Source organism: Ruegeria alba, assembly GCF_022321465.1.
Taxonomy (GTDB): domain Bacteria; phylum Pseudomonadota; class Alphaproteobacteria; order Rhodobacterales; family Rhodobacteraceae; genus Ruegeria_B; species Ruegeria_B alba.
This window is the reverse complement of record NZ_JAKOEM010000001.1, coordinates 451249-506660: the sequence shown is the minus strand read 5'-3', so window position 1 is coordinate 506660 and position 55412 is coordinate 451249. Positions and strand designations below refer to the sequence as shown.

At 64.1% G+C, this 55412-nt stretch carries 56 protein-coding genes (1 of these 56 running past the window's edge); 33 read left to right on the top strand and 23 right to left on the bottom strand.

Annotated elements, in window-relative coordinates; all coding sequences use genetic code 11:
* The first annotated feature begins 236 nt into the window (after positions 1 to 236).
* The 7 genes from MB818_RS02430 (at position 237) to MB818_RS02400 (ending at position 5808) form a co-directional block, all read left to right on the top strand.
* Complete coding sequence (locus MB818_RS02430; protein ID WP_234162574.1) at positions 237 to 812, top strand: 50S ribosomal protein L21; 576 nt, start codon at positions 237 to 239, stop codon at positions 810 to 812.
* An 11-nt stretch (positions 813 to 823) separates the two neighbouring features.
* On the top strand, positions 824 to 1093 hold the full coding sequence (rpmA, locus tag MB818_RS02425) for a 50S ribosomal protein L27 (protein ID WP_011047720.1): 270 nt from the start codon (positions 824 to 826) through the stop codon (positions 1091 to 1093).
* 97 nt (positions 1094 to 1190) lie between these two features.
* Positions 1191 to 1802 (top strand): LysE family translocator, encoded by a 612-nt coding sequence (locus tag MB818_RS02420; RefSeq protein WP_238903775.1) that lies wholly within the window; start codon positions 1191 to 1193, stop codon positions 1800 to 1802.
* Positions 1799 to 2335: a GNAT family N-acetyltransferase gene (locus MB818_RS02415; RefSeq protein WP_234170425.1), complete on the top strand. Its 537-nt coding sequence runs from the start codon at positions 1799 to 1801 to the stop codon at positions 2333 to 2335. The genes MB818_RS02420 and MB818_RS02415 overlap by 4 nt, the downstream gene beginning before the upstream one ends.
* Positions 2336 to 2371: 36 nt before the next feature.
* Positions 2372 to 3406, top strand: coding sequence for a GTPase ObgE (obgE, locus tag MB818_RS02410; RefSeq protein WP_234162572.1), 1035 nt, complete (start codon positions 2372 to 2374; stop codon positions 3404 to 3406).
* Positions 3394 to 4500, top strand: a complete 1107-nt coding sequence (gene proB, locus MB818_RS02405) for a glutamate 5-kinase (RefSeq protein ID WP_238903773.1) — start codon at positions 3394 to 3396, stop codon at positions 4498 to 4500. The genes obgE and proB overlap by 13 nt, the downstream gene beginning before the upstream one ends.
* Before the next feature lie 54 nt (positions 4501 to 4554).
* Positions 4555 to 5808 carry a glutamate-5-semialdehyde dehydrogenase gene (locus tag MB818_RS02400; protein ID WP_238903771.1) on the top strand — a complete coding sequence of 418 codons (1254 nt, stop codon included), beginning with the start codon at positions 4555 to 4557 and terminating at the stop codon, positions 5806 to 5808.
* Here MB818_RS02400 and MB818_RS02395 read toward each other — a convergent pair whose 3' ends face one another.
* Complete coding sequence (locus MB818_RS02395; protein ID WP_238903769.1) at positions 5809 to 6405, bottom strand: histidine phosphotransferase family protein; 597 nt, start codon at positions 6403 to 6405, stop codon at positions 5809 to 5811. It abuts the gene before it with no gap.
* 49 nt (positions 6406 to 6454) lie between these two features.
* Between MB818_RS02395 and MB818_RS02390 the strand changes: the two genes are divergently transcribed.
* The 5 genes from MB818_RS02390 to tsf all read left to right on the top strand — a co-directional run bounded on the left by MB818_RS02390 (position 6455) and on the right by tsf (position 10233).
* Positions 6455 to 6637, top strand: a complete 183-nt coding sequence (locus MB818_RS02390) for a DUF3553 domain-containing protein (RefSeq protein WP_238903767.1) — start codon at positions 6455 to 6457, stop codon at positions 6635 to 6637.
* 108 nt (positions 6638 to 6745) lie between these two features.
* Positions 6746 to 7501 carry an L-ornithine N(alpha)-acyltransferase gene (gene olsB / locus MB818_RS02385; RefSeq protein WP_238903765.1) on the top strand — a complete coding sequence of 252 codons (756 nt, stop codon included), beginning with the start codon at positions 6746 to 6748 and terminating at the stop codon, positions 7499 to 7501.
* 2 nt (positions 7502 to 7503) lie between these two features.
* Positions 7504 to 8337 (top strand): lyso-ornithine lipid O-acyltransferase, encoded by an 834-nt coding sequence (gene olsA, locus MB818_RS02380; RefSeq protein WP_234136746.1) that lies wholly within the window; start codon positions 7504 to 7506, stop codon positions 8335 to 8337.
* 169 nt (positions 8338 to 8506) lie between these two features.
* Positions 8507 to 9280, top strand: a complete 774-nt coding sequence (gene rpsB, locus MB818_RS02375) for a 30S ribosomal protein S2 (protein ID WP_234136745.1) — start codon at positions 8507 to 8509, stop codon at positions 9278 to 9280.
* A 77-nt stretch (positions 9281 to 9357) separates the two neighbouring features.
* Positions 9358 to 10233, top strand: a complete 876-nt coding sequence (gene tsf, locus MB818_RS02370) for a translation elongation factor Ts (RefSeq protein ID WP_234144218.1) — start codon at positions 9358 to 9360, stop codon at positions 10231 to 10233.
* A gap of 506 nt (positions 10234 to 10739) precedes the next feature.
* On the opposite strand, the gene MB818_RS02365 is transcribed toward tsf, so the two are convergent.
* The 4 genes from MB818_RS02365 to MB818_RS02350 all read right to left on the bottom strand — a co-directional run bounded on the left by MB818_RS02365 (position 10740) and on the right by MB818_RS02350 (position 13378).
* A complete protein-coding gene (locus tag MB818_RS02365; RefSeq protein WP_234162567.1) occupies positions 10740 to 11495 on the bottom strand; it encodes an autoinducer binding domain-containing protein in 756 nt (251 codons plus the stop codon).
* A complete protein-coding gene (gene aroQ, locus MB818_RS02360) occupies positions 11495 to 11941 on the bottom strand; it encodes a type II 3-dehydroquinate dehydratase (RefSeq protein WP_234175713.1) in 447 nt (148 codons plus the stop codon). Before aroQ ends, MB818_RS02365 begins: the two co-directional genes overlap by 1 nt.
* Positions 11942 to 12040: 99 nt before the next feature.
* Entirely contained in the window at positions 12041 to 12529 is a 489-nt protein-coding gene (locus MB818_RS02355; RefSeq protein ID WP_234170413.1) for a MaoC family dehydratase, read from the bottom strand.
* A 24-nt stretch (positions 12530 to 12553) separates the two neighbouring features.
* The gene (locus tag MB818_RS02350) at positions 12554 to 13378 is read right to left on the bottom strand and encodes an enoyl-CoA hydratase-related protein (RefSeq protein WP_238903764.1); all 825 of its coding nucleotides are present in this window, start codon (positions 13376 to 13378) and stop codon (positions 12554 to 12556) included.
* A gap of 56 nt (positions 13379 to 13434) precedes the next feature.
* On the opposite strand from MB818_RS02350, the gene MB818_RS02345 reads away from it, so the two are divergent.
* Complete coding sequence (locus MB818_RS02345) at positions 13435 to 14091, top strand: histidine phosphatase family protein (protein ID WP_238903762.1); 657 nt, start codon at positions 13435 to 13437, stop codon at positions 14089 to 14091.
* A 6-nt stretch (positions 14092 to 14097) separates the two neighbouring features.
* On the opposite strand, the gene MB818_RS02340 is transcribed toward MB818_RS02345, so the two are convergent.
* Positions 14098 to 15090, bottom strand: coding sequence for an NADPH:quinone oxidoreductase family protein (locus tag MB818_RS02340; protein WP_234136738.1), 993 nt, complete (start codon positions 15088 to 15090; stop codon positions 14098 to 14100).
* 138 nt (positions 15091 to 15228) lie between these two features.
* Here MB818_RS02340 and MB818_RS02335 point away from each other — a divergent pair, with 138 nt between their 5' ends.
* The 11 genes from MB818_RS02335 to MB818_RS02285 all read left to right on the top strand — a co-directional run bounded on the left by MB818_RS02335 (position 15229) and on the right by MB818_RS02285 (position 26959).
* The gene (locus MB818_RS02335) at positions 15229 to 16386 is read left to right on the top strand and encodes an acyl-CoA dehydrogenase family protein (protein ID WP_238903760.1); all 1158 of its coding nucleotides are present in this window, start codon (positions 15229 to 15231) and stop codon (positions 16384 to 16386) included.
* Positions 16387 to 16391: 5 nt separating this feature from the next.
* Positions 16392 to 17507: an acyl-CoA dehydrogenase family protein gene (locus MB818_RS02330; protein ID WP_238903758.1), complete on the top strand. Its 1116-nt coding sequence runs from the start codon at positions 16392 to 16394 to the stop codon at positions 17505 to 17507.
* A gap of 9 nt (positions 17508 to 17516) precedes the next feature.
* Positions 17517 to 18335 (top strand): SDR family oxidoreductase, encoded by an 819-nt coding sequence (locus MB818_RS02325; protein ID WP_238903756.1) that lies wholly within the window; start codon positions 17517 to 17519, stop codon positions 18333 to 18335.
* A gap of 10 nt (positions 18336 to 18345) precedes the next feature.
* Positions 18346 to 19275: an SDR family NAD(P)-dependent oxidoreductase gene (locus tag MB818_RS02320; protein ID WP_234136734.1), complete on the top strand. Its 930-nt coding sequence runs from the start codon at positions 18346 to 18348 to the stop codon at positions 19273 to 19275.
* 13 nt (positions 19276 to 19288) lie between these two features.
* The gene (locus tag MB818_RS02315; protein WP_238903754.1) at positions 19289 to 20290 is read left to right on the top strand and encodes an NAD(P)H-dependent flavin oxidoreductase; all 1002 of its coding nucleotides are present in this window, start codon (positions 19289 to 19291) and stop codon (positions 20288 to 20290) included.
* A 3-nt stretch (positions 20291 to 20293) separates the two neighbouring features.
* A complete protein-coding gene (locus MB818_RS02310; RefSeq protein WP_238903752.1) occupies positions 20294 to 20944 on the top strand; it encodes a histidine phosphatase family protein in 651 nt (216 codons plus the stop codon).
* 10 nt (positions 20945 to 20954) lie between these two features.
* Positions 20955 to 21983 (top strand): phosphotransferase, encoded by a 1029-nt coding sequence (locus MB818_RS02305; RefSeq protein WP_238903750.1) that lies wholly within the window; start codon positions 20955 to 20957, stop codon positions 21981 to 21983.
* Positions 21984 to 22000: 17 nt separating this feature from the next.
* Positions 22001 to 22780, top strand: coding sequence for an IclR family transcriptional regulator (locus MB818_RS02300; protein WP_238904010.1), 780 nt, complete (start codon positions 22001 to 22003; stop codon positions 22778 to 22780).
* Positions 22781 to 22885: 105 nt separating this feature from the next.
* A complete protein-coding gene (locus MB818_RS02295; protein WP_238903748.1) occupies positions 22886 to 24121 on the top strand; it encodes a serine hydrolase domain-containing protein in 1236 nt (411 codons plus the stop codon).
* Positions 24112 to 26073, top strand: a complete 1962-nt coding sequence (locus MB818_RS02290; protein ID WP_439653267.1) for an acetoacetate--CoA ligase — start codon at positions 24112 to 24114, stop codon at positions 26071 to 26073. Before MB818_RS02295 ends, MB818_RS02290 begins: the two co-directional genes overlap by 10 nt.
* Before the next feature lie 16 nt (positions 26074 to 26089).
* A complete protein-coding gene (locus tag MB818_RS02285; RefSeq protein WP_234175728.1) occupies positions 26090 to 26959 on the top strand; it encodes an acyl-CoA thioesterase in 870 nt (289 codons plus the stop codon).
* Here MB818_RS02285 and MB818_RS02280 read toward each other — a convergent pair.
* The 3 genes from MB818_RS02280 to MB818_RS02270 all read right to left on the bottom strand — a co-directional run bounded on the left by MB818_RS02280 (position 26956) and on the right by MB818_RS02270 (position 31062).
* Positions 26956 to 27726 carry an SDR family oxidoreductase gene (locus MB818_RS02280; RefSeq protein WP_238903746.1) on the bottom strand — a complete coding sequence of 257 codons (771 nt, stop codon included), beginning with the start codon at positions 27724 to 27726 and terminating at the stop codon, positions 26956 to 26958. The two genes, MB818_RS02285 and MB818_RS02280, sit on opposite strands and share 4 nt — an antisense overlap.
* 218 nt (positions 27727 to 27944) lie before the next feature.
* Positions 27945 to 29693 carry a SulP family inorganic anion transporter gene (locus tag MB818_RS02275; RefSeq protein ID WP_238903744.1) on the bottom strand — a complete coding sequence of 583 codons (1749 nt, stop codon included), beginning with the start codon at positions 29691 to 29693 and terminating at the stop codon, positions 27945 to 27947.
* Between the two features lie 142 nt (positions 29694 to 29835).
* Positions 29836 to 31062, bottom strand: a complete 1227-nt coding sequence (locus MB818_RS02270; protein ID WP_234136725.1) for an acyl-CoA dehydrogenase — start codon at positions 31060 to 31062, stop codon at positions 29836 to 29838.
* A 98-nt stretch (positions 31063 to 31160) separates the two neighbouring features.
* On the opposite strand from MB818_RS02270, the gene MB818_RS02265 reads away from it, so the two are divergent.
* Positions 31161 to 32072 carry a LysR family transcriptional regulator gene (locus MB818_RS02265; RefSeq protein ID WP_234136724.1) on the top strand — a complete coding sequence of 304 codons (912 nt, stop codon included), beginning with the start codon at positions 31161 to 31163 and terminating at the stop codon, positions 32070 to 32072.
* 16 nt (positions 32073 to 32088) lie between these two features.
* Here MB818_RS02265 and phoB read toward each other — a convergent pair whose 3' ends face one another.
* The 10 genes from phoB to MB818_RS02215 form a co-directional block, all read right to left on the bottom strand.
* Entirely contained in the window at positions 32089 to 32778 is a 690-nt protein-coding gene (gene phoB, locus MB818_RS02260) for a phosphate regulon transcriptional regulator PhoB (RefSeq protein WP_234175733.1), read from the bottom strand.
* Between the two features lie 15 nt (positions 32779 to 32793).
* Positions 32794 to 33495, bottom strand: a complete 702-nt coding sequence (gene phoU, locus MB818_RS02255; protein WP_234144245.1) for a phosphate signaling complex protein PhoU — start codon at positions 33493 to 33495, stop codon at positions 32794 to 32796.
* Positions 33496 to 33512: 17 nt separating this feature from the next.
* The gene (gene pstB / locus MB818_RS02250) at positions 33513 to 34310 is read right to left on the bottom strand and encodes a phosphate ABC transporter ATP-binding protein PstB (RefSeq protein WP_238903742.1); all 798 of its coding nucleotides are present in this window, start codon (positions 34308 to 34310) and stop codon (positions 33513 to 33515) included.
* Positions 34311 to 34323: 13 nt separating this feature from the next.
* On the bottom strand, positions 34324 to 35676 hold the full coding sequence (pstA, locus tag MB818_RS02245) for a phosphate ABC transporter permease PstA (protein ID WP_238903740.1): 1353 nt from the start codon (positions 35674 to 35676) through the stop codon (positions 34324 to 34326).
* Entirely contained in the window at positions 35673 to 37145 is a 1473-nt protein-coding gene (gene pstC, locus MB818_RS02240) for a phosphate ABC transporter permease subunit PstC (RefSeq protein ID WP_238903738.1), read from the bottom strand. Before pstC ends, pstA begins: the two co-directional genes overlap by 4 nt.
* Positions 37146 to 37225: 80 nt before the next feature.
* Complete coding sequence (locus MB818_RS02235; protein ID WP_234144248.1) at positions 37226 to 38266, bottom strand: substrate-binding domain-containing protein; 1041 nt, start codon at positions 38264 to 38266, stop codon at positions 37226 to 37228.
* Between the two features lie 212 nt (positions 38267 to 38478).
* Positions 38479 to 39525, bottom strand: coding sequence for a sensor histidine kinase (locus MB818_RS02230; RefSeq protein ID WP_238903736.1), 1047 nt, complete (start codon positions 39523 to 39525; stop codon positions 38479 to 38481).
* A gap of 14 nt (positions 39526 to 39539) precedes the next feature.
* Positions 39540 to 40064: a gamma carbonic anhydrase family protein gene (locus MB818_RS02225; protein WP_234136716.1), complete on the bottom strand. Its 525-nt coding sequence runs from the start codon at positions 40062 to 40064 to the stop codon at positions 39540 to 39542.
* Positions 40061 to 40702 carry a guanylate kinase gene (gene gmk, locus MB818_RS02220; protein WP_234136715.1) on the bottom strand — a complete coding sequence of 214 codons (642 nt, stop codon included), beginning with the start codon at positions 40700 to 40702 and terminating at the stop codon, positions 40061 to 40063. The genes MB818_RS02225 and gmk overlap by 4 nt, the downstream gene beginning before the upstream one ends.
* An 18-nt stretch (positions 40703 to 40720) precedes the next feature.
* Positions 40721 to 41611 (bottom strand): YicC/YloC family endoribonuclease, encoded by an 891-nt coding sequence (locus MB818_RS02215; RefSeq protein WP_234136714.1) that lies wholly within the window; start codon positions 41609 to 41611, stop codon positions 40721 to 40723.
* Positions 41612 to 41858: 247 nt separating this feature from the next.
* On the opposite strand from MB818_RS02215, the gene MB818_RS02210 reads away from it, so the two are divergent.
* Positions 41859 to 42551 carry a PAS domain-containing protein gene (locus tag MB818_RS02210; RefSeq protein ID WP_234162551.1) on the top strand — a complete coding sequence of 231 codons (693 nt, stop codon included), beginning with the start codon at positions 41859 to 41861 and terminating at the stop codon, positions 42549 to 42551.
* 76 nt (positions 42552 to 42627) lie between these two features.
* Here MB818_RS02210 and MB818_RS02205 read toward each other — a convergent pair whose 3' ends face one another.
* Entirely contained in the window at positions 42628 to 43998 is a 1371-nt protein-coding gene (locus MB818_RS02205) for a class II 3-deoxy-7-phosphoheptulonate synthase (protein ID WP_234136712.1), read from the bottom strand.
* Between the two features lie 171 nt (positions 43999 to 44169).
* Here MB818_RS02205 and MB818_RS02200 point away from each other — a divergent pair, with 171 nt between their 5' ends.
* On the top strand, positions 44170 to 45174 hold the full coding sequence (locus tag MB818_RS02200; protein WP_234136711.1) for a GlxA family transcriptional regulator: 1005 nt from the start codon (positions 44170 to 44172) through the stop codon (positions 45172 to 45174).
* A 107-nt stretch (positions 45175 to 45281) separates the two neighbouring features.
* Here MB818_RS02200 and MB818_RS02195 read toward each other — a convergent pair whose 3' ends face one another.
* Entirely contained in the window at positions 45282 to 46394 is a 1113-nt protein-coding gene (locus MB818_RS02195) for a PQQ-dependent sugar dehydrogenase (RefSeq protein WP_238903734.1), read from the bottom strand.
* 159 nt (positions 46395 to 46553) lie between these two features.
* On the opposite strand from MB818_RS02195, the gene MB818_RS02190 reads away from it, so the two are divergent.
* From MB818_RS02190 to MB818_RS02170, 5 genes are all read left to right on the top strand, one after another.
* A complete protein-coding gene (locus MB818_RS02190) occupies positions 46554 to 47747 on the top strand; it encodes an ABC transporter substrate-binding protein (RefSeq protein ID WP_234136709.1) in 1194 nt (397 codons plus the stop codon).
* A gap of 138 nt (positions 47748 to 47885) precedes the next feature.
* Positions 47886 to 48674: an ABC transporter ATP-binding protein gene (locus tag MB818_RS02185; protein WP_234166594.1), complete on the top strand. Its 789-nt coding sequence runs from the start codon at positions 47886 to 47888 to the stop codon at positions 48672 to 48674.
* Complete coding sequence (locus MB818_RS02180) at positions 48671 to 49501, top strand: ABC transporter ATP-binding protein (protein ID WP_234136707.1); 831 nt, start codon at positions 48671 to 48673, stop codon at positions 49499 to 49501. Before MB818_RS02185 ends, MB818_RS02180 begins: the two co-directional genes overlap by 4 nt.
* A gap of 3 nt (positions 49502 to 49504) precedes the next feature.
* Positions 49505 to 50515: a branched-chain amino acid ABC transporter permease gene (locus MB818_RS02175; RefSeq protein ID WP_234136706.1), complete on the top strand. Its 1011-nt coding sequence runs from the start codon at positions 49505 to 49507 to the stop codon at positions 50513 to 50515.
* A complete protein-coding gene (locus MB818_RS02170) occupies positions 50512 to 51816 on the top strand; it encodes a branched-chain amino acid ABC transporter permease (protein WP_234136705.1) in 1305 nt (434 codons plus the stop codon). The genes MB818_RS02175 and MB818_RS02170 overlap by 4 nt, the downstream gene beginning before the upstream one ends.
* 129 nt (positions 51817 to 51945) lie before the next feature.
* Here MB818_RS02170 and MB818_RS02165 read toward each other — a convergent pair whose 3' ends face one another.
* The gene (locus MB818_RS02165) at positions 51946 to 53499 is read right to left on the bottom strand and encodes a helicase HerA-like domain-containing protein (RefSeq protein WP_238903732.1); all 1554 of its coding nucleotides are present in this window, start codon (positions 53497 to 53499) and stop codon (positions 51946 to 51948) included.
* A gap of 435 nt (positions 53500 to 53934) precedes the next feature.
* Here MB818_RS02165 and MB818_RS02160 point away from each other — a divergent pair, with 435 nt between their 5' ends.
* Positions 53935 to 54555: an invasion associated locus B family protein gene (locus tag MB818_RS02160; RefSeq protein WP_234136703.1), complete on the top strand. Its 621-nt coding sequence runs from the start codon at positions 53935 to 53937 to the stop codon at positions 54553 to 54555.
* An 82-nt stretch (positions 54556 to 54637) separates the two neighbouring features.
* Here MB818_RS02160 and MB818_RS02155 read toward each other — a convergent pair whose 3' ends face one another.
* Positions 54638 to 55412, bottom strand: partial view of a beta-ketoacyl-[acyl-carrier-protein] synthase family protein gene (locus MB818_RS02155; RefSeq protein WP_234136702.1) — the 3' portion only. 434 nt of this gene lie beyond the right edge of the window; only the last 775 of its 1209 coding nucleotides appear in the window; the start codon falls outside the window, past its right edge; its stop codon occupies positions 54638 to 54640.

Sequence of the window (55412 nt, the reverse complement as noted above, 5' to 3'; positions counted from 1 at the left end):
ACGGTCTTCCCGATGCCCCGTTTTTTGCGGTTGACAATACGTTCCATGGCATGGATAAGCCCGCATCCCGGCCCGGATTCCGCGCCGGGTTTCGTTATCGTTTGGCCTGCCCGGAAACGGAAGGGCCGTTAATCCGCCCGAAACAGGGCGCGCTGTTCGCAGGTGGCTTTCCGTGAGGGGCCGAAACGCTCGGGCAACCGGGGACCGAAGAACGCGGTGACAAGAAGGAAAGACGCATGTTTGCGGTCCTCAAGACTGGCGGCAAGCAGTACAAGGTTCAGGCGGGCGATGTGCTCCGCGTTGAAAAGCTGGCTGCCGACGCAGGTGAAAAAGTTCAATTCAACGACGTGCTGATGCTGGGCGGCGACGCGCCGGTCGTGGGCGCGCCTCTGGTTGACGGCGCCGCCGTTCAGGCCGAGGTGATCGACCAGGTCAAGGGCGAAAAGCTGATCCATTTCGTCAAGCGCCGTCGTAAGCACAGCTCGCAGCGCACCAAGGGCCACCGTCAGAAGCTGACCCTGGTCAAGATCACCGAGATCCTGACCTCGGGCGCAGACAAGACCGGTGTCAAAGCCGCAACCGGCCAGGCCCCCAAGGGCGCCGCTGCGCCCGCGGCCGCCGCTGCCGCAGGCTCGGACGATCTGACCAAGATCACCGGTGTCGGCCCCGCAGCCGCCAAGAAGCTGGCTGAAGCGGGCATTGGCAGCTTTGCCGCGCTGGCCGCCTTGTCGGACGAGCAGATTGCTGCTATCGACGCGGTCAAGGTAAAGCCCGAATGGGTTGAGCAGGCCAAAGAGCTGGCTCAAGGCTAAGGAGAGAAAGAATGGCACATAAAAAAGCTGGCGGTTCCTCCCGTAACGGCCGCGACTCCATCGGTCGCCGTCTTGGCGTCAAGAAATACGGCGGCGAAGCTGTTGGCGCCGGCAATATCCTCGTGCGTCAGCGCGGCACCAAGTTCTGGCCGGGCGAAGGCGTTGGCATGGGCAAGGATCACACGATCTTTGCAACCGTCGACGGCGCCGTGAAGTTCCACAAGGGGCTGAAAAAGCGCACCTTCATTTCGGTCCTGCCGGTGGCGGAGGCCGCAGAGTAAGCCGAAACCCAGAAGGTTTAGAAAAAATTCATGGGGGACCGGCAAGGATTGCCGGTCCCCTTTCTCGTTTTTCACCGAAGTTTCACCGGACGCCCCCATGGCCGTTGCCACGACCAGCTTTCTGCTCTTTGCCGCCACGCAGGTGGGCACGCCGGGCCCGGCCAACATGGCCCTGCTGGCCACCGGTGCGCGTTATGGCTTTCGCGCGGCGCTGCCCTTTGTCGCCGGGGTGGCGTTGGGCAAGCAACTGGTGATCTGGCCGGTGGGGTTTGGCCTGCTGGAACTGGCCGAGCGGGTGCCGCTGCTGTTTCAGGCGCTCAAATATCTTTGCGTGGCCTATATTTGCTGGCTGGCCTGGAAGATTGCCAACCTGCGCCTTGCCCCCGGTAAAGGCGGGGGCGGGGCCGCGCCGGGGTTTGGCGCCGGTCTCTTGGTTCATCCGCTCAATCCCAAGGCCTGGGCGATGATCGTCACCGGATTTGCCGGTTTCGTGGCGCCGGGCACCGCGCCGTTTCAGGCGACGCTGGTCGTGGCACTGGGGCTGTTGGTCTGTCAGGCGGTTTTCCACCCGCTCTGGACCTTTGCCGGCGATCGTATCGCCGCGGTGGTTGCAGGACGGCCTGGCGAGAAATACCTGATGTGGATGCTGGCGGGGCTGACCGTTGCATCCGTGATTTTTGGTGTGTTCGGAGGAGGAGCACAGGAATGAAGTTTGATACGATCATAAACCAGCCGGTCATTGAAACCGAACGGTTCGACCTGCGCCCGCTGCGCAAGTCGGATATGGGCCTGATCGAGCATTACGCCCGCGACGAGCGGGTGGCGCGCATGACCACCTCTCTCCCGCATCCGCTGCCGCCGGGCATGGCCGAGGCCTTTGTCGCCCGCGCCATGAGCGAGGAGCGGACCGAGGATGTCTGGGCGATGGATGCCACCCGCGATGGCGGGCCCGAGCTGATGGGCCTCATTTCGCTGGAACGGATGGATCGCAACCAGTCCGAGGTCGGGTATTGGGTTGCGCCCGTGTTCTGGAATACCGGCATCGCCTCGATGGCGGTCGAGGCGCTGGTGAATGCCAATCCGCTGGGCAACGCCACCATGTTCGCCAGCGTGTTTCAGGACAATCCGGCCTCGGCCAGGGTCTTGACCCATTGCGGGTTTCAGTATCTTGGAGATGCCGAGAGTTATTCGGTGGCGCGCGACGCCGCCGTCCCCACCTGGACCTATAGCCGCAAACTGTGACTTGGCCCGCCCGGGCCTTTGCAGTAGGGAGCACATATGAAATTTCTCGATCTTGCAAAGGTCTATATCCGCTCGGGTTCCGGCGGGAATGGCTGCGTCAGTTTCCGGCGCGAAAAATTCATTGAATATGGCGGCCCCGACGGGGGTGATGGCGGCAAGGGCGGTTCGGTCTGGGCCGAGGCGGTGGATGGGCTGAACACGCTCATCGACTTTCGCTATCAACAGCATTTCTTTGCCCAGAACGGGGTGCCCGGCAAGGGTCAGCAGCGGTCTGGCAAGGATGGCGACGATATCGTGCTGCGGGTTCCCGTGGGGACCGAGATCCTGGACGAGGACGAGGAAACCGTTCTGGCCGACCTGACCGAGGTGGGCCAGCGGGTGCTGCTGGCCAAGGGCGGCAATGGCGGTTTTGGCAACCTTCATTTCAAATCGGCCACCAACCAGGCGCCGCGCCGGGCCAATCCGGGCCAGCCGGGGGTGGATCGCACCATCTGGCTGCGGCTCAAACTGATCGCTGATGTGGGTCTTTTGGGGCTGCCGAATGCGGGCAAGTCGACCTTTCTGGCGGCCACGTCGAACGCGCGGCCCAAGATCGCCGATTACCCCTTTACCACGCTGCATCCCAATCTGGGGGTTGTGGGTGTCGATAATGTGGAATTCGTGATCGCCGACATTCCCGGCCTGATCGCCGGCGCGCACGAGGGGCGGGGGATTGGCGACCGGTTCCTGGGCCATGTGGAGCGTTGCGCGGTGCTGTTGCATCTGGTCGATGGCACCTCGGGCGATCTGGTCGAGGATTACCACACCATCATTGGCGAGCTTGAGGCCTATGGCGGCGATCTGGCGGACAAACCCCGCGTGACCGTGCTGAACAAGATCGACACGCTGGATGAAGAAGAACGCGCCTTTCTGGTCGAAGAGCTGGAAGAGGCCTCGGGCGGGCCGGTGATGATGATGTCGGGCGCCTCGCGCGAGGGGGTGACCGAGGTGCTGCGCGCCCTGCGGGCCCGCATCGACGCCAACCGCCTGCGCGAAAAGCCTGTGGAGGAGTCGCAGCCTTGGCAACCCTGACGGCAGCCCGGCGGCTGGTGGTCAAGATCGGCTCGGCCCTGCTGGTTGACCGCAACTCGGGCGATTTGCGGGCTGAATGGCTGCATTCCCTGGCCGCTGACGTGGCCTGGCTCAAGGGGCTGGGCATGGATGTGATCCTGGTCTCGTCCGGCTCGATCGCGTTGGGGCGGGGCGTGTTGGGTCTGCCGCGCACGGCGCTGCCGCTGGAACAGTCGCAGGCCGCCGCCGCCGTGGGCCAGATCCGTCTGGCCCGCGCCTATGAAGAGGCGCTGGCCCCGCACAAGATCACCACCGCGCAGGTTCTGGTCACGCTCGAGGATAGCGAGGACCGCCGCCGCTATCTGAACTCGCGCGCGACGCTGGAAACGCTGCTGGGTCTTGGCGCGGTGCCCATCGTCAACGAGAACGATACTGTTGCGACCGACGAGATCCGCTATGGCGACAATGACCGGCTGGCCGCGCAGATCGCGGTCACCGTGGGCGCCGATCAACTGATCCTGCTGTCGGATGTGGACGGGTTCTATACCGGCAACCCCAGTGACGACCCCGGCGCCACCCGCTTCGACGTGATCGATCGGATCACGCCCGAGATCGTGGCCATGGCCGGCGATGCGGGCTCGGGCCTGTCCAAGGGCGGGATGAAGACCAAGCTGATGGCGGCACAGATGGCCACCGCAGGTGGCTGCGCCATGGCGATTACCGAAGGATCGCCCCTGAACCCTTTGAAAACGCTTGAAAATGGCGCCAATTGCACCTGGTTCACCGCGACGCTTGACCCGCAGGCGGCGCGCAAGCGCTGGATCGCGGCGATGAAACCGCGCGGCGAAATCACTGTCGATGCGGGGGCCGCGCGCGCGCTGGAGGGCGGCAAGAGCCTGCTGCCTGCGGGCGTCACCTCGGTCACCGGCGATTTCGGACGCGGCGATCCGGTGGCCATCCTCGGGCCCGACGGGCGGCGCCTGGGGCAGGGGCTGTGCCGCTATACCGGGGACGAGGCGCGCGCCATTCGCGGGCGGCAGTCTTCGGATATCGAGGCAACGCTGGGTTACCCAGGCCGCGCCGCGCTGATCCACCGGGACGACATGGCGCTTTGACCTGTTGCCCCGCAGACGCTACCCATTGATCCGACCGCAGCCCAGGGGCCCGACATGAAAGACATCGCCGACATCTCTGCCACCATGACCGAACTGGGCAAACGTGCCCGTGCCGCAGCGGCCCAGCTGGCCTTTGCCAGCGCCGAGGCCAAGCGCGCCGCGCTGATCAGTGCCGCCGATGCTGTCTGGGCCCGGCGGGGTGAGATCATCGCAGCCAATGCGCGCGATCTGGAGTTTGGCCGCGACAAGGGGCTGAGCCCGGCGATGATGGACCGGCTGATGCTGGACGAGGCGCGCATTCAGGGCATCGTCGACGGGTTGCGCACCGTGGCCGAACAGGGTGATCCGGTGGGCGAGATTCTGGCGGAATGGGACATGCCCTCGGGCCTCCATATCCAGCGGGTGCGCACGCCGCTGGGGGTGATCGGGGTGATCTATGAAAGCCGCCCCAACGTGACCGCCGATGCCGGGGCGCTATGCCTGAAATCGGGGAATGCGGTGATCCTGCGCGGCGGGTCCGAGAGTTTCCACTCTTCGGGTGCGATCCATGCCTGCCTGGTCGAGGGGCTGCGCGCCGCGAACCTGCCCGAGGATGCGATCCAACTGGTACCGACCCGCGACCGGGCAGCAGTGTCCGAGCTCTTGACCATGACCGATTATGTCGACGTCATCGTGCCGCGCGGCGGCAAGGGGCTGGTGGGGCTGGTACAGCGCGAGGCGCGGGTGCCGGTCTTTGCCCATCTCGAAGGCATCGTGCATATCTATATCGACAAGGCCGCCGACCCCGAAAAGGCGTTGCGCGTGGTCCTGAATGCCAAGACCCGCCGTACCGGGATTTGCGGTGCCGCGGAATGTCTGTTGATTCACAAGGATATAGCGGACGGTCTTGGTGCCGATCTGGTGCGCGCGCTGATCGAGGCCGGGGTCGAGGTGCGGGCCGAGGGGCTGTCCGGCTCGCTTCCCGCAACCGAAGCCGATTGGGGCAAGGAGCATCTCGACATGATCATCTCGGCCAGGGTGGTCGAGGATGTGGACGCGGCCATCGCCCATATCCGGCACTATGGCTCGAACCACACCGATTGCGTGATCACCGAAGATGACGCGGTTGCCGCGCGCTTTTTCGAACGGCTCGACAGCGCCATCCTGATGCACAATGCCTCGACCCAGTTCGCCGATGGCGGCGAGTTCGGCATGGGTGCCGAGATCGGCATTGCCACCGGCAAGATGCATGCGCGCGGCCCGGTGGGCGCGGCGCAGCTGACCAGTTTCAAATACCTGGTGCGCGGGAACGGAACGACCCGGGCCTGATCAGAACCGGATCACCAGCTGGCGGTCACTGGTTTCCACCGTGACCCGCCGACCGGCATCTTCGACCACCGCGGGCAAGAGGGCGAATTGCACCTGCGCCGGTGTCACCTGTTTCAGGGCGGCTGGGTTGCTTAACCCCTCCCACAGGGCAGGGTCGACCGACAGTTTCTTGGCCTCGGCGGTGACGATCCAGCGGTCGCCCTGCCGATCCATCCGCACGCTGCCGCCAAAGGGCAGGGCGGTTTCACAGCATTGCAACGCCAGAAAGGCCATCCGCACCTCGGCACGTGCGACCGGTTCCGTCGGTGCCCAATCGGCCTTGGCCCGGGCGCTGCGGTTCAGGTCATCGAGCAGGCCCACCAGCTCGGCCCGGCCCAGCATCTGGTCGCTCGACGCGCCATAGGCGATGCGAAAGAAGCGGATGCGCGCCCCGGCATTGCCGACGCTGTCGGCAATCAGCTCCATCTCGGGCCCCTCGACCGCGCCGGACATGTCGAGCAGCTCCAGCCCGTTGGTAATGGCGCCGATCGGGCTGATCAGGTCGTGACAGATGCGCGAGCCGATCAGGCTGGCCAGGTTGACGCCGCTTTGGGCCATGCGATACCTCCGTTGTCAGACCCTCACATCCAGCAGCCAGGGCCCGGATATGACCGATCTCAATTCCATTCTTGCACCGGGCATGTTCGTGCGCCACCCCGACTACCCCGACTGGGGTGTCGGGCAGGTCCAGTCCAGCATCGCCGGCAAGATCACCGTGAATTTCCCCGATCAGGGCAAGGTGGTGATCGACGGCACACGCATCGCCCTGCTTGTGGTCTTTGATCCGTGATTTGCGTTACCGAAAGGTTAACACCAGCTCCCGCCCGCGCCTTTGTGTTGCAAAGCCTGCGCAAGCCGCGCTATCTGCGCGCAACCTGAACGCATCCGCCGGAGACCCATGCCAGACCGCGGCCCCGCCTTTACTGTCAAGATGGCCGAGACCGAGGCCGAACTGCACGCGGCCCAGCGCCTGCGCTATGACGTGTTCGTGCGCGAATTGGGCGGCGGCGGTGCGCTGGTCGATCATCAGGCGGGGCTGGAGCGGGACCGCTTTGACCCGTATTTCGACCACATGCTGTGTATCGACGATGAAAGCGGACAGGTGGTGGGCGTCTATCGCCTGTTGCGGGGCGAGCAGGCGCAGGCGGTGGGGCAGTTCTATTCCGAGGACGAATATGATCTGGGCGTGCTGAAACGCTCGGGGCGGCGGTTGCTGGAACTGGGGCGCTCGTGCCTGCATCCCGATCATCGCGGTGGCATGGCCATGTATCACCTGTGGAATGGGCTGGCCGACTATGTCGACCGGCACGGAATCGAAGTTTTGTTCGGCGTGGCCAGTTTCCACGGCACCGATGTCGAGGCGCTGGCCCAGCCGCTGTCGATGCTCTACCACAACCATCTCGCGCCCGCGGATCTGCGGGTGCGCACCCAGCCCGCCCATTATGTCGACATGAACCGGGTCGCGCCCGAGGCGCTGGACCGCCGCCGCGCGATGCTTGAGGTGCCCGCGCTGATCAAGGCCTATCTGCGGCTGGGTGGTTTCGTGGGCGATGGCGCCTATATCGACCATGCGTTCAACACCACCGATGTCTGTCTGATCCTGGATACGGCGCGGATGAACGCGCGTCAGCGGCGCATCTATGGCGGGGGCTAGCGATGGATCCGCTCTGGAACAGTGAGGACGACCCAGATCCGATCGAGATCGGCCTGATCGGCTGGCTTCTGGTGCTGGTGCGCGGGGTGCCGCTGGCGCTGCTTGTCTTTGGCGGGCTGATCGTGCTGTTGCTGGTGCGGCTGGTCGAGCGGCCGCTGTGCGGCCTGCACCGGCCCGTCACGCCGCATATCACCCAGTTTGTCTGCCGCAACGCGTTCCGCATTCTCGGCATCGGGTTCGAGAGCAGCGGAGAGCTGATGCGCGAGCATGGGGCGGTGGTGGCCAACCATACCTCGTGGCTGGACATCTTCGCGCTCAACGCGCGCAAGCGGGTCTATTTCGTGTCCAAGGCTGAAGTGGCGAAATGGCCCGGCATCGGGTGGTTGGCGCGGGCCACCGGCACCGTGTTCATCGAACGCAACCCCAAGCAAGCGCGCCAACAGACCCGCATTTTCACTGAGCGGCTGGCGGTGGGGCACAAACTGTTGTTCTTTCCCGAAGGCACCTCGACCGACGGGCTGAGGGTTTTGCCGTTCAAGACAACGCTGTTTGCAGCGTTTTTCGCGCCCGAACTGCGGCCGATCATGTATGTGCAGCCGGTCTCGGTCGTGTTTCACGCGCCCAAGGGTCAGCCTGCGCGATTCTATGGCTGGTGGGGCGACATGGAATTCGGCCCCCATCTGCTCAAGACGCTGGCGGCGCGGCGGCAGGGCCGGGTCGAGCTGATCTACCACGCCCCTGCCCGGGTGAGCGATTTTGACAACCGTAAGGAGCTGGCCGCCCATTGCGAAGAAGCGGTGCGCCACGCGCACAGCCTGGCTCGGCTCACAAAATAAGGGCGATTGGCCCTTGCGTCGTCTGGCAACCTGCCGTATACGCGCGCCATTCAAAACCCGCAGGCGGGGTTTTGGTCCGTTTGGGGGAGACATCCCTATCCGAACCGCCGGTTGGAGCATCCGCTTCTTCTCCCCCGCCAAGGCGCAAACCGGAAAAAGGAAATACCGCATGGCTCTTCCCGAGTTCTCCATGCGTCAGCTGCTGGAAGCTGGCGTTCACTTCGGCCACCAGACCCAACGCTGGAACCCGCGCATGTCGCCGTTCATCTACGGCGCCCGCAACGGCATCCACATCCTCGACCTGACCCAGACCGTTCCGATGCTGGACCAGGCGCTGAAAGCCGTGCGCGACACCGTCGCCAAGGGCGGTCGCGTTCTGTTCGTGGGCACCAAGCGTCAGGCCGCGGGCCCGATCGCCGAAGCCGCCGAGAAGTCGGCCCAGTACTACATGAACCACCGCTGGCTGGGCGGCACCCTGACCAACTGGAAGACCGTGTCGCAGTCGATCCAGCGCCTGCGCATGATCGACGAGAAGATGGAAGGCGGCGCCGAAGGCCTGACCAAGAAAGAGCGTCTGGGCATGGAACGCGACCAGGCCAAGCTGCAAGCTTCGCTGGGCGGGATCCGCGAAATGGGCGGCGTGCCGGACCTGCTGTTCGTCATCGACGTCAAGAAAGAAGCGCTGGCGATTGCCGAAGCCAACAAGCTGGGCATCCCGGTTGTGGCCGTGGTCGACACCAACTGCTCGCCCGATGGTGTGGATTACATCATCCCCGGCAACGATGACGCCGCACGCGCCATCGCGCTGTATTGCGACCTGGCCGCACGCGCCGCGCTGGATGGCATGTCGGCACAGCTGGGCGCCGCAGGCGTCGACCTGGGCGAGCTGGAAGAGGCCCCCGCCGAAGAGGCGCTGGCCGAAGAGGCAACCGCCGAGGCCTGATCGGCCCCGTCATCCGAATGACATATGGGGCAGGGTATGACCTGCCCCAAATCCGTTTTGAATTGAGGAGAGCCAAGATGGCAATCACAGCAGCACTCGTTAAGGAACTGCGCGACGCAACCGGCGCCGGCATGATGGACGCCAAGAAGGCGCTGACCGAAACCGATGGCGACATGGAAGCCGCCGTTGACTGGCTGCGCACCAAGGGTCTGGCGAAAGCCGCCAAGAAATCGGGCCGCACCGCCGCCGAAGGTCTGGTCGCCGTTGTCGTCGACGGTGGCAAGGGTGTCGCGGTCGAGGTGAACTCGGAAACCGACTTCGTTGCCAAGAACGGCGAATTCCAGGACATGGTCGGCAAGATCGCATCGGCCGCTCTGGCCGTTGACGATGTCGACGCGCTGCTGGCCGCCGATCTGGGTGGCAAGAACGTGGCCGACACCCTGACCGACAAGATCGCCACCATCGGCGAGAACATGTCGGTGCGCCGCCTGGCCAAGATCGAAGGCGAAACCGTTGTGACCTATGTGCACAACGCCGCCACCGCCGGCATGGGCAAGATCGGCGTTCTGGTCGCAATGAAAGGTGGCGACGAGGCACTGGGCAAGCAGGTCGCGATGCATATCGCAGCCGTGAACCCCGCCGCGCTGAGCGAAGCCGAGCTGGACCCGGCCGTGGTCGAGAAGGAAAAGCAGGTGCAGATGGATATCGCCCGCGAATCCGGCAAGCCCGAAGCGGTGATCGAAAAGATGATCGAAGGCCGGATGAAGAAATTCGTCGCCGAATCGACCCTGCTGAGCCAGCAGTTCGTGGTGAACCCCGACGTGACCGTCGGCGCCGCCGCTGCCGAGGCCGGAGCCGAGATCACGGGCTTTGTCCGTCTCGAAGTCGGCGAGGGCATTGTGGTCGAGAAAGAGGATTTCGCCGCCGAGGTCGCAAAGGCCGCACAGGGCTGACCCTGTTTCCAACCGGCGTTTTGCCGGAAGCTTCAAGTCAACCGGTCGCGCGACTTTCGCGCGGCCGGTTTTTGTTTATGGCTATGCCATCAAAATTGACAGGACCCTGGGTCTTACAGACGAAAGGGCGATACCGGTTCGTGCCGATATCGCCCTTGTATGAGGTGAGGGACCCCAGATGATGGGGATGGTAGGGGTCCCTCATGTTCTCCGGCGTTGAAACCGATCAATAGGCCAACAACGCCGGACAGGTCAGAGAGCCTTGGTATTGCAAGGGTCTTTTCCCGAAGTTCCCAGGCCAAAGCCACCACTCACGGAACAAGAGTATAATGTAGGATGTAGTCTCAGATCGAAAGTCGGGGATTCCTTACCTAAGGTAAGCTCCAGGACGGTCACGTCGACGCAGTGAGTTTTGCGGCGACTGGAAAACACATAGGTCGCACTGCGAGGCGATCAAAAGAAATGGCTTAGAATGAATTGTTAGTTATAGATTCTTCACGTTGGCCCTAAGCCTCCATGATGAACATCTGATTGTGCAGCGCGGCCTTCAGCACAGCTTGTGCCGTGGTTTCGACCGACAACGCCTCGCGCGCCAAACGCAGGTGCTTTTCCACCGTGGCCGTCGTCAGACCCATCAGGATCGCGATGTCCTGAGTGGTCTTGCCGTCACCCACCCATTGCAGCGCCTCGCGTTGGCGCCGGGTCAGCGACCGGTTCGGCGCGACATAGGGCAAAGTCATGATCTTGAGATGGGCGACATTGTTCATCAACAGGATGTCTTGGCCATGCTCTTGCCAGAGTGTATCGACCTCTTCCTGGTTCATCCCCTTGCGGGCACAGAGCGAGATAGCACCCTTGGTCCGGGCAGAGACCGAGGTGAAGCTGATCGTGTAGCCGGCGGTCACCTCGTGCTCGGCATTGAACGCGTAGACGCGCCGCTCTTGCGGTGTCATCGTTTCGCTGTTCAGCATGTCCGAGATCATCCGCCAACTGCCCGCGCCCTCGTTTTCCAGCGCCCAATGCAGCATAGGGGCATGGAAATAGAGTCCCTCACTTAGGAATCCGTCGATATAGGATTGGTCGTGATTGGTGAGGATCACGAAGTCCTCGGGATCGCCCAGCGAGGTGGCCGTGCGATAGTTGGTGTACCCATAGAGCAGCCGGTCAAACCCGTATTCCGCCATCTGGCGAGTATGCCCATCCCACAGCTCTTCCAGCGTTCGGACATAGCTGAGTTTTTCCAGATAGGCGCGCAACTTCATTACGCATTCCTAGCCGCTAAGTGTTCCGCAAGCGCGTCGAGCGCTAGAAGATATCCTTGGGCGCCGAAACCGCAGATCTGGCCCAGCGCGACCGGTGCGATATGCGACACATGGCGGAACGCCTCGCGCGCGTGTATGTTGGACAGATGCACCTCGACCACCGGCAGTTCGACCGAAGAAATCGCGTCGCGCAGTGCGATCGAGGTATGGGTATAGGCGCCGGCATTGAGCACGATGCCCGCATGCACCCCTTTTGCCGCGTGGATGGCATCGACCAGCGCGCCTTCGTGGTTCGATTGCAGGCAGACAACCGACAGGCCGCGGGACTGGCCATGCGCGACACAGGCGCTGTTGACCATCTCCAGCGTTGTCGTGCCGTAAACCTCGGGCTGCCGGGTGCCCAGCAAATTGAGATTCGGGCCGTGCAAGACCAGAATACTGTTCATCACATTAAATCCCCATTCAGGAATCTCTTAGACAGGAATAGGCCGAACTGTCCACCTTGCAGTCACCCAAACCAGTGACAGCGCGGAATTTTCCTTGGATCAGTTGGCTTTGGGCAACGCCTGTTCGAACAGGCTGAGGGTCAGCCATTCGGCGGCCAGGGCCGGGGTCTCGCTGCCTTCGATCTCGACCGAGAGCGCGTATTTGCGCAGCAGTTCGGTGGCGCTCCGCGGACGTGCCTCAAGCAGGCGGAAATGCCCGCGCAGCCGTGCGCCGGCGGGCACCGGGGCCAGAAACCGCAGCTTGTCAAAGCCGTAGTTGATCCCCATCGCCTGTCCCGGCAGGGGGGGCAGCACGTCATAGACAAAGCGGCTGCCCAGAGAGAGGGTCAGGAATCCATGTGCGATGGTGCCGCCAAACGGGGTCTCGGCGGCTGCGCGGGCGGGGTCAACATGGATCCACTGGTCATCCATCGTCACTTCGGCAAAGCGGTCGATCATCGCCTGATCGACGGTGATCCAGTCCGAGTGGCCGATATCCTGGCCGATCCTGGCCTGTTCCTGGTGAAGAGCCTGTTCAAGCGGCGTCATGGTGGCGGTCCTTTCCATGTGGTCTCAGCGCCCGCCGAACTCGGGCTTGCGTTTCTCGGCAAAGGCGCGGGCGCCTTCGCGGTGGTCGGCGCTCAGCAAGGTGCGGATCATGCGGTCTGCCTCGAAATCCAGCGCGTGGCGCAGATCGACATCGCCGGCGCGGTCGATGTTTTCCTTCATGTAGCGCAGCGCCATCGGGGCAAAGCCGGCGATCTGGGCGGCCAGCGCCTGCGCCTCGCCCACCACATCCGCATCCGCGACCACCCGGTTCACGAGACCCAGCGCCTGCGCCTCGTCAGACATGATACGGCGGTTAGTGAAATAAACCTCCTTGGCGCGGGCGGGGCCGATCAGCCGGGTCAGCAGCCAGCTGCCGCCGAAATCGCCCGACAGACCGATACCGCCAAAGGCGGGCAGCAGATAGCCGCTCTGCCCGCTGATACGCAGGTCGCAGGCCAGCGCCAGCGACATGCCCGCCCCGGCGGCGGCACCGGGCAGGGCGGCGATGCTGGGCTTGCTCAGCCGGGCGAGGCGCAGTGCGATATCGTCTTGCGCCTGTCTCAGCCGCCGGGTCATGGCATCGGGGTCGGGCTGCGCGCCATCCCCCAGCGCCGCGCCCATGCTGGAGATATCGCCGCCTGCGCAAAAGGCGCCGCCCGCGCCGGTCAGAACCAGCACGCGGGCGCGGGGGTCTTCGTCCAGCTGGGCCAGCATCCGGCCCAATGCCTGCGGCAGGTCGCCCGACAGCGCGTTGCGCCGCTCGGGATTGTTCAGCGTCAGGGTGGCCACGCCATCGGCGAGGTTGCACAACAGCAATTCCGATCCGGTGTCGATCTCGTTTTGGGTCATTGCATCCTTTCCCCGGTCCGGGACAGGATGCGCGCAGTCCAGCCTGCGAGGATCCGATGACCCGGGAATACCGTCAAACCGTCTATGCGCCGCCCGCCGGGGCGGTCGATCTGTTGTTGATCCGTCATGGCGAAAGCCAGCCCGCGCGTCCAGGCGAGCCGTTTGCGCATGTGAACGGACAGGGCGACCCGGCGCTGCATCCCGAGGGCGAGGCCCAGGCCCGCGCGGTGGGCGCGCGGTTGAAGAACGAACCGCTGGCGGCGATCTATGTCACCACTTTGCGCCGTACCCACCAGACCGCCGCGCCGCTGGTCGCGCATCTGGGGCTGGCGCCGCAGGTAGAGCCGGACCTGCGCGAGGTGTTTCTGGGCGACTGGGACCGGGGCGAATACCGGATCCGCGCCGCCAATGACGATCCGGCCTTCATCCGCGCCAAGGAAAGGCAGGAATGGGGTGAGATCCCGGGCGCCGAAACCACCGCCCAGCTGCATGCGCGGGTGCGGGCCGGGTTGCTGCGCATCGCGGCACGTCATCCCGACCAGCGGGTCGCCGCCTTTGTGCATGGTGGCGTCATCGGTGCCGCCATGGCGATGGCCTGCGGCTCCGAACCATTTGCCTTTCACGGGGCGGCCAATGGCTCGATCAGCCGGTTGGTGATCCTGGGCGAGCGGATGGTTGTGCGGGGGTTCAACGATGTGGCGCATCTGTCCTAGACCCGGTCAGGGTGTAATCACCACTTTGCCCAGCACCTTGCGGTCCTGCATCATCTCAAGCGCCGCGCCCGCCTGATCCAGCGGGAAACGCGCGCAGATCTGCGGCTTGATCCGGCCCTCGGCATAGAGGCGGAACAGGTCGGCCACGTTTTCCGCATGGCCCTTGGGGTCACGGAACACCGAGGCCCCCCAGAACACGCCGACGATCTGACAGCCCTTGAGCAGGGTCAGGTTCAGCGGGATGCTGGGGATGCCCGCCGGAAAGCCTACGACCAGATAGCGCCCCTGCCAGGCCATCGCGCGCAGGCAGGGTTCGGCATAGGCCCCGCCCACCGCGTCATAGACCACATTGACCCCATCACCCCCGGCGAGTTTCTTGATCTCGGCCGACAGCGCCTTTTGCCCGTCGCGGTCCAGTTCGCGCGGATAGATCAGCGTCTCGTCGGCGCCGATCTGGCGGCAGAACTCGGCCTTCTCCTGGGACGAGACGGCGGCGATCACCCGCGCGCCAGCGGCCTTGCCCAGCTCGATCGCGGCGGCGCCAACGCCCCCGGCGGCGCCCAGGATCAGCAGCGTCTCGCCCGGTTGCAGCGCCGCGCGGTCCTTGAGCGCGTGATGCGAGGTGCCATAGGTGAAGATGAAACAGGCAGCCTCGTCATAGGGCATGGCGTCGGGGATCTTGACCGCGACATTGGCCTTGACCGTCAGATGGGTGGCAAAGCCGCCATGACCGGTCAGCGCCAGCACCCGGTCACCGGGCGCATAGCCGCTGACACCTTCGCCCACGGCCAGAACCTCTCCGGCGATCTCGCCGCCGGGGGCAAAGGGGCGGGGCGGTTTCATCTGGTAGAGGTCGCGGATTATCAGCGTGTCGGGAAAGTTCACCCCCGCCGCATGCACCCGTACCAGAAGCTCTCCTTTGCCGGGTGTAGGGTCCGGCAGTTCGGTCAGCTCCAGCGTTTCGGGGCCGCCCACGGCGGTGCTCAGCATGGCTTTCATATCGGTCTTTCTCCCTGTTGCGGACGCGTGCGTACCGCGATTTGACGTCAAGTCTTTGGCCCGCCCCCTTGGTTGTCAACCGGATATCGAAATGCAATTCTGCTCTGCAAAACAGATATCGGTATATGGGGAGGAGACATGGCCGAAGAGGATGGGGCGCTGGCCGCCTTCCGCGACGAGCTGCGCAGCTGGTTGGAGGCGAATTGCCCCGCAGAAATGCGCGATGGCCGCAATGACGAAGCTAGCATCTGTTGGGGCGGAAAGAACTGGAACTTTACGTCAGAAGCCCAGCGTACCTGGCTGCAACGTTGCGTCAGCAAGGGGTATACGGTGCCGACCTGGCCGGTCGCGTATGGTGGCGCCGGGCTGAACCGCGATCAGGAGAAGGTGTTCCACCAGGAAATGCGCCGCCTGAACGCGCGCTATCCGCTGCAAAGCTTTGGCATCTGGATGCTGGGACCGGCGCTTTTGCATTTCGGCACGCATGAGCAGAAGCTGCATTACCTGCCGCCCATCGCGCGCGGTGAAATCCGCTGGTGTCAGGGGTATTCCGAGCCGGGCGCCGGGTCCGATCTGGCAAATGTGCAAAGCCGGGCCGAGGACAAGGGCGATCACTGGTTGGTCAACGGGCAAAAGATCTGGACCTCATACGCCGATCAGGCCGACTGGATCTTTGCGCTGCTGCGCACCGACCGCGAGGCGCCCAAGCACAAGGGCATTTCCTTCATCCTGCTCGACATGACCAGCCCGGGCGTGACCACACGACCGATCAAGCTGATCTCGGGCGCGTCGCCGTTTTGCGAGACCTTCTTTGACAATGTCGAAGTGCCGCGCGAACAGGTGGTGGGCGAGGTCAATCGCGGCTGGGATGTGGCCAAATACCTGCTGACGCATGAGCGCGAAATGATCTCGGCCGCTGGCGGCACCATGGGCTCGGGCCGGGCACTGGGCGCCGTGCTTGCCGACAGCGGCAGCATCGACACGGTGCTGCGCGCCGATGCGATGCGGGCCGAGGTCGACGGGCTGGCGGTGGCGCTGACACTGGAGCGCTACAAGGATCAGGCCGAGGCCGGGCAGGGCGCGGGCGATGCCTCGGCCATGCTGAAATACATGGGAACCGAGCTGAACAAGCGCAATCTGGAACTGGTGATGGCGGCGGGCGGGTCCGACGCCCTGGTCTGGGAAGACGGGCGCGCGCCCAACTGGCTGCGGACCAAGGCCAACTCGATCGAGGGCGGCACCTCCGAGGTGATGCTGTCGATCATTTCGAAACGCGTTCTTGGGCTTCCGGGGTAGGGCAGATGGCAAAACTGGTACGTACAGAAGAAGAGGTCATGCTGGCCGATGCCGCGCGCGGCTTCCTGGATCAGGCCGCCCCGGTGGCGCATCTGCGCGGGTTGCGGGACGCGGGGCAGACGCAGGACCGGGCGCTCTGGTCGGAAATGGCCGCGATGGGTTGGGCCGGGGTCTTGGTGCCCGAAGAGGCCGGGGGCAGCGACATGGGCCACGCCGCCGCCTGTGCGCTGGCCGGCGAGATGGGCAAGACGCTGGTTGCCTCTCCCTTTCTCTCGACCGCGGTGATTGCGGCAACCGCGCTGCGGCAGGTGTCCGATGCCCGCGCGGTACAGGCGCTGGCGCGGATCGCCAGCGGCGAGGTCACCTATGCGCTGGCGATTGATGAGGGCGTCAAGTTCGCACCCGAGGCAACGCAGATGCAGGCGCGGGCCGATGGCAACGGGTTCCGCCTGAACGGCGAAAAACGGTTTGTCGTGGACGGCGCCAATGCCGAGCGCCTGCTGGTGCTGGCGCGGACCGATGCGGGGCTGACCCTGTTCGACCTGCCCGCTGACCGCGACGGCATCACCCGCGAGGGGCAGGCGATGATCGACAGCCGCGACGCGGCGCGGATCGAATTCTCTGATGTGGCGGCAACGGGCGAGGATGTGCTGGGCCAGGTCGATGACGCGATGACCGTTCTGGCCCCCGCGCTGCGGGCCGGTCAGGCGGCGCTGGCGGCCGAGATGGCCGGGCTGGCCGCTGGCGCCTTTGGCATGACCGTCGAATATCTCAAGGAACGCAAGCAGTTCGGGGTGCCGATTGGCGCGTTTCAGGCGCTGCAACATCGCGCTGCGCATCTGTGGTGCGAATGTGAGGTGACCGCCTCGGCCATCCTGAACGCGGGCCGGATGCTGGACGAAGACCCCGAGAACGCGGCGCTGGCCGTGTCGCTGGCCAAGGCGCGCGCCACCGACACCGCACAGCGTGCGGTGCAGGAAGGGGTGCAGATGCATGGCGGCATCGGCATGACCGACGCATTCGACATGGGCTTCTACATGAAACGCGCCCGCGTCGGGGCCGAATGGCTGGGCGATTACGGATATCACGCAAACATCGTTGCGCAAGCGCGCGGATTTTAAGGATTTATCATGACACCTGAGATTTTGTTTTCGCTACATGGAAAGACCGCGCTGGTCACCGGCGGCGCCACCGGCATCGGGCGCATGGCAGCCGAGGCGCTGGTGCGCGCGGGCGCGCGCGTGCTGATCGCCTCGCGCAAGGGCGATGCCTGTGAAGCGGTCGCTGCCGCGCTGAACGCGCTGGATGCGCCGGGCAGCGCCGAGGGGTTCGCGGGTGACGTGGGCAGTAAGGAGGGCATCGACGCGCTGGTCGCCGAGGTGAAGAGCCGCACCGAAGCCCTTGATATCCTGATGAACAATTCAGGTGTCACCTGGGGTGCGCCGATGGGTCAATTCCCGCATGAGGCCTGGGAAAAGGTGATGTCCGTCAATGTGGCCGGTGTCTTTGATCTGACCCAGAAGCTGTTGCCGATGCTGATGAAAAGCGGCTCGGTCGATGATCCGGCGCGGGTGGTCAACGTCGGCTCGGTCATGGGCGAGGTGCCGATGGGCGATGGCGCTTACAGCTATGCGGCTTCCAAAGCGGCGGTGATCCATCTGACCAAGATCATGGCCAAGGAATTGTCGCCCTATGCCGTCACCGTCAACGCCTTGGCGCCGGGGCCGTTTGTGTCTCGGATGACCGCATTCGCCACCGCCGATGAGGAAAAGCGCGCCAAGGTCGGCAGCGACGTGCCGCTGCGCCGGGTGGGCCGGGACGAGGATATCGCCGGTTGCATGCTGTTTCTGTGTGGGCGCGGCGGGTCTTATGTCACCGGCGCGGTGATCCCGGTCTCGGGCGGCATCAATGTAATGTCCGGCCGCAACATCTTTGAAAAGGCGCTGTAAGGGGGCGGGGATGGACATTCGTTTCGACGGACGGGTGGCGATTGTCACCGGATCGGGCGCGGGTCTGGGCCGCGCCCATGCGCTGGGACTGGCCGCGCGCGGCGCCAGGGTGGTGATCAATGATCTGGGGGCGGCGACCGATGGCACCGGGGCCTCGTCCGACGCCGCGCAGGCGGTGGTCGAGGAGATCCGCGCCATGGGCGGAGAGGCCGTCGCGCACGGGGCCGATGTGGCGGACGAGGCGCAGGTGGCTGACATGGTTGCCCAGACCATGTCCCAATGGGGTCGCGTCGATATCGTGGTCAACAACGCCGGCATCCTGCGCGACAAGAGCTTTGCCAAGATGAGCATGGGCGATTTCCGCAAGGTGATCGACGTGCACCTGATCGGCAGCGCCAATGTGGCCCATGCCTGTTGGCCGATCATGCGCGAACAGGGCTATGGCCGGGTGGTCTTCACCTCCTCCGCTTCGGGGCTTTACGGCAATTTCGGGCAGGCCAACTATGGCGCGGCCAAGGCCGCCATGATGGGCTTGATGAACGTGCTGCATCTCGAAGGCGCGCGCGACAATATCCGCGTCAACTGTCTGGCGCCCACCGCCGCGACCCGGATGACCGAGGCGCTGATCCCCGAACAGGCGCTGGCGCTGCTGGCGCCCGAAACGATCACGCCTGGCCTTCTGTATCTGGTGAGCGAGGACGCGCCCTCGCGCGTGATCCTCTGCGCCGGGGCGGGCTGTTACGCGCAGACCCGTGTGTTCGAGACCGAGGGCATCCTGTTGGAAGGCAGCGTCAACACACCCGAAGAGATCGCCGCCCGTTTTGCATCGGTGCAGGATGAGGAGGGCAAGCGCGAGTTGACCGACGCGTTCAGCCAGACCCGCAAATACGCCCGCAAGGCGGCGGATGCGCGTGGCATCGACCTGCCCTGGGGAGCATGAGAAAGTGAAAGACATGACCTGGACCCGTGACGAAAGCCATCTGCCGCCTGCTCTGCGCGGCCTGCGCATACCGCTGATCGGCTCGCCGCTTTTCATCATCTCGGTGCCCGATCTGGTGATCGCGCAATGCAAGGCGGGGATCGTGGGGTCATTCCCGGCGCTCAACGCGCGCGAGGGCGAGGGTGAGCCGCCGCTGCTCGAGGCCTGGCTGAAACGCATCACCGAGGAACTGGACCGCCACAACCAGGACAACCCCGACCGCCCGGCGGCGCCCTTTGCGGTGAACCAGATCGTGCACCGCTCGAACGGGCGGCTGGAGCGGGATCTGGAGATCTGTACGCGTTGGAACGTGCCGATCTGGATCACCTCGCTGGGCGCCCGGGTCGAGGTGAACGAGGCCGCGCACAGTTGTGGCGGCGTGGTGCTGCATGACGTGATCAACAACACATTCGCCAAGAAGGCGATCGACAAGGGCGCTGACGGGCTGATCGCCGTGGCCGCAGGCGCCGGGGGCCATGCCGGCCAGCAATCGCCGCTGGCGCTCATCCGCGAAATCCGGTCGTGGTTCGACGGGCCACTGGCCCTGTCGGGCGCCATCGCCTGTGGCGAAAGCCTGCTGGCCGCCCGCGCCATGGGGGCCGATTTCGGCTATATGGGCTCGCCCTTCATCGCCACGAATGAGGCCAATGCGCAGCCCGAATACAAGCAGATGATCGTCGACAGCACCGCCGAGGATATCGTCTATTCCTCGCTCTTTACTGGCGTGCACGGCAATTACCTGAAGAAATCGGTGGAACGTGCCGGGATGGACCCCGACAACCTGCCCTCGGCCGATGCCAGCTCGATGAATTTCAGCCAGGGCTCCTCCAAGCCCAAGGCGTGGAAAGAGATCTGGGGGTCAGGCCAGGGCGTGGGTGACGTGCACCGGATCGAACCTGTGGCCGATCTGGTGGATCGGATCGACCGCGAATACCGCGCGGCGGGCGCGCGGCTTGCCGCCGAATTCACCGGTTGAGCCATGGCAGAACTGATCGTAATCCGCCATGCGCAGGCCTCGTTCGGGTCGGACAACTATGACCGGCTGAGCGAGCTGGGTCATCGGCAGTCAGCGCTGGTGGGTGCGGCGCTGCGAGAGATGGGCTGGGTGCCCGACCGGCTGGTCACCGGCACGCTGGCGCGACAGAAAGAGACCCTGCGCGGCATGGGGTTCACGGACGCGCCCGAGGAACACGCGGGCTGGAACGAATACGATTTCCACGACCTGTTGCGGGTGAAATTCGGCGGCACCATCCCCGATCTGGTGCAGCATGACCGCAAGACGCATTTCCGCACCCTGCGGGATGTCTTGCGCGAATGGCAGGGCGGCGGTGTGGCGGGCGCGCGCGAAAGCTGGGCCCAGTTCACCGCCCGGATCGAGGCGGCACGCCAGCAGGCTACCCGCGAGGGTGCCGAACGGGTGCTGGTGATCAGTTCGGGCGGGGCCATCGGGCAACTGACCGCCGCCGCGCTGAGCGCACCGTCCGAGCAGATGATCGCGCTGAACCTGCAAGTGAAGAACACCGCCATGTCGCGCTTCATCTTTACCCAGCGCGCCTTCTTTTTGCATGAATTCAACGCAACCCCGCATTTTGCCCAGCCGGCCCATGCGGACATGCTGAGCTATAGTTGAGGGACAGGATATGAGCGACACGACCCAAAGCCTCGACCTGAGCGCCGTTGATGCCTATCTGCGCGACCACCTGCCGGGCTATGCCGGGCCGCTGGAGGCCCGCAAATTCGACGTTGGCCAATCGAACCCGACGTTCCTGCTGAAGACACCTGCATGCAATTACGTGCTGCGGCGCAAGCCACCGGGGGTCTTGCTCAAATCCGCCCATGCGGTGGATCGCGAGTTCCGGGTGCAAAGCGCGCTGGCGGGCACGGATGTGCCGGTGCCGCGCATGTATCTGCTCTGCGAGGATGACACCGTGATCGGTTCGGCCTTTTACGTGATGGAGCATCTGGACGGGCGCAATTTCTACGAACCCACGATGGAGGGCGAGAGCAATGCCACCCGCACCGCCGTCATCGACGAGATGAACCGGGTGCTGGCGGCGCTGCATTCGGTCGATATCGACGCGGTCGGCCTGTCCGATTACGGCCCGCCGGGCAATTACTTCGAGCGCCAGCTCTCGCGCTGGACCAAGCAGTACCGGGCCTCGGAAACAGACACGATCCCTGACATGGACGCGCTGATCGAGGCGCTGGGGCAGGAGATGCCCGCGGATGACGGCCAGCGCACGCTGGTGCATGGCGATTACCGGATCGACAACATGATGTTCGAAAAGGACGGCACCCGCTGTCTGGGCGTGCTCGACTGGGAACTCTCGACCATCGGCCACCCCTATGCCGATCTGGCCGCCGTGATCATGCAATGGCAGATGCCGCCCGGTAAGGAAGGGCGCGGGCTGGCCGGGGTCGACCGTGCCGCGCTGGGTCTGCCCACGGATGCCGAGTTCGTCGCCGCCTATTGCGCGCGGCGCGGCATCGGCGGGATCGACCGTTTCGGCTTCTACCTTGCCTTCAACTTCTTCCGCATGGCGGCGATCATCCAGGGCGTCTACAAACGCGCGCTGGATGGCAATGCGTCAAACCCCGAACGCGCCCGGAGGCTGGGCCAGTATGTGGGCGTATTCGCGCAAAACGGGCTGAGGGCGCTGCGCGGGTGAGCGGGCAGGGCGGCGATATGGACGGGCTGGCCGAGGGCAAGGATCGCAACTTTGTCACCGCGCTGGCGCGGGGGCTGGACGTGCTGCGCAGCTTTCGCCCCGGCGAGGTGCTGCTGACCAATACCGACCTGTCCGAGCGGACCGGCCTGCCCAAACCCACCGTCTCGCGCCTGACCCATACGCTGTGCCAGCTGGGCTATCTGGTGCAGGACCGCCAAAGCGGCGCCTATCGGTTGGGCGTGGGCGTGCTGCAACTGGGCATGGGCGTGTTGGCGGGCATGGATATCTGTGACCGCGCGGCTGAGGTGCTGCGCGGCCTGCGCATGGGCGCAAACCCCTATATCACCGCCGCCCTGGGCGAGGTGCACCGGGCCGAGGTGATCTATGTAGCGGTGTCGCGCTCGCGCGAGAATGTCTCGCTCAGCATGCATGTGGGTTCGCGGCTGCCGCTCTTCCGCTCGGCCATCGGGCGGGCGATCCTGGTGGGGATGGAGGCGGAAGAGCGTGAGGCCGCCATCGCCACCGGACTGCGCGACCTGGGGGCGTCCGAGGCAGAGCTGCGCGCCCAGATCGACCGCGCCGTCGAGGAATACGCCGCGCGCGGCTATTGCACCGGATACGGCGACTGGCGCGCGGATGTGAACGGCATCGCGGTGCCGGTGCTGTCGCTGGGCGGTGCCCGGCTGCATGGGCTGAACCTGGGCGGGCCCAGTTTCCATGTCACCCCGGAAGAGTTGGAGCGCGTTTACGCGCCGCTCTTGATCGAAGCCGGGCGCAGCCTGGGCATGGTACCATGAGGGGGTGGCGCGCTCTCTCGACAAGGGTCCGTATTCCTACGTACTTTCCTTGGCGCGGGGGCCGGGTGACACTCTGTCAAGCCGCGACAGCAGGAGGATAGCGCGATGCCCGACCCCGGTTACAGGACACTCGACACCGGCCGGTTGGGCCGGATCGCGGGCTGGATGCAGGGCTATGTCGACCGGCGCCGCTATGCGGGCAGTTCGGTGCTGGTCAGTCAGGGTGGGCAAGAGGTGTTTTTCCACGCCGCCGGGCAGCGCAGCATCGAGCGACAGTTGCCCTTTACCCGTGACACGCTGGTGCGGATCTATTCGATGACCAAGCCTGTCACCTCGCTGGCGGTGATGATGCTGGCCGAACGAGGGCTGTTCCACCTCGATGCGCCGGTGTCGAGCTTTCTGCCGTCCTTCTCGGACATGCAGGCGCTGGTGCCCGGAGCAAGCGCTATCGACCAGACCGAACCGGCGCCCTCGCCAACGCTGCACCAGCTGCTGACCCATACGGCCGGGCTGAGCTATCCGTTCAATCCCGGCGTTCTGGCGCGCGCGATGGAGGAGCAGGATCTGCTGTTCAAACCGGGTCAGGGCGCTTTGGCCGACATGGCCGACAAGGTGGCGGCACTGCCACTTGCATTCCAGCCTGGAAGCCGTTGGGAATACTCGGTTTCCATCGACATTCTGGGGCGCGTGGTCGAGGTGGTCTCGGGCCGGACGCTGGCGCAGTTCTTCGAGGATGAAATTTTCGCCCCACTGGGGATGTCCGAGACCGGGTTCAGCGTGCCCGAGGGCGCGGGCGACCGTTTCGCCTCGCTCTATACGCCGCTTGCCGGGGATGCGATGGCGCTGAACGATGCCCATTCCGGCGGCGACACATTGCGGCTGTTCGACGAGGCGGGCAAATCGCCCTTCGAGACTGCCAGCATGTATTCCGGCGGCGGCGGTCTGGTCAGCACCATCGACGATTACCGCCGCTTTGCCGAGATGCTGCGCCGGGGTGGCGAGATCGACGGTCATCGCCTGATCGGCCCGGCGACGCTCGATTTCATGATGCGTAACCATCTGCCGGGCGATATCGCCTCGATGGGGCCGCAGAGCTTTGCCGAACAGCCGATGGAGGGGATGGGCTTTGGCCTGGGTGGTGCCGTGGTGCTGGACCCGGCCCGCGCCCGCACCCCCGGTTCGGTCGGCGATTTCAGCTGGGGCGGCATGGCCTCGACCTTTTTCTGGCTGGACCGCGTCAATGACATGACGGTGGTGTTCTTCACCCAATTGTCGCCCTCCAGCGCCTATCCCTCGCGGTCGGAACTCAAGGCGCTGATCCATGGAGCATTATGCGAATGACAGATCCCCGGCCCATTCTCTGGACCCCAAGCAAGGCCCGCGCCGAGCAAAGCCGCATGGCGGCGTTTCAGCGTTGGTTGGCAGAGGAGCGCGGGCTGGAATTTGACGACTACAATGCCCTCTGGGACTGGAGCGTTACGGATCTGGCTGGGTTCTGGAGCGCGATCCGCGATTTCGCGGGCCTGCCGTTTCAGGGGGGGGACGGTCGGGTGCTGGCCGAGCGGCGGATGCCTGGTGCGGTCTGGTTTCCCGGTGTCACCACCAATTTCGCCCGCCACATGCTGCGCCATGCCGAGAGCCGCCCCGAGTCACCCGCGCTGATCCTGCGCTCCGAGGGGTTCGGCCGCAAGGAGGTCACCTGGGCGCAACTGGCGCAACAGGTGGCCAATGTGGCCGCGCATCTGCGCGCCATGGGCGTGGGGCAGGGCGACCGGGTGGTCGCGATCCTGCCCAATACCGATAGTGCCGTGGTCGCATTCCTTGCCGCCGCCAGTATCGGCGCGATCTGGTCGCTGTGCGCCCCGGATATGGGTCATGTGGCGATCCTGGACCGGTTCCGCCAGATCGAGCCCAAGGTGCTGATCGCGCAGCACGGCTATGTTCACGCGGGGCGTATGATCGACCGGCGCCCGGTGCTGGAGGAGATCCGCGCGCATCTGCCCAGCCTGACCCACACGGTTCTGGTGCCGGTGATGGAGGATGTGGCGCCGGGGATGACCCCGTGGGACGAGATGACCCAAGGCTCGGCCACAGCGGAATTTGCCGATCTCCCCTTCGATCATCCGCTGTGGATCGTCTATTCCTCGGGCACCACCGGTAACCCGAAACCCATCGTACATGGTCATGGTGGTATCCTGCTGGAGGGCGCCAAACAGGCGCTGCATCAGGATCTGGGCGGTGACGATCGCTTCCTCTGGCTCACCTCGTCGGGCTGGATCATGTGGAATGCGCAGTTTGTCGCCACGGGGCAGGGTGCCACTGTGGTCCTCTTCGACGGGGCCGCCAACCACCCCGACATGCTGGCGGTCTGGCGTGTGGTGGCCGAAGAGCGGGTAACCAGTTTCGGCGTCGGCGCGGCTTATGTCACCCAATGCCTGAAATCCGGCATCCGCCCGGGCGACGTGCTGGATCTGTCGGCGCTCAAATCGCTGGGCACCACCGGATCACCGCTAACGGCCGAGGGCTATGACTGGGTCTATGATGCGGTGGACCCGGATATCTGGCTGGCGCCGATCTCGGGCGGGACAGACCTGTGCGGCGCCTTTGTCGGCGGCAACGTGATGCTGCCGGTGCGTGCAGGCGAGATGCAATGCCGCTATCTGGGCAACGCAGTGCGCAGCTTTGATCCTGAAGGCGCTGAGATCATTGGTGAAGTCGGCGAGCTTGTTTGCACCGAACCGCTCCCCTCGATGCCGCTTGGGTTCTGGGGCGACAGCGATGGCAGCCGCCTGCATGAAAGCTATTTCGACACCTATCCCGGTATCTGGCGGCATGGCGACTGGATCGAGATCACGCCCGAGGGTGGTTCGGTGATCTATGGCCGCTCGGACGCAACGATCAACCGCAAGGGGCTGCGGCTCGGCTCGTCCGAGATCTATCGCGCGGTCGAGGCGCTGCCCGAGGTGCTGGACAGCCTTGTGGTCGATCTGGAGTTTCTGGGCCGCGACAGTTTCATGCCGCTCTTCGTGGTGCCGGCGCCGGGGCAGGTGCTGGACGAGGCCCTGCGTGACCGCATCAACACGGCCATCCGCGAAACGCTGTCGCCACGCTTCATCCCCAACGACATCGTTCAGATCGCCGAGGTGCCGCGCACCCTGTCGGGAAAGAAGCTGGAAGTTCCCGTCAAGAAACTGCTACTGGGGGGCGACCCGGCGCAGGTGGTGAACCGGGACTCGATGGCGAACCCGGAAAGTTTCGATTTCTTCGTGACTTATGCCGCCGGGCGACGCTGACGCCGGAGGATGCGACATGACCGATGCGGAACGCCAGCTGCTCGACCTGCTCGATATCGAGCGGTTGGAAGTGGATCTGTTTCGTGGCACCGGATCGGGGGGCGAAACGCCGACCCGCATCTATGGAGGTCAGGTCATCGCACAGGCGCTGGCCGCTGCCTATCGCACGGTCGAGGGCCGGTTGTGCCATTCGCTGCACGCCTATTTCATTCGACCGGGCGACCCGTCGATTCCCGTTATCTATCAGGTGGATAGAGCGCGGGATGGAGGTTCTTTCACAACCCGTCGGGTGGTGGCCATTCAACATGGCCGCCAGATCCTGAACCTCTCGGCTTCGTTCCATGCGGGCGATGAAGGCTGGGACCATCAACACCCGATGCCGGATATTTCCGGCCCCGAAACCCATCCCACGCGGCAGGCTTTGCAAGAGCGCTTCATCGACCGTATCCCGCAGAAATACCGCGCCGAATTCACCCGCGCGCGCCCCATCGAAATCCGCGAGGTCGAGCCGCGCGACATGTTCGAGCCGATCCCGACCGACGACCGTCATTACCTGTGGTTCCGCATGGGTGCGGCAGCCGGGGCAGGGCCGGAAATGCAGCATCTGCTGCTCGCCTATGCCTCGGACATGGGGTTGCTGGGCTCGGGCCTGCGGCCGCACGGGCTCAGCTGGTATACGCGTCAGGTCAACGGGGCCAGCCTGGATCATGCCATGTGGTTTCACGCGCCGATCCGGTTCGAAAACTGGCATCTTTACGCGATGGACAGCCCCTGGACCGGTGCCGGGCGCAGTTTCAACCGGGGCAAGATCTATGCCGAAGACGGCACGCTGGTGGCCAGCGTGGCGCAGGAAGGGCTGATGCGGCGTCTGAAATCCGAAGGTTAAAGCTTGCCGCCGAATTGCCGGTTCAGCTTGCGCATGCCGCCCAGCCAACGGTCGTAATCCGCTGTTTTCATTCGGATATAGTCCAAAACCTGCGGATGCGGCAGCACTAGGAACTGCCCGGCGCGGATAGCCTGAACGCAAGCCTCGGCCACGTCTGAGGGTTCCAGCATTCCGTCCAGCGCCGCGACCGACTCCTCATGCCCACGCGTCATTTCCGAGCGGACCGCCTGCGGACACAGAACCGACACGCCGATCCCGTCATCGCCATAGGTCATCGCCAGCCACTCGGCCAGACCAACCGAGGCGTGCTTGGTCACCCCATAAGGTGCCGCACCAACCTGGTTCAACAGACCCGCTGCGGACGCGGTGTTCAGCAGATAGCCACCGCCGCGCGCGATCATGCGCGGCACCACATGGCGCGCTGCCCAGACCTGTGACATCACGTTGATATCCCAGATACGTTGCCAGTCCGCATCCGGCGTCTCGATCCCGCCGATGGTCAGGATACCGGCATTGGAACAGAACAGGTCGATGGGACCGATCCGAGTTTCTACATGCTCGATCAGGGCGGCGATATCGGCCTCGCGGCTCACATCACAGCGCAGGGCAACGCCACCAACCGATTGCGCGACGTCCTCGGCGCCTTGCAGGTTCAGGTCCGCGCAAACAACGCATTTCGCGCCCTCGGCGGCGAAGCGTTCGGCCAGGCCGCGCCCGATACCGCTGGCTGCACCGGTCACGACAACAATCCTGTCTTTCAGTTCCACGGCGGTCTCCCATGTTGCGCATTGGTCGAAGCGACGTCAGATCAGGGAGTTACGGGAGCACCCTCAGACATCGCCATTGTTTGAGAAGGCTTGGTTGCCCAAGATTTCCCTCAACGCTAGCGCAAGCGCGGGGCGGTGCCAATCCGGGCCAATAGCGTGACGTTCCGGCATCTGGGTGTACGTTTAATACACATAATACCGATTATAAGAAATACGTATCAAGCAGATTGGGTGTTCTTCGACCTGAGCGCAGCAAAGGCATCGTATTGCGACAGGAACACCCGCCCTGTCAGATCCTCAAGAAAATGACTGCGGGCCAGCCGGTCCATCACCGGGCCTTTGACCTCGGACAGATGCAGTTTGACTCCCAGATCGCCCAACCGCCTGTTGATCGCTTCAAGCGATTCCAGCGCGCTGAAATCGACCTCGTTCACCGCCGAACACATCAGGATCACATGGCGCAAAGTATCGCGGTCGCGCAGGACCCGGTTCAGGATCAGGTCCTCCATCCGGCGGGCATTGGCGAAATAGAGGCTCTCGTCTATGCGCAGCGTCACCACGCCGGGATCGGTTTCCACCTTGTGGCGCAGGATGTTACGGAAATGCTGGCTGCCGGGCACCTGCCCCACCTCGGCCACATGCGGGCGCGAGGTTTTCCAGACGAACAGCAGCAGCGAGATCAGTACGCCGCTGGCCACACCTATTTCAACACCCGCCAACAAAGTCAGCGCGATGGTGGCAAAGACGGCGGCGAAATCGGCGCGCGAATAGCCCCAGGCCCGAGACAGGATCGACAGATCGACCAGCGACAGCACCGCCACGATGATGGTGGCGGCCAGCGTCGCCTTGGGCAGGAAATACAAAAGCGGCGTGAGAAACAGCGCCGCGACCAGCAGGCCCACGGCGGTAAAGGCGCCGGCCGCAGGCGTTTCGGCCCCGGCATCGAAATTCACCACGGACCGCGCGAAACCTCCTGTCACCGGATAGCCCCCGGACAGCGAAGACGAGATATTGGCGGCCCCCAGCGCGATCAGTTCCTGATTTGGGTCTATGCGCTGTTTTCGTTTGGCGGCAAGGGTTTGCGCGACGGAAACGCTTTCGACATACCCGATGATCGAGAGGAGCGCGGCCGGGCCGATCAGTGCCGGTATGAGGCCCCAATCGACGCCAGACAGGCCTAGGGGTGGCAGGCCGGTGGGGACTTCGCCCACCACCGCCACGCCCAGAGAAGGCAGGTTCAGCGCCCAGGCCGCGAGCGTGGTGCCGATCACCGCAAAGATCGGCCCGACCCGTGCCAAAGTCGCGGCCAGCGGTTTCGCCAGACCCAGTTGCGCATGAAGAACTTGCGCCAGCCCCTTGCGAACCCAGAACAAAAAGGCAAGCGCGACAATCCCCGTCACCAGCGTTGCCAGATTGACCTGCCCCAGATGCCGCACCAGATCGAGAAAGATTTCGGGCAGCGTATGCCCATGCACCGGCACACCCAGGATATGCTTCAACTGGCTTGCCGCAATCAGCAGGCCCGAGGCGGTTATGAAACCCGCGATCACCGGATGGCTGAGGAAATTGGCCACGACACCCAGCCTGAGCGCACCCATCGCCAGCAGAATAGCGCCCGACAACAGCGCCAGCATCCCCGCAGCCGCCACGTATTCGGGAACGCTCGAAAGGTTCAACGGCGCCAGCGCCGAGGCGGTCATCAGCGAGATCACCGCCACCGGCCCCACCGCTAGCGCCCGGCTGGTACCAAACAGCGCATAGGCCACCAGAGGCAGGATCGAGGCGTATAGCCCCACCTCGGCCGGCAGACCCGCCAGCAACGCATAGGCCAGCGATTGCGGGATCAGCATCACGGTCACGATGATGGCGGCGATCAGGTCACCGCTCAACTCGTCCCGTCCATAACTGCGGCCCCAGTTCAGGATCGGCAGATAGGTCCGGGCCAGCCCGCGTATCCGTTGATTCATCCCTGTCCCCTGCCCGATGCGTGTCAGCAATACATATTCACGTTGCCTTATATGAAGGAAACACGGCGAATGTGAAGGGGGCGAGATGAAAAAAGCGCGAGGCCTGAGCCCCGCGCCCTTGATTTCAAAACCCGAGGGAGGGTCAGAAAAATGCCTGCAAACCGGTCTGTGCCCGGCCCAGGATCAGGGCGTGCACATCATGGGTGCCCTCATAGGTGTTCACCGTCTCCAGGTTCACCATGTGGCGGATCACCTGGAACTCCAGGCTGATGCCGTTGCCGCCATGCATGTCGCGGGCGTGGCGGGCGATTTCCAGCGCCTTGCCGCAGTTGTTGCGCTTGACGATCGAGATCATCTCGGGCGCGGCATTGGCCTCGTCCATCAGACGGCCGACGCGCAGGCTGGCTTGCAGGCCCAGCGCGATCTCGGTCTGCATATTGGCCAGTTTCAACTGGAACAGCTGGGTCTGGGCCAGCGGGCGGTTGAACTGTTTGCGGTCCAGACCGTATTGCCGCGCACCGTGCCAGCAGGCCTCGGCGGCGCCCATCACGCCCCAGCTGATGCCATAGCGGGCGCGGTTCAGACAGCCGAACGGGCCTTTCAGGCCCGAGACATGCGGCAACAGCGCCTCTTCGCCCACCTCGACACCGTCCATGACGATCTCGCCGGTGATCGAGGCGCGCAGCGACATCTTGTTCTCGATCTTGGGCGCGCTCAGCCCCTTCATGCCTTTTTCCAGCACAAAGCCGCGGATCTTGCCGTCATGCGCGTCCGACTTGGCCCAGACAACAAAAACATCGGCGATCGGCGCGTTCGAGATCCACATCTTGGTCCCGGTGAGCCGATACCCGCCCTCGGTCTTGACGGCGCGGGTCTTCATGCTGGCCGGGTCCGACCCTGCATCGGGTTCGGTCAGGCCAAAACAGCCGATCCATTCGCCGCTGGCGAGTTTCGGCAGGTATTTCATCCGCTGCTCTTCGCTGCCATAGGCATAGATCGGGTACATCACCAGCGAGCTTTGCACCGACATCATCGAGCGATAGCCGCTGTCGACCCGCTCGACCTCGCGCGCCACCAGGCCATAGGTCACATAGCCCGCGCCGATGCCGCCATATTGTTCAGGGATGGTGGTGCCCAGCAGGCCCATTTCACCCATCTCGCGAAAGATCTCGGGGTCGGTATGTTCGGTCTGGAAGGCTTGCGTGACGCGCGGTTGCAGCTTTTCCTGCGCATAGGCGCGGGCGGCGTCGGCGATCATGCGTTCGTCTTCGCTCAACTGGTCGGCCAGGCGGAACGGATCCTCCCAGTCGAAACCGCCCAGATCGGGCTTGTCCTTGTCACGCAGGGCGGGCTTGGCGGCGATATCCATCGGAAAAACTCCTGAAATCCTGATTGGCCGCAAGATATCTTTCCCGAACCGCAAAATACAGCAAGACTTTTGCGGGTTTTCATGAGTAAAACGCATACATGCTGACCTCACGCAAGTTCTTTCCGTCGATCTCCTCGCTGCGCGCGCTCGAAGCGCTGGACCGGCTCGGCTCGGCCTCGGCTGTGGCTGAGGAACTGGCGCTGACGCAAAGCGCGGTCAGCCGTCAGTTGCAGACGCTCGAAGGGCAGATGGGGGTGGAGTTGATCCGGCGCGACCGCAAGCGGCTGTCGCTGACACCGGCGGCGCAGGATTACGTGACCGAGATCCGCGAGGCGTTGAACCGGATTGCTCAAGCCTCTCTCAGGCTACAGGTGGCACCGGCGGGCGGCACCGTCAATCTGGCGATCCTGCCCACGTTCGGGATGCGCTGGCTGATGCCGCGCCTGCCCGAGTTCTCGCGCCTGCATCCGGATATCACCATCAACATGACCACCCGGCTGCGCCCGTTCAACTTTGCCACAGAACCCTTTGATGCTGCGCTTCATTTTGGTGAACCGGACTGGCCAGGTACCGACCGGCTGCTGCTCAAGTCCGAGCGGGTGCTGCCTGTCTGTGCGCCCGGCCTTCTGCCACATGGCGCGCCGAAATCACCCGGCGACCTGCTGCGCCTGCCGCTGTTGCACATTCAGACCCGCCCGCGCGCCTGGCAGGATTGGTTCGCGCAGATGGGGGTCGCCTGCCCCGAAACGCTGCCCGGTACGCTTTACGACCAGTTCGCCACCATCGGACAGGCGGCGCTGCACGGGCTGGGGGTGGCGCTTTTGCCGAATTACGTGGTCGAACAGGATCTGGCCACCGGGCGCCTGGTTGCCGCCTATCCCGACGCGGTCGAAACCCTGGGCGCCTATTACCTGGTCTGGCCGCGCGCGCGCGGCAACGACCCGTCGCTGCGCGCCTTTCGCCACTGGCTGGCGGCGCAGGCCGAGCCCGAGGAGGGCTTGCCGCGCTAAGCGCGCCCTGCCCGCCTCAGCCCAGCGCGTAACCCGCGCCGCGCACCGTGCGCACCGGATCGTCTCCGCCATGCTGGGTCAGCGCCTTGCGCAGCCGCCCGATATGCACGTCGACCGTGCGGGTATCGACATAGATGTCGCGCCCCCAGACCCGGTCCAGCAGTTGTTCGCGGCTCCAGACCCGGCCCGGTTTCTCCATGAAGGTCGACAGCAGCCGAAACTCGGTCGGGCCCAGCTTCAGCGGCTGGTCCGAGCGGCTGACCTTGTGGGTTTCGGCATCCAGAACGATATCCTCGTATTCCAGCCTGAGGCCCACGGTCGAGGGGCGGACCCGGCGCAGCTGGCTGCGCACGCGGGCCATCAGCTCGACCACCGAATAGGGTTTGACCACGTAATCGTCGGCCCCGGTTTCCAGCCCGCGCACCTTGTCCACCTCCTCGCTGCGTGCCGACAGCATGATGATGGGGATGCTGCGGGTTTCGGGCCGGGTCTTGAGCCGCCGACAGACCTCGATGCCGCTCAGGTTCGGCATCATCCAGTCCAGCACGATGATATCGGGCGTGTCTTCGTCCACCAGCAGCATCGCCTCTTCGCCATTCTCGGCGCGGATCACGCGAAACCCCTCGGCCTCGAGATTATAGGCCAGCACCTCGCGCTGGGCCATTTCATCCTCGACCACCAGAACGCTGGGTTGATCGGCTGACATCTGTCCCGTGCCTCCCTATGCGGTGGTCGAGGTCACATCGCCCTTGGGGCGCATCTCGTCGGGGCGGTTGCCGGTGACGAGATAGACGACCTGCTCGGCGATCGAGGTGACATGGTCGCCCATGCGCTCGACATTCTTGGCGATGAAATGCAGGTGCATGCAGGGGGTGATGTTGCGCGGGTCCTCGGCCATGAAGGTCAGGAACTGGCGGAACAGCGCGTTATACATCTGGTCCACCTCATGGTCGCGCTCGATCACATCCGCGCCCAGTTCGGCGTCGCGCTGGATATAGGCGTCCAGCGCATCCTTGAGCATCAGTTCGACCTCGCGCGCCATCCGGCGCAGGGCCGCGGCGCTGTCGCCCACCTGCGGCTGATCGACCAGCACCGTGGTCCGCTTGGCGATGTTCTTGGCATAATCCCCGATCCGCTCCAGGTTCGAGGCGATTTTGAGCACCGTCAGCACCAGCCGCAGGTCGCCCGCCGTGGGCGCGCGCAGCGCGATCAGGCGCGCGGTTTCCTGGTTGATCAGCTCTTCGAGCGCGTCGATGGCCTTGTCGCCCGCGCGCACCTCGTTTGCCAGTTCCGCGTCGCGGGTTTCCAGCGAGCGGGCCGAGGCCATGATCGCCGCCTCGACCAGGCCGCCCATCTTCATGATATGGGCCTGGATCGCCTCCAGATCCCGGTCATAGACCGAGGTGATATGCTGTTGAGCCATGTGTCCTGCTCCTGTTCTCAGCCGATCCGGCCGGTGATATAGCTTTCGGTCCGGGGGTCGTCGGGATTGGTGAAGATCTGACCGGTTTCGCCGAATTCCACCAATTGGCCGAGGTGGAAAAAGGCGGTTTTCTGGCTGACCCGCGCGGCCTGCTGCATCGAGTGGGTGACGATCACCACCGAATAGTTCTGCCGCAGCTCGTCGATCAGTTCCTCGACCTGGGCGGTGGCGATGGGGTCGAGCGCCGAACAGGGCTCGTCCATCAGCAGCACCTCGGGTTCGGTGGCGATGGCGCGGGCGATGCACAGGCGCTGTTGCTGGCCGCCCGACAGGCCGGTGCCCGGCGCGTCCAGCCGGTCCTTGACCTCGTCCCAGATGGCGCCGCGACGCAGCGCCTTTTCGACGATCTCGTCCATCTCGGCCCGGTTGCGGGCCAGACCGTGGATGCGCGGGCCATAGGCCACGTTGTCATAGATCGACTTGGGGAACGGGTTGGGTTTCTGAAACACCATGCCGACCTTGGCGCGCAACTGCACCGGATCGACCCGCTTGTCATAGATATCCTCGCCGTCCAGCATGAACGAGCCCTCGACCCGCGCCCCGGCGATGGTGTCGTTCATCCGGTTCAGACAGCGCAGGAAAGTCGACTTGCCGCAGCCCGAGGGACCGATAAAGGCGGTCACGGTCTTGTCCTCGATATCGACATTCACGTTCTTGATGGCGTGGGTGTCGCCGTAATAGACGTGGCAGTCCCGGCACTCCATCTTGGTTTGCTTGATTTCCACGGCTCTCTCCACTCGGGACATATCGTTCATTGTCTGCCTCCTTCTACCAGCGGCGTTCAAAGCGGCGGCGCAGGATCACGGCCAGCGTATTCATGGTGACGAGGAACACCAAGAGGATGATGATGCCCCCCCAGGCGCGTTCGTAAAAGGCCGGGTCGGCCCGTTTGGCCCATTCATAGATCTGGGCGGGCATGGCCGAGTTCGGCGACAGCAAGCCCGCGGCGATCCCGTCGGGCGGGTTCGAGGCGATGAAGCCCACCATGCCGATCAGCAGGAGCGGCGCGGTTTCCCCCAGCGCCTGCGCCAGGCCGATGATGGTGCCGGTCAGGATGCCGGGCGCGGCCAGCGGCAGCACGTGGTGGAAAACCGCCTGCATCTTCGAGGCCCCGACCCCCAGCGCCGCATCGCGGATCGAGGGCGGCACCGATTTGAGCGAGGCGCGGGTCGAGATGATGATGGTGGGCAGGGTCATCAGCGTCAGCACCAGACCGCCCACCAGCGGCGCCGACATGGGCAGGTGCATGTAGTTGATGAAGACCGCCAGACCCAGGATACCGAACACGATCGAGGGCACCGCGGCCAGGTTCGAGATATTCACCTCGATCACGTCGGTCAGCCAGTTCTTGGGCGCGAATTCCTCAAGATAGATCGAGGCGGCCACACCGATGGGCAGCGCCAGCACCAGCACCACCAGCATCATGAACAGCGAGCCGACCATCGACACGCCCATGCCGGCGGCCTCGGGCCGCTGGTCCGAGGCGTCCGAGCCCAGGATGAAATCGAGGTTGAAGGTCTTCCTGATCATGCCCGCCGCGATCAGCTGATCGACGAAATCCAGCTGCTCGGCGCTGATCGACTTGTCATTGGCGATGCTCTCGCGGGTGACGCGCCCCTTCAAGTAGCCATCAACCCGCGAATTGGCCAGAAAGCGAAAGCTGACGGTCTGGCCGATCCGGTCAGGATCGGCAATGACATAATCGCGCAGCTGCGCGGCGGCGCTTTTCGACAGGATCGCGGCCTGATCCTTGGGCTTCAGCGCGGTCTCGATCCCGGCCTTGTCCGTGGCGGATTCAAAGGCCGCGTTGATCAGCGGCGCATAGCCGAAGGTCGAGACCTTCTTGATCGCCTCGATATCGCGGGTGCCTTTCTTGTCGAGCTTGTTCTCCAGCAGCTCCACATCCAGCGTCACAAAGGTCTGGGTATAGGCGCCGGTGCCGCGCGAGACGATGGTAACGACCAGCACCACCAGCATCAGAAGGCCGATCAGGATGGCGCCGATGCCATAGGCGCGGAACCGGGCCTCGGCACGGTTGCGGCGGCGGGTGCGTGCGTCCAGCGTCAGCAGCGACCCGCCATGGCGGCGGCCGGGGGCGGCGTCGGGGGTAAGGTCGGTCATTCGTACTGCTCCCGGTATTTGCGCACGATATAAAGCGCCAGGACATTGAGCCCCAGCGTCAGGACAAACAGGGTCAGGCCCAGGGCAAAGGCCACCAGCGTCTCGGGGCTGGCGAAATCCGTGTCTCCGGTCAACTGACTGACGATGCGGGTGGTGATGGTGGTCATCGATTCCAGCGGGTTGAGCGAGAATTTGGCAATCGCCCCCGCCCCCATCACCACTATCATCGTCTCACCGATGGCGCGCGAGGCGGCCAGCAGGATGGCGCCCACAATGCCCGGCAGCGCGGCGGGCAACACCACGTTGCGCACGGTCTCGGACCGGGTCGCGCCCAGCCCCAGCGAGCCGTCGCGCATGGATTGCGGCACCGCGTTGATGATATCGTCGCTCAGCGAACTGACAAAGGGGATCAGCATGATGCCCATCACCACACCGGCGGTCAGCACCGAGGTGGCACCGGCCATCCAGTCGACCCCCAGCGCGCCGCCCTTGCCAAAGATATCGGCCAGCATCGGCCCCACGGTGAGCAGCGCGAACAGGCCATAGACGATGGTCGGGATACCGGCGAGGATTTCAAGCAGCGGCTTGGCGAAGCTGCGGGTCGCCTTGCCGGCATATTCCGAAAGGTAGATCGCCGCGAACAGGCCGATCGGCACCGAAACCAGCAGCGCGATCAGAGAGATATATAGAGTGCCCCACAACAGCGGCAGGATCGACAACTCGCTGTCGCCGCGAAAGTTGGGCGCCCAGGTGCTGCCAAAGAAGAAGTCGCGCCAGTCGTGCAGGCCAAAGAAATTGGACGTCTCGAACAGCATCGACAGCACGATGCCGATGGTGGTCAGGATGGCCAGCGAGGCGGCAAGGATCAGCAGCGCCAGAACCCCGCGTTCGACCACGTTGCGGGCGCGGTAATCGCGGTGGGTGCGGGCATAGGACCAGGCCAGACCGGCCAGTGACAGGCCCGCAACCACGGCTGCCATTACCAGCGTGCCCGTATGGCTGAGCGCGCGATAACTGCGTGCCGCCGCCAGGACCTCGGGGCGCACATCCGAACCCAGCGCCACACCGACCTCGCCCAGCCGGGCGCGGATGTCGGAACTTCCGGCCTTCAGCGCACCGACCTCGGCCTCGCTCAGCGCGCCCTGCGCCACGGCGATATCCAGACCCTCGGCCACGCGGCGCACATCGGACATGACCAGATCGCGGGTCAAGTCGGCGGGAATGCTGTCCTCGGGGAGCAGCGAGGACACGCGGGTGTCGATCAGCATCGGCTGCGCCAAAAGCCAGACCGCCAGCACGCCAAGCGCCGGAACCAGCCCGCTGAGGGCCACGTTCAACCCGTAATAGACCGGCAGCGAATGCAGCTTGCGGGGGTCGCCACCGGCGGATTTCAACGCCCGTGCGCGACCGGCGAAAAATCCAAGGGTGGAAAGCAGGAGGAGGAACAGCACCAGCCAGAGGGTCGGCATCACAAAGCGTCCGTCATCTGAGGATCAAAAGCCGGGGCGAACATTGTCGCCCCGGCGGGTATCACGATCTGGGTCAACCCTTAGGAGTTGCCGCCCATGACCTTTTCGTCAGCCACGGCTTCCTGAGTCTCGACCAGTTCCGGGTCCGAGACCAGGCCATATTCGGCCAGCGGGCCATCGGGGCCGGCGATCTCGTCGGCGATGAAGAATTCGGCATATTCCTTCAGGCCGGGGATCACGCCGATATGCGCCTTCTTGACGTAGAAGTAGAGCGGGCGCGACACCGGGTATTCACCGGTTGCGATGCTCTCGGTCGAGGGGACGACGCCCGACATGGTCGCCACTTGCAGCTTGTCGGTGTTGTTCTCGTAGAAGGCCAGGCCAAAGACGCCGATGCCGTCCTTGTTCGATTCGATGCGCGCCAGTGTTTCGGTATAGTCGCCGTCGATATCAACCGACACACCGTCGGTGCGCAGCGCGATACAGGCTTTCTCGGCGGCCTTCTTGTCGTCGCCATTGGCGGCCTTGAAGGCCTCGAAGGCACCGGTTTCCTCGCAACCTGCCAGGATCACCTTTTCTTCGAACACTTCGCGGGTGCCGTGCTTGGTGCCCGGGATGAAGGCCTGGATCGGCTGCGCCGGGAAGGCGGCGTTCACGTCGGCCCAGGTGCTGTTGGGGTTGTCGACCAGCTGGCCGTCGACCAGGATCTTGTCGGACAGGGCCAGGAACCAGTCGGCCGGAGTGAATTCAAACCCGTTGCCACCGATGTCGCTGGCAAACACGATGCCGTCATAGCCGATGCGGACCTCGATGATGTCGGTCACGCCGTTCTCGGCGCAGACGGCGATTTCCTTGTCCTTGATCTTGCGCGAGGCGTTGGCCACGTCGATGGTGTTTTCGCCCACACCCTCGCAGAAGCGCTTGAGACCGGCAGACGAGCCGCCCGACTCCACAACCGGAGTCGGGAAGTCGAAGTTTTCGCCAAAGGCTTCGGCGACGATCGAGGCGTAGGGCAGAACGGTCGAGGACCCGGCCACCTGGACCTGGTCGCGCGCGGTGGCGGCGGTGGCCGAAACAGCAGCAATTGCCAGGGCCGAAGCCGACAGTTTCACAAAGGACATTGCAGTCTCCTTGACAGCGGTAATCTAGCGATCATCCCCATGATGACCTTGGCCGACTTCTAGGGGTCGCGCATGAGGCTTTTGTGACGGCCATGTAACAGGGATATGACAAAGCCCGGATTTGTGACGGCAAGTTTGCATGACAGCCATGTAAAGGCCGCATGACAGCCGGGTGCTTATCTGCGATGACCGTCCCGGCGCCTGGCTTGGCGCTATTTCGGTAGAATCACGGTAAAGGTGGTACCGCTGCCCAGCGTGCTTTCCACCCGCATCCGGCCACGATGGCGGTTGACGATATGCTTGACGATGGCCAGCCCCAGCCCGGTGCCGCCCTTCTGCCGCGAGCGGTGGCTGTCGGCGCGATAGAAGCGCTCGGTCAGGCGCGGCAGGTGGACCGGATCGATACCTGCGCCTTTGTCCGACACCTGGATACGGGCGGCGGGGCCGCGCACCGCGGGGTCACGCTCGGCCTCGCTGAGGGTGACACGCACCTCGCCGCCGCGGCCGCCATATTTGATCGCGTTCTCGATCAGGTTGGTCAGGACCTGGCGGATCTGGTCCTCGTCCCCGGTCACGTTGACCGGCGTTTCAGGGCCGGTGCTGTGCAGTTCGACCCCTGCCTCGGTTGCCAGCGGGCGCAGCGAATTGAGGGTCGAGGCGATCTGCGCCGTCAGATCCACCGCACCACGGGGGCGGATCCGCTCTTCGCTTTCGACCCGGTTGAGTGACAGCAGGTCACCCACCAGCCGGTTCATCCGGCCCGCCTCCTGCTCCATGATGCCCAGGAAACGGTCCTGGGCTGCGGGGTCGTTGCGCGCCGGGCCGCGCAGGGTTTCGATGAAGCCCATGATCGCGGTCAGCGGCGTGCGCAGCTCGTGACTGACATTGGCGACGAAATCGCGCCGCATCTGCCCTGCCTGCTCCATCGGGGTGACGTCGGTAAAGCTGACCAGCACCGCGCCGCCCGCAACCGCACCGATTCCGTTCACATAGCGGCAGGCCACCTCGAACGTGGTGTCCTGTGCGCCATCATTGGCCAGATGGCGGCTGCGGCTGGCGCCCTTGTCGCGCAGGGAGCGCTCGATTGCCTCGATCACCTGCGGCTGGCGCAGGATGGTGGCATAGTGCCGCCCGACGATCTGCTGTCCCAACAGAGTCTGCGCCTCGGTATTGGCGGCGATGATGCGTTCAGACTGATCGACCAGCAGGGCCGCCAGTGGCATGGCGGCCAGGAAATCGTGGTTCAGTGCGTCGCTCATGGCAGCGGTCGGGATCAGTCGACCGCGACCATCGTGTCGCGGAACCGGCGCATATTGTCCTGATAGTGCTTGGCGCTCCAGGCGATGCGGGCCACAGCGGCCTCGTCCAGCTGGCGCACCACCTTGCCGGGCGCTCCCATCACCAGCGAGTTGTCGGGGATTTCCTTGTTCTCGGTGATCAGCGCCCCCGCCCCGATCAGGCAGTTGCGGCCGATCTTGGCGCCGTTCAGCACCGTCGCGCCCATGCCGATCAGCGAGTTTTCCCCGATGGTGCAGCCATGCAGCATGACCTTGTGGCCGATGGTGCAATTCGCCCCGATGGTCAGGGGATAGCCCGCGTCGATATGCATGACGCAGTTTTCCTGCACGTTACTGCCCTGCCCGATCCGGATCTCTTCGTGATCGGCGCGGATGGTGCAGCCGAACCAGACCGAGGCGCCCTCTTCCAGCACCACCTTGCCGATCAGGTTGGCATCGGGGGCGACCCAGGTGTCGGGATGGATCTCGGGGCGGTGTTCGCCCAGGGCATAGATGGTCATGACAGGTCCTCGAATTCGCTTTGCAGCTTGCGCACATGTTCTTGCAGCGCCGGTTGCTGGATGCGGCGCATCCGCTCGGCGCTGACAATGGTTTTCAGCCGTTCCTCGGTGGCGTCCAGATCGTCGTTGATCAGGACATAATCGTAATAGCCCCAATGGCTGATCTCGTCCCAGCTTTTGAGCATCCGGCGCGAGATCACCTCGGCGCTGTCCTGGCCCCGGCTTTCCAGCCTGCGGCGCAACTCCTTGATCGACGGCGGCAGGATGAAGATCGACAGCGCATGTTTACCCAGATCCGAGTTGCGGATCTGGATTTCGCCCTGCCAGTCGACGTCGAACAGAACGTCCTGGCCCGCCTCGATCGTGTCGCGCACGGGGCCTGCGGGTGAGCCATAGAAATTGCCGAACACATGGGCATGTTCCAACATTTCGCCGCGCCGCACCTGTCCCTTGAACTGCTCTTCGCTGAGGAAATAGTATTCGCGGCCATGTTCCTCGCCCGGACGGGGCGCGCGGGTGGTGGCCGAGACCGAGAATTTCAGACCCGGATCCCAGGCCATCAACCGGCGTGCGAGCGTCGATTTTCCCGCGCCCGAGGGGGAGGAGAGAATGATCAAGAGGCCACGGCGGTCTGTCATCTGTCTTGCTTCCTGTCTTTATTCCACATTCTGCACCTGCTCGCGCATCTGGTCGATCACCGCCTTCAGCTCCAACCCTACCCCGGTCAGATCAGCGTTTTGTGACTTTGAACAGAGTGTGTTCGCCTCTCGATTGAATTCCTGCATCAGGAAATCCAGCTTGCGGCCCACCGCGCCGCCTTTGGCCAGCAGGTCGCGGGCGGCCTTGATATGGGCGTGCAGGCGGTCCAGTTCCTCGGTCACGTCGGCCTTGACGGCGAGCAGGGCCAGTTCCTGCGCCACCCGGTCGGGATCGGCGCCGTCGCTGTTGCCCAGCACACGGGCCAGATTGGCGCGCAGGGTTTCGGCCACCAGCGGTTTGCGCGCCTCGGCCAGATCCGCCGCCTGCGCGGTCAGTTCCGCGACACGGGTCAGGTTGTTTTGCAGAATTTGGGCCAGCGCCTTGCCTTCGGTCTCGCGCATTTGCAGGAATGCGGCGATCAGCGGACCCAGTTCGGCCTTCAGCCGTTTCACCAGCGGGGCCGGATCGTCGCCGCCGCCACCGGCCTCCAGCACACCGCGCAGCGCCAGCAGATCGGCCGCGCGCGAGGGCGCCAGCGTCATGCCGCGCGCCATCGCCTGGTCCTCGACCTCCGACAGGGCCTCCAGTACCGCCGCCAGCGCTGCGGGGTTCAGAGACAGCGCCGCGCCCTCCTCGCCCCGGCTTAGCCGCAGGCTGAGCGTCACGCTGCCGCGCGTCAGCGCCTTGCCCAGATCGGCGCGGATCGCGGTCTCCAGACCTTCGAGCCATTCGGGCACACGCAGGCGCAGATCCAGCCCCTTGGCATTCACGCTGCGCAGCTCCCAGCTCCAGCTGAACGGCGCCAATTCGCCGCGCGCCGAGGCGAAACCGGTCATGGATCTGATCATCGCTGCCCTCTCTGGTGGTTCCGGCCCAGCCGGAAATGTCCCCGCACCTAATGCCAAGCCCGCCCCTTGAGCAAGACCCGGCCGGATTTTCGTCAAGTTTTACCCGGTTAACCATTCGTTAAGAAATAGGTCCAAGATTGGGGCAATCCGTGGCAGGTTAACGTTTAGGTAACCTGTCTTAAGCTCAGCCCTTGCCCTGCAGGACGCGAGCCAAGGCAGGAGAACGACGAGCAACAGGGTAACGGTGATGAAGGCTTTTTTTGGTAGCAGATCCCGGCCGGGTACCGGGGACAGCGCGGGGAATGTGATCTCGATGGACCGGTTTCGCAGCGGACGTACCGTGTCGCCGCTTCGGCAGGCCGAAGCCTATTGGGCGGCCCTGCGCGACGGTGACGGGGTGCCGCGACGCTCGGACATCGACCCGCGCGGGCTGGAAAACATCCTGGAATACACGTTCATCCTGGAACGGATTGCACCCGGTATCGCCCGGTTCCGCCTGGCCGGCAGCCATCTGAGCGAGATTGCCGGGATGGAGGTGCGCGGCATGCCGCTGACCGCGTTTTTCACCGCCGGTGCCCGGTCCGAGATCGGCGCCACGCTGGAACATGTCTTCGACACGCCGGCCATCGCCGAAATGACGCTGAACGCGGAACGGCGGTTCACCGCTCCTCGGGTCGAGGCGCGGATGATCCTCTTGCCGCTGCAAAGCGATTTCGGCGATGTCAGCCGGGCCTTGGGTATCATGATCTCGGATGGGCCGCTGGGCACTGGTGGGCGCCGCTTCGAGATCGCCGGATCGACCCTGCGCGACCTTCCAGCGGCAGCGGACACGGCAAAGGAACAGGTCTCTGGGCCTGCTGAAACTGTGGGGTTTGCCGAACCACGCACGGGATTTGCGGGTGGCAAGCCGCAGTTGCGCCTGGTTCTGCCCGAGGATTGAAGGAAAAACTCGGGGTCACAACGGAAATGGCCCGGGACGATGCCCCGGGCCACTTTGTCTAAAGTCTGATACTGCTTCAGCTCGCGGCGCGGCGGCGCTGATCGGCGCGCAGCCGGGTCAGTTCCTCGGCCACGAGAAAGGCCAGTTCCAGCGACTGGCTGGCATTCAGGCGCGGATCGCAGGCGGTGTGATAACGGGCGCTCAGATCCTCGTCGGTTACGGCCCTAACACCTCCAGTGCATTCGGTTACGTCCTTCCCGGTCATTTCGAAATGTACGCCACCGGGCACGGTACCTTCTGTCTGATGCACAGCAAAGAAGTCACGTACCTCGCGCAGCACGGATTCGAATGGGCGAGTCTTGTAGCCCGAGGCTGATTTAATCGTGTTGCCATGCATCGGGTCGCAAACCCAGGTCACCTTGGCGCCTTCTTCACGCACCGCCTGAACGAGGCGCGGCAGGTGATCTGCGACCTTGCCCGCGCCAAAGCGCGCGATCAGGGTCAGCCGGCCCTCTTCGTTCTCGGGGTTCAGCTTGGCCATCAGCACCTTGAGATCCTCGGCGGTGGTGGTCGGCCCGCATTTCAAGCCGATCGGGTTCAGCACGCCGCGGCAGAATTCCACATGCGCGCCGTCCGGCTGCCGGGTCCGGTCGCCGATCCAGATCATGTGGCCCGAGCCCGCCAGCCAGTTGCCCGAAGTCGAATCGAGCCGCGTCAGCGCCTCTTCGTATTCCAGCAGCAGCCCCTCGTGGCTGGTGTAAAACTCGACCGTCGAGAATTGATGCGTGGTATCGGCGGTGATGCCCGCCGCGCCCATGAAGTCGATCGTGTCCTGGATGCGGTCGGCGATCTCGGAGTATTTCTGCACATCCTGTTCGTCGGTAAAGCCCAGCGTCCAGGAATGCACCCGGTTCATGTCGGCGAAACCGCCGGTCGAAAAGGCGCGCAACAGGTTCAGCGTCGCCGCCGCCTGGGTATAGGCCTGCAGCATCTTCTGCGGGTTGGGGATACGCGCCTCGGGGGTAAAGGCCAGCTCGTTGATGATATCACCGCGATAGCTGGGCAGTTCCACGCCATCGACCACCTCGGTCGGCGCGCTGCGCGGCTTGGCGAACTGACCCGCCATGCGTCCCACCTTGACCACCGGCACCTTGGCGCCGAAGGTCAGCACCATCGCCATTTGCAGCATCACCTTGAACGTGTCGCGGATGCCGTCAGCGCTGAATTGCTCGAAGCTCTCGGCGCAATCGCCGCCCTGTAGCAGAAAGGCCTCGCCGCGCCCGGCTGCGCCCAGATGCCGTTTCAGCCGCCGCGCCTCGCCGGCAAAGACCAAGGGCGGATACTGGGAAAGCTGCGCCTCGACACGGGCCAGTTCGGCCTGATCGGTATAATCGGGCATCTGGACCCGCGGTTTCGCGCGCCAGGTCGATTTTTGCCACTCGCTCATCGCTCTCATCTCCGCAAGGATATTCACAGGGGGCCTCTATACAAAATGACCCGGGCAGAGACCATATCAGATTTGCGCCTCTTGACGTCGCAAACAAGCTCTGAGCAATGTGAATGACAACCCAGCGCAGACGCCCCCGACGTAGCGTCACATAAGCCAAGGAACGCGCGCATGAAAGAGCAACGCCAAGTTGTCAGAGTGGATACCGGCCAGAAGAAGCCGCAGAGGTTTGTCTTTGTCCTGCTCGACCAGTTCACGATGTTGTGTTTCGCCTGCGCTGTCGAGGCGTTGCGCATCGCCAACCGGATGGCGGGACAGCAGCTGTATGAATGGTCCGTCGTGGGCGAAGGCGGTGCCTCGGCCACCTGTTCCAACGGCACGGTGTTCAAGCTCGACGGCGATCTGGACGAGTTGCGGCGCGAGGATGTGGTGCTGGTCTGCGGTGGCATCGACGTGCAGAAGGCCACCACGAAAAAGGTGGTAAGCTGGCTCCGGCGCGAGGCGCGGCGCGGTCCGGTGATCGGTGGGCTCTGCACCGCCGGTTATACCCTGGCCAAGGCCGGTCTGCTGGACGGCAAGCGCGCCACCATTCACTGGGAAAACCAGGACAGTTTCATCGAGGAATTCGAAGAGGTCACGCTGACCAAGTCGGTCTTTGTCATCGACGGGCCGCGCATCACCACGGCGGGTGGCACCGCCTCGATCGACCTGATGCTGAAACTCATCGCCAATGCCCATGGCGAGGAACTGGCCAACGCGGTGGCCGATCAGCTGATCTATTCCTCGATCCGTACCGACCAGGACACCCAGCGCCTGTCCACCCCCACCCGCATCGGCGTGCGCCACCCAAAGTTGAGCCAGGTCATCCAGATGATGGAGCGCAATATCGAAGAGCCGATCTCGCCCGCGCTGCTGGCCAAGGATGTGGGCATGTCCACCCGCCAGCTGGAACGGCTGTTCCGCCGCTATCTCAGCCGCAGCCCCAAGCGCTATTACATGGAACTCAGGCTGCAAAAGGCGCGCAACCTGCTGATGCAGACGGATATGAGCGTGATCAACGTGGCACTGGCCTGCGGCTTTGCCTCGCCCAGCCATTTCTCGAAATGCTACCGCGCGCATTACAACACCACGCCCTATCGCGAACGCGGCGCGCAAAGCGCGCGACTGTCGGTCTAGCATCACGCGCCGCTTGTGTCGCCGCTGCCAGCCAGAGGTTTGCGTTTTCGACACCAGGGCGCGTTCGCGCCCGATGAAAGACACCCGAAAGAAGCGGCGAGCAGGGACTAACCCCCTGGCGCCACGCGATAAACCGCGCCCCGGCCTTCGGAGATGAACCAGATCGTGCCGTCGGGCGCCTCGACGATGTCGCGGACGCGCTCGGTCTCGGGGCCCTCGATCCGCTCGGCTTCGCGCAGGGGGCTGCCGGTCAGCCTGACAATATGGTCGAATTTCAGCGACCCGACAAAGATGTCACCGGCCCAATCCGGCCGGAGCGCGCCGGAATAGACCAGCAGGCCAGACGGGGCGATTGACGGATCCCAATGGAATTGCGGCTGTTCCATCCCCGCCTTGTGGGTGCCTTCACCGATCTTGGCCCCTGAATAGTGGCGGCCATAAGAGATCACCGGCCAGCCGTAATTGGCACCGGGCCGGATCTGGTTCACCTCGTCACCGCCGCGCGCGCCGTGTTCCGAGGTCCAGAGCCGCCCTTGTGCATCCAGCCCCGCGCCTTGCGGATTTCGGTGCCCCAGCGACCAGATCTCGGACCGGATACCGCTTTGTCCCACAAAGGGATTGTCGGAGGGAATGCTTCCGTCGGGATTGATGCGGATGACCGATCCTTGCGGGTTGGTCGGATCCTGTGCGCTGGCGTCGTCGCCGCGATCGCCCAGGGTGACGAACAGCGTACCATCCGGCGCCTCGACGACCCGGCTGCCGAAATGGCGGCCGCCCTGCCCGCCCGGTGGAACCTGATAGATCTGGCGAAGGCCGGTCAGGCGACGGTTGTCCTCGGACAGCCGCGCGACCGCCACCGCCGTTCCGGCACCGCCCCCCGACTGCGGCTGCGCATAGGTGAGGTAAAGCCGCCGGTTGCGGGTGAAATCGCGGGCGAGGGTGATATCAAGCAAACCGCCCTGCCCCGCGACCCGCACCCGAGGCAGGCCGGCAACCTCGTTCTTGCGGCCCTGTGCGACATGCACCAACACACCGTCCCGCTCGGTGACAAGAAATCCGCCGACAGGCAGCGGTGCCACCGCCCAGGGCGACCTCAGCCCTTCTACCATGGCTTCGATCCTGAGCGGCCCCGCCCGCGAGGACAGTTCGGCCCTGGCCTGCCCCGAGGCGAGCAGGCTCGCGATCGTCAGAATCACGCTGCCAAGTTGTACGATTGTCATGCCGTTTCCTCCCGTCCGCCCAGTCTCAATTCAAGACCAGGGCAAGCAAAACATCCATGATTTCCGGCACCAAACCACTTTTTCGTTAGGACTTTTCTTTTGGTGACAGCTTGCCTAGGGTTTCGTCAGAACGATTACGTTCCAACAAGGGAGTAACACATGAAAAAGCTTCTCACGGCCACTGCGGCCTCTGCCCTGATGGCAAGCGCGGCCTTTGCCGGTGGTCATGCCAAAGAGGTGAAGATCGGCGTGATTCTGGGCTTTACCGGCCCGATCGAATCGCTGACCCCCTCGATGGCCGATGGCGCCGAACTGGCGATGAAGGAAGTCACCGATTCGGGCCTGCTGCTGGATGGGGCCACCGTGACCTCGGTCCGCGCCGACTCGACCTGCGTCGATGCCGCCGCCGCCACCGCTGCCGCCGAACGTCTGGTGACCTCGGACAAGGTCGACGGCATCATGGGCGCCGACTGTTCGGGCGTGACCGGTGCCATCCTGTCCAACGTTGCCGTGCCGAACGGCGTCGTGATGATTTCGCCCTCGGCCACCTCGCCCGCGCTGTCGACCGCCGAAGACAACGGCCTGTTCTTCCGCACCGCGCCCTCGGATGCTCGCCAGGGTGTCGTGATGACCGAAGTGCTGATGGAAGAAGGCATCAAGGAAGTCGCGCTGACCTATACCAACAACGACTATGGCAAGGGTCTGGCCGACAGCTTCCAGGCCGCGTTCGAAGCGGCGGGTGGCACCGTGACAATCTCGGCCGCGCATGAGGACGGCAAGGCCGACTATTCGGCCGAAGTGGGCGCACTGGCGGCTGCTGGCGGCGACCGTCTGGTGGTTGCCGGTTACGTCGATCAGGGCGGTTCGGGCATCGTGCGCTCGGCCATCGACTCGGGCGCGTTCGACACCTTCCACTTCCCCGATGGCATGATCGGCGCCAAGCTCGAAGAGAATTTCGGCGACGAGATCGAAGGGTCGAGCGGCCAGCACCCCGGCACCGACAGCCCGGGCGTGGCCAAGTTCTCGGAAATGGTGGGCGGCGCGTTCGATTCCACCTCGCCCTTTACCCCGGAATCCTATGACGCGGCGGCCCTGATCATGCTGGCCATGCAGGCGGCCAATTCCAAGGACTCGGGCGATTACAAGGATCACGTGATGCATGTGGCCAACGCACCGGGCGAGAAGATCTATCCCGGCGAACTGGCCAAGGCGCTTCAGATCATCAAGGACGGCGGCGAGGTCGACTATGTCGGCGCCACCGCGGTCGAGCTGATCGGACCCGGCGAAAGCGCCGGCAACTACCGCCAGATCACCATCGAAGGCGGCAAGATCACCACGGCCAAGTACCGTTGATCGCCCCGCGATGAGATGACACTGAACAGCCCGGGCCTTGTGTCCGGGCTGTTTCAATGACAAAAGGCCGCACCTCTTTTCGGGGGATGAGGCAACAACCAACAAGGCCGCAGAAAACAAGCGGCCCCGGGGGAACACATGATCGTCGTCGAAGACGTGCACAAGCACTTCGGCGGATTCCATGCCGTCGATGGTGCGACGCTGGAAATCGCCAAGGGCTCTGTCACCGGTCTGATCGGACCGAACGGAGCCGGCAAGACCACCCTGTTCAACGTGATCGCCGGCGTCCTGCCGCCCACCAGCGGCAAGGTCACCATGGATGGCGAGGATATCACCGGCCTGCCGCCGCACGAGCTGTTCCACAAGGGGCTGCTCAGGACCTTTCAGATCGCGCATGAATTCAGCTCGATGACCTGCCGCGAGAACCTGATGATGGTGCCGGGCGGCCAGTCGGGCGAGACGCTGTGGAACACCTGGTTCGGGCGCAAGCGGATCGCCGACGAGGAACGCGCCCTGCGTGCCAAGGCCGACGAGGTGCTGGAATTCCTGACCATCGAACATCTGGCCGATCACAAGGCGGGCCAGGTCTCGGGCGGGCAGAAAAAGCTGCTGGAACTGGGCCGCACCATGATGGTCGATGCCAAGATCGTGTTCCTGGACGAGGTCGGCGCCGGGGTGAACCGGACCCTGTTGATGACCATCGCCGACACCATCCTGCGGCTGAACAAGGAACGCGGCTATACCTTTGTCGTGATCGAGCATGACATGGATTTCATCGGCAAGATCTGTGATCCCGTCATCTGCATGGCCGAGGGCAAGGTCCTGGCTCAAGGCACGCTTGACGAGATCAAGGCCAATGAACAGGTGATCGAGGCCTATCTGGGCACCGGCCTGAAGAACAAGGCACAGCTGGAGGCGGACGCATGAGCGACAATCCCTATCAGGACGGTCGCGGCAACAAGGATGCCTCGATCACCAACACCAAGGGCATGGGCACCATGACCCCCGCCCATCGCAAGAGCGGCCCCACGACCAAGGTCGATGGCGGTCCCTTTCTGATCGGCGACACCATGACCGGCGGTTACGGCAAGGGGCCCGATATCCTGCATGAATGCACCATCGCGGTGAACCCGGGTGAGATCGCCGTGATCGTCGGCCCCAACGGCGCCGGCAAGTCGACCGCGATGAAGGCGGTGTTCGGCATGCTCGACGTCCGTTCCGGCTCGGTCCGGCTGGATGGAGAGGACATCACCAAGCTCACGCCGCAGGACCGGGTGGTCAAGGGCATGGGGTTCGTGCCCCAGACCAACAACATCTTCACCTCGATGACGGTCGAAGAGAACCTGGAAATGGGCGCCTTCATCCGCCGCGATGATATCCGCGAGACCATGGAACAGGTCTATGACCTGTTCCCGATCCTGCGCGAGAAACGCTATCAGGCCGCCGGAGAGCTGTCAGGCGGCCAGCGCCAGCAGGTCGCCGTGGGCCGGGCGCTGATGACCAAGCCCAAGGTGCTGATGCTGGACGAACCCACCGCAGGCGTCAGCCCCATCGTGATGGACGAGCTTTTCGACCGCATCATCGAGGTCAGCCGCACCGGCCTGCCGATCCTGATGGTCGAGCAGAACGCCAAGCAGGCGCTGGCCATCGCCGACAAGGGATATGTGCTGGTTCAGGGCCGCAACGCCTTTACCGGCACCGGCAAGGAACTGCTCGAAGATCCCGAAGTCCGCAAATCCTTCCTGGGGGGCTGAGACATGGAAATCCTCAACGCCCTTGTGGCGCTTTCTAACTTTGTCCTGATCCCCGCGATCGCCTATGGCAGCCAGCTGGCGCTGGGTGCGCTGGGCGTCACGCTGATCTATGGCATCCTGCGGTTCTCGAACTTTGCCCATGGCGACACCATGGCGTTCGGCGCCATGATCACCGTGCTGGTGACCTGGTGGATGCAATCGCATGGCATTCACCTTGGTCCGCTGCCCACCGCGCTTCTGGCGCTGCCCTTCGGCATTCTTGGCTGCATGGCGCTGGTTCTGGTCACCGACCGCGCGGTCTATCGCTTTTACCGCGAGCAAAAGGCGAAACCGGTGATCCTGGTCATCGTGTCGATGGGCGTCATGTTCATCATGAACGGGCTGGTGCGTTTCATCATCGGCCCCAATGACCAGAACTTTGCCGATGGCACCCGCTTCCTGATCTCGGCTCGTGATTTCAAGAAGATGACCGGGCTCGACGAAGGGCTGGCGATCAAGACAACCCAGGCACTGACCGTGGTTGTGGCGGTGATCTGCGTGGCGCTTCTGTTCTGGTTCCTGAACCGGACCCGCACCGGCAAATCGATGCGCGCCTATTCCGATAACGAGGATCTGGCGCTGCTCTCTGGCATCAACCCAGAGCGCGTGGTCATGTACACCTGGCTCATCGTGGCGGCGCTGGCCACCACGGCGGGTGTGCTCTATGGCCTCGACAAAAGCTTCAAGCCCTTTGTCTATTTCCAGCTTCTGCTGCCCATCTTTGCCTCGGCCATCGTGGGCGGTCTGGGCAGCCCGCTGGGCGCCATCGCGGGCGGTTTCGTCATCGCCTTTTCCGAGGTGACGGTGACCTATGCCTGGAAAAAGGTGCTGGGCTATCTGGCGCCCGAGGGCATGTCACCCGACGGGTTGGTGCAGCTTCTGAGCACCGATTACAAATTCGCGGTCAGCTTCGTCATCCTGCTGATCGTGCTGCTGTTCAAGCCTACGGGCCTCTTCAAGGGGAAAGCGGTATGACCGAGACAGTGAAGAACACCGCCCTGTTTCTGGGCGTCGCCGTGCTGATCGTGATCACCGGTTTCATGCAAAGCTGGAACTCGGCCATCCTGATCGTGAACATGGGGCTGATCTCGGCCATCATGGCCATCGGGGTGAACCTGCAATGGGGCTTTGCCGGGCTTTTCAACGTAGGTGTTATGGGCTTTGTCGCGCTGGGTGGACTGGCCGTGGTGCTGGTGGCCGAGCCGCTTTCGCCCGAGGCGTGGAGCGCGGGCGGCTTCGGCATCGTGCTGGCGCTGCTTCTTGGGGCTGCCACCGTGGTGGCCGCCGTTCTGGTATCACGCCACATGCCCAAGGGACGCGGGCGCAACCTGGCGATGCTGGCGGTGCTGGTGCTGGGCTTTGTCCTCTATCGCGCGGTGTTTGACCCCAACGTGATGGCGGTCGAGGCGATCAATCCGGCCGCGGCGGGCAATATCGGTGGCCTCGGCCTGCCGGTGCTGCTGGCCTGGCCCGCAGGTGGTCTCTTGGCCGCTGGCGCGGCCTGGCTGATCGGCAAGACGGCGCTGGGCCTGCGCTCGGACTATCTGGCCATCGCCACGCTGGGCATCGCCGAGATCATCATCGCGGTGATGAAGAACGAGGACTGGCTGGCGCGCGGGGTCAAGAACGTGATCGGCCTGCCCCGCCCGGTGCCTTACGAGATCGACCTGCAAAACGATGCCGGATTCGTCGAAAGCGCCGCGTCGCTGGGCATCGACCCGGTCACCGCCTCCACCCTCTATGTGAAACTGGGCTACTCGGTCCTGTTCATGGTGGTGCTGCTGGTCCTTCTCTGGATGGCGCAGATGGCGCTCAAAAGCCCCTGGGGCCGGATGATGCGCGCCATTCGCGACAACGAGGTCGCGGCCGAGGCGATGGGCAAGGACGTCACCCGCAGACACCTGCAAATCTTCGTGCTGGGATCAGCGGTCTGCGGCATCGCCGGTGCGATGATGACCACGCTTGACGGGCAGTTGACACCGGGCACCTATCAGCCGCTGCGGTTTACCTTCCTGATCTGGGTGATGGTGATCGTGGGCGGGTCCGGCAACAATTTCGGCGCCGTGCTGGGCGCGATGCTGATCTGGTTCCTCTGGGTTCAGGTCGAGCCTCTGGGCCTCTTCCTGATGCAGGTGATCACCAGCGGCATGGCCGAGGGCAGCGCATTGAAATCGCACCTGATCGACAGCGCCGCCCATATGCGGCTCCTGACCATGGGGATCATCCTGCTCCTGGTGCTCAGGTTCAGCCCACGCGGCCTGATCCCGGAGAAGTAACATCCAGAAAGGCCGCGCCCCACCCGGACGCGGCCTTTCTTCTCTGGCGCGACGCGCCCCTTCCTCTTGCTCCAAATATCCCCGCCGGAGGCATGGGCTTCAGCCCATACATATCCCGCGTCAAGACACTCACCGCCCCTTGAACAGGCTGCCCAGGATGCCGCGCACGATGCGGCGGCCGGTGGTGCCTTTCAGTTCCTTGATCACCGCCTCGCCCATGGCACTGGTCAGCGTGTCCTCGCTGCGGCGCCGGCTGCTGGTCTGGCGCGCGGTCGAGCGGCCCACCCTGCTGCCGGAATAGCGGCGGGCCGAGTTGTATTCCCGTTCCCACGGGCTGGCCTCCTCGGCGCGTTCCTCGGCCTGTTCGGCCTCTTTCGCGGCCTCCTCGGCCCGTTTCGCCAGGATCTCGAAGGCCGATTTGCGGTCCAGCGGCGTGTCGTATTTCCCCGCCATGTCCGATGTGGCCAGGATCGCCTTGCGCTCGGCCGGGGTGATCGGGCCCAGTTGCGATGAGGGCGGGCGGATCAGGGTGCGTTCCACCACCCCCGGCACGCCCTTCTTCATCAGCATCGAGGTCACCGCCTCGCCCACGCCCACCTCGCGGATCGCCTCTTCTGTGTCGAATGCGGGGTTCTCACGATAGGTCTCGGCCGCCAGCCGCAGGTTCTTGCGGTCGCGCGCGGTAAAGGCGCGCAGCGCGTGCTGGATGCGGTTGCCCAACTGGCCCAGCACATCCTCGGGTACATCCGCCGGGTTCTGGGTGATGAAATAGACCCCCACCCCCTTGGACCGGATCAGGCGCGCCACCTGTTCCACTTTGTCCACCAGCGCCTTGGGTGCATCATCGAACAGCAGATGCGCCTCGTCGAAGAAGAACACCAGTTTCGGCTTGTCGGGGTCGCCCACCTCGGGCAGTTCCTCGAACAGTTCACTGAGCAGCCAGAGCAGGAAGGTGGAATAGAGCCGCGGCGAGGCCATCAGCGTATCGGCGGCCAGGATGTTGACCATGCCGCGCCCCTGATCGTCGACCCGCATCATGTCGGCCAGATCCAGCGCCGGTTCCCCGAACAGGCGCGCGCCGCCCTGGTTCTCGATCACCAAAAGGCGACGCTGGATCGCCCCCACCGAGGCGGTCGAGATATTGCCATAGCGCAGCGAGAGCGACTTGCCATTCTCGCCGATCCAGACCAGCAGCGCCTGAAGATCCTTGAGGTCAAGCAGCGGCAGCCCCTCCTCGTCCGACAGCCGGAAGGCGATGTTCAGAATGCCTTCCTGCGCCTCGGTCAGCTCCAGCAGTTGCGACAGCAACAGTGGCCCCATCTCGGCCACGGTGGTGCGCACCGGATGCCCCTGTTCGCCGAACAGGTCCCAAAAGGTCACCGGACAGGCGCGATATTCATAGTCGGTCAGACCGATCTTTTCGGCGCGCGAGGTAAACGCCGCGTGCAGCTTGTGATCGGCCGACCCCGGCTTGGCCATGCCCGACAGGTCGCCTTTGACATCGGCCAGAAAGACCGGCACGCCAGCCTCGGCAAAACCCTGGGCCAGGATTTGCAGCGTCACCGTCTTGCCGGTGCCGGTGGCCCCCGCGATCAATCCGTGCCGGTTGGCATATTTCAGGTCCAGCCCCTGCGCCACGCCATAGTCCGGGCCGCCGCCGCCCAGGAAAATCTTTCCGTCCATTTGGTTTACGCCTCGAAATTCATCGTCTCACCGCAACCATACAAAGTTAACCTTTGCCTGCGATAGTCCTTATTGCCCCTCAGACGACTGGTGCTGCGGGGGCACTTCCTCCCTGTCAGACTGGCCGTGCCTTCGGGCACGGCATTTTTCGACCTGACGGTCAAAAATCGTGCATCTCCAATCAATTGCCCCCGAGAGTCGAAAAAACCTGCGATAGCTGTTGACCCGTTGGCGCGCCTCTCGTAACGTCTGCTCACAATACTAAGTCGGCCAGTCCGACGGGGAGACAGATAAGAGGGAATCCGGTTCACGGGTTCCCTTTTTTGTTCGGCTCCGCTGTCATCAAATCGCCGCTGATGCGCTGCTTTGTCCCTGACAGCGCCGAACACTCGTGATAGACGGGGCGCGAGCAGCTCATCTTTTGACGAGGCATTCATGACCAAGACCCTGATTACCCTGTCCGCCGCCGCCCTGCTGGCCCTGACCGGCGCCGCGACGGCACAGGACACGACCACACCGGCCGAAACGGCCCCGGCTCAGGAAGAGCAGAAGACGGCCGACCAGCTTCTTGATCTGGGCACGCCGGCAGATGGTTCGCCACAGCTGGGACAGCGTTATTCCAAAGAGAAGATCGGCGATTGGGACATGGCTTGCATCAAGACAGAGGGTGAAACCGACCCCTGTTCGATGCTCCAGATCCTGACCGACGCTCAGGGCAACCCGATGGCCGAGTTTTCGATGTTCCGGCTCGAAGAGGGCGGTGTCGCGGTTGCAGGGGCAACCGTGATCGTTCCGCTGGAAACCCTGTTGCCGGCCCAGCTGACGATCTCGATCGATGGGGCACCCGGCAAGCGGTACAACTACTCGTTCTGCAACCCGATCGGCTGCATCGCGCAAATCGGTCTGACCCAGGCCGATATCGACGCGATGAAGAAGGGGGCCAAGGCAACGGTATCGCTGGTTCCCGCCCCGGCCCCGGATCAGACCGTGTCGCTGGAATTGTCGCTGACGGGCTTCACCGCCAGCTATGACAAGGTGGACGTGGTCAGCAACTGACCCTGTTTACCGGATTGCAGAAAGGCCGCCGGTTCGGGGGAACCTGGCGGCCTTTTCATATCCGTCTGATCCGGGGCGCGGGTCAGACCTTGCGCAGCGCCAGCACCGCGTTCAGCCCGCCAAAGGCAAATGCGTTGCTCAGCACCACATCGACCTTGGCCTCGCGCGCCTCGTTCGGGACCACGTCCAGCGCGCATTCGGGGTCGGGCTCCTCATAGCCGATGGTGGGGGCGATCACCCCATCACGCAGCGCCATGATACAGGCCAGCAGTTCCACCGCGCCAGTGCCGCCGATCAGGTGGCCATGCATCGACTTGGTGGACGAAATCATCAGGCTGTCGGCATGACGCCCGAACACATCGGCCACCGCAGCGCATTCGGTCTTGTCATTGGCCGCCGTACCGGTGCCATGGGCGTTGATATACCCTACGTCACCCGGATTGATCCGCGCATCGGCCAGCGCGCCCGCCATCGCCCGCGCCGCCCCCTGTTTCGATGGCATCACGATATCGGAGGCATCCGAGGACATGGCAAATCCCGCAACCTCGCACAGGATCTCGGCACCACGGGCCTTGGCGTGCTCCATCTCTTCGAACACGAAGATACCCGCGCCCTCGCCCTGGACCATGCCGTTGCGATTGGCGCTGAACGGGCGGCAGGCATCCTTGGACATCACCCGCAGCCCTTCCCAGGCCTTGACCCCGCCGAAACACAGCATCGATTCCGATCCGCCGGTGACCATCACCGGCGCCATGCCGCTGCGCACCATGGAAAAGGCCTGCGCCATCGCGTGATTCGACGAGGCGCAGGCGGTCGACACGGTAAAGGACGGACCCTTGAGATTGTGTTCCATCGAC

Excerpts from the sequence above, each read along its gene's own strand:
- MB818_RS02235 (WP_234144248.1), bottom strand. The coding sequence starts at position 38,266 with ATGTCCTTTGTGAAACTGTCGGCTTCGGCCCTGGCAATTGCTGCTGTT.
- MB818_RS02300 (WP_238904010.1), top strand. The coding sequence starts at position 22,001 with ATGGACGGGCTGGCCGAGGGCAAGGATCGCAACTTTGTCACCGCGCTG.
- MB818_RS02160 (WP_234136703.1), top strand. The coding sequence starts at position 53,935 with ATGACCAAGACCCTGATTACCCTGTCCGCCGCCGCCCTGCTGGCCCTG.
- MB818_RS02400 (WP_238903771.1), top strand. The coding sequence starts at position 4,555 with ATGAAAGACATCGCCGACATCTCTGCCACCATGACCGAACTGGGCAAA.
- MB818_RS02335 (WP_238903760.1), top strand. The coding sequence starts at position 15,229 with ATGGCCGAAGAGGATGGGGCGCTGGCCGCCTTCCGCGACGAGCTGCGC.
- MB818_RS02295 (WP_238903748.1), top strand. The coding sequence starts at position 22,886 with ATGCCCGACCCCGGTTACAGGACACTCGACACCGGCCGGTTGGGCCGG.
- MB818_RS02285 (WP_234175728.1), top strand. The coding sequence starts at position 26,090 with ATGACCGATGCGGAACGCCAGCTGCTCGACCTGCTCGATATCGAGCGG.
- MB818_RS02205 (WP_234136712.1), bottom strand. The coding sequence starts at position 43,998 with ATGAGCGAGTGGCAAAAATCGACCTGGCGCGCGAAACCGCGGGTCCAG.
- MB818_RS02270 (WP_234136725.1), bottom strand. The coding sequence starts at position 31,062 with ATGGATATCGCCGCCAAGCCCGCCCTGCGTGACAAGGACAAGCCCGAT.
- pstC (WP_238903738.1), bottom strand. The coding sequence starts at position 37,145 with ATGCCGACCCTCTGGCTGGTGCTGTTCCTCCTCCTGCTTTCCACCCTT.
- MB818_RS02365 (WP_234162567.1), bottom strand. The coding sequence starts at position 11,495 with ATGAAGTTGCGCGCCTATCTGGAAAAACTCAGCTATGTCCGAACGCTG.
- tsf (WP_234144218.1), top strand. The coding sequence starts at position 9,358 with ATGGCAATCACAGCAGCACTCGTTAAGGAACTGCGCGACGCAACCGGC.
- MB818_RS02395 (WP_238903769.1), bottom strand. The coding sequence starts at position 6,405 with ATGGCCCAAAGCGGCGTCAACCTGGCCAGCCTGATCGGCTCGCGCATC.
- gmk (WP_234136715.1), bottom strand. The coding sequence starts at position 40,702 with ATGACAGACCGCCGTGGCCTCTTGATCATTCTCTCCTCCCCCTCGGGC.
- olsA (WP_234136746.1), top strand. The coding sequence starts at position 7,504 with ATGGATCCGCTCTGGAACAGTGAGGACGACCCAGATCCGATCGAGATC.
- MB818_RS02265 (WP_234136724.1), top strand. The coding sequence starts at position 31,161 with ATGCTGACCTCACGCAAGTTCTTTCCGTCGATCTCCTCGCTGCGCGCG.
- olsB (WP_238903765.1), top strand. The coding sequence starts at position 6,746 with ATGCCAGACCGCGGCCCCGCCTTTACTGTCAAGATGGCCGAGACCGAG.
- MB818_RS02215 (WP_234136714.1), bottom strand. The coding sequence starts at position 41,611 with ATGATCAGATCCATGACCGGTTTCGCCTCGGCGCGCGGCGAATTGGCG.
- MB818_RS02170 (WP_234136705.1), top strand. The coding sequence starts at position 50,512 with ATGACCGAGACAGTGAAGAACACCGCCCTGTTTCTGGGCGTCGCCGTG.
- MB818_RS02210 (WP_234162551.1), top strand. The coding sequence starts at position 41,859 with ATGAAGGCTTTTTTTGGTAGCAGATCCCGGCCGGGTACCGGGGACAGC.
- MB818_RS02330 (WP_238903758.1), top strand. The coding sequence starts at position 16,392 with ATGGCAAAACTGGTACGTACAGAAGAAGAGGTCATGCTGGCCGATGCC.
- MB818_RS02230 (WP_238903736.1), bottom strand. The coding sequence starts at position 39,525 with ATGAGCGACGCACTGAACCACGATTTCCTGGCCGCCATGCCACTGGCG.
- MB818_RS02420 (WP_238903775.1), top strand. The coding sequence starts at position 1,191 with ATGGCCGTTGCCACGACCAGCTTTCTGCTCTTTGCCGCCACGCAGGTG.
- MB818_RS02430 (WP_234162574.1), top strand. The coding sequence starts at position 237 with ATGTTTGCGGTCCTCAAGACTGGCGGCAAGCAGTACAAGGTTCAGGCG.
- MB818_RS02350 (WP_238903764.1), bottom strand. The coding sequence starts at position 13,378 with ATGACCCAAAACGAGATCGACACCGGATCGGAATTGCTGTTGTGCAAC.
- MB818_RS02225 (WP_234136716.1), bottom strand. The coding sequence starts at position 40,064 with ATGACCATCTATGCCCTGGGCGAACACCGCCCCGAGATCCATCCCGAC.
- MB818_RS02165 (WP_238903732.1), bottom strand. The coding sequence starts at position 53,499 with ATGGACGGAAAGATTTTCCTGGGCGGCGGCGGCCCGGACTATGGCGTG.
- MB818_RS02320 (WP_234136734.1), top strand. The coding sequence starts at position 18,346 with ATGGACATTCGTTTCGACGGACGGGTGGCGATTGTCACCGGATCGGGC.
- MB818_RS02195 (WP_238903734.1), bottom strand. The coding sequence starts at position 46,394 with ATGACAATCGTACAACTTGGCAGCGTGATTCTGACGATCGCGAGCCTG.
- MB818_RS02325 (WP_238903756.1), top strand. The coding sequence starts at position 17,517 with ATGACACCTGAGATTTTGTTTTCGCTACATGGAAAGACCGCGCTGGTC.
- rpmA (WP_011047720.1), top strand. The coding sequence starts at position 824 with ATGGCACATAAAAAAGCTGGCGGTTCCTCCCGTAACGGCCGCGACTCC.
- MB818_RS02200 (WP_234136711.1), top strand. The coding sequence starts at position 44,170 with ATGAAAGAGCAACGCCAAGTTGTCAGAGTGGATACCGGCCAGAAGAAG.
- phoB (WP_234175733.1), bottom strand. The coding sequence starts at position 32,778 with ATGTCAGCCGATCAACCCAGCGTTCTGGTGGTCGAGGATGAAATGGCC.
- MB818_RS02390 (WP_238903767.1), top strand. The coding sequence starts at position 6,455 with ATGACCGATCTCAATTCCATTCTTGCACCGGGCATGTTCGTGCGCCAC.
- MB818_RS02305 (WP_238903750.1), top strand. The coding sequence starts at position 20,955 with ATGAGCGACACGACCCAAAGCCTCGACCTGAGCGCCGTTGATGCCTAT.
- pstA (WP_238903740.1), bottom strand. The coding sequence starts at position 35,676 with ATGACCGACCTTACCCCCGACGCCGCCCCCGGCCGCCGCCATGGCGGG.
- pstB (WP_238903742.1), bottom strand. The coding sequence starts at position 34,310 with ATGAACGATATGTCCCGAGTGGAGAGAGCCGTGGAAATCAAGCAAACC.
- aroQ (WP_234175713.1), bottom strand. The coding sequence starts at position 11,941 with ATGAACAGTATTCTGGTCTTGCACGGCCCGAATCTCAATTTGCTGGGC.
- MB818_RS02275 (WP_238903744.1), bottom strand. The coding sequence starts at position 29,693 with ATGAATCAACGGATACGCGGGCTGGCCCGGACCTATCTGCCGATCCTG.
- phoU (WP_234144245.1), bottom strand. The coding sequence starts at position 33,495 with ATGGCTCAACAGCATATCACCTCGGTCTATGACCGGGATCTGGAGGCG.
- MB818_RS02185 (WP_234166594.1), top strand. The coding sequence starts at position 47,886 with ATGATCGTCGTCGAAGACGTGCACAAGCACTTCGGCGGATTCCATGCC.
- MB818_RS02355 (WP_234170413.1), bottom strand. The coding sequence starts at position 12,529 with ATGACGCCGCTTGAACAGGCTCTTCACCAGGAACAGGCCAGGATCGGC.
- MB818_RS02340 (WP_234136738.1), bottom strand. The coding sequence starts at position 15,090 with ATGAAAGCCATGCTGAGCACCGCCGTGGGCGGCCCCGAAACGCTGGAG.
- obgE (WP_234162572.1), top strand. The coding sequence starts at position 2,372 with ATGAAATTTCTCGATCTTGCAAAGGTCTATATCCGCTCGGGTTCCGGC.
- MB818_RS02415 (WP_234170425.1), top strand. The coding sequence starts at position 1,799 with ATGAAGTTTGATACGATCATAAACCAGCCGGTCATTGAAACCGAACGG.
- MB818_RS02175 (WP_234136706.1), top strand. The coding sequence starts at position 49,505 with ATGGAAATCCTCAACGCCCTTGTGGCGCTTTCTAACTTTGTCCTGATC.
- MB818_RS02180 (WP_234136707.1), top strand. The coding sequence starts at position 48,671 with ATGAGCGACAATCCCTATCAGGACGGTCGCGGCAACAAGGATGCCTCG.
- MB818_RS02310 (WP_238903752.1), top strand. The coding sequence starts at position 20,294 with ATGGCAGAACTGATCGTAATCCGCCATGCGCAGGCCTCGTTCGGGTCG.
- MB818_RS02315 (WP_238903754.1), top strand. The coding sequence starts at position 19,289 with ATGACCTGGACCCGTGACGAAAGCCATCTGCCGCCTGCTCTGCGCGGC.
- MB818_RS02290 (WP_439653267.1), top strand. The coding sequence starts at position 24,112 with ATGCGAATGACAGATCCCCGGCCCATTCTCTGGACCCCAAGCAAGGCC.
- MB818_RS02190 (WP_234136709.1), top strand. The coding sequence starts at position 46,554 with ATGAAAAAGCTTCTCACGGCCACTGCGGCCTCTGCCCTGATGGCAAGC.
- MB818_RS02345 (WP_238903762.1), top strand. The coding sequence starts at position 13,435 with ATGACCCGGGAATACCGTCAAACCGTCTATGCGCCGCCCGCCGGGGCG.
- rpsB (WP_234136745.1), top strand. The coding sequence starts at position 8,507 with ATGGCTCTTCCCGAGTTCTCCATGCGTCAGCTGCTGGAAGCTGGCGTT.